The sequence below is a fragment of the Blastococcus sp. SYSU D00868 genome (genome assembly GCF_054050575.1).
Window position 1 is genome coordinate 1 of record NZ_JBJGZO010000030.1, and the last position, 53,458, is coordinate 53,458.

Annotated in this window: 60 protein-coding genes and 1 pseudogene; 28 read left to right on the forward strand and 33 right to left on the reverse strand. The window is 77.5% G+C overall.

Annotated features, from left to right (window positions below; genetic code table 11):
- Positions 1-66: 66 nt before the first annotated feature.
- From ACI79F_RS19785 to ACI79F_RS19795, 3 genes are read right to left on the reverse strand one after another with little or no spacing between them, the layout of a single operon-like run.
- Positions 67-672, reverse strand: coding sequence for an NUDIX hydrolase (locus ACI79F_RS19785; RefSeq protein ID WP_456546849.1), 606 nt, complete (start codon positions 670-672; stop codon positions 67-69).
- Positions 673-726: 54 nt separating this feature from the next.
- The gene (locus ACI79F_RS19790) at positions 727-1,296 is read right to left on the reverse strand and encodes a hypothetical protein (protein WP_456546848.1); all 570 of its coding nucleotides are present in this window, start codon (positions 1,294-1,296) and stop codon (positions 727-729) included.
- Positions 1,293-1,883, reverse strand: a complete 591-nt coding sequence (locus ACI79F_RS19795) for a helix-turn-helix domain-containing protein (protein ID WP_456546847.1) — start codon at positions 1,881-1,883, stop codon at positions 1,293-1,295. Before ACI79F_RS19795 ends, ACI79F_RS19790 begins: the two co-directional genes overlap by 4 nt.
- A 67-nt stretch (positions 1,884-1,950) precedes the next feature.
- Between ACI79F_RS19795 and ACI79F_RS19800 the strand changes: the two genes are divergently transcribed.
- Positions 1,951-2,913 carry an NAD(P)/FAD-dependent oxidoreductase gene (locus tag ACI79F_RS19800; RefSeq protein WP_456546846.1) on the forward strand — a complete coding sequence of 321 codons (963 nt, stop codon included), beginning with the start codon at positions 1,951-1,953 and terminating at the stop codon, positions 2,911-2,913.
- Positions 2,910-3,527, forward strand: coding sequence for an SAM-dependent methyltransferase (locus ACI79F_RS19805; protein WP_456546845.1), 618 nt, complete (start codon positions 2,910-2,912; stop codon positions 3,525-3,527). The genes ACI79F_RS19800 and ACI79F_RS19805 overlap by 4 nt, the downstream gene beginning before the upstream one ends.
- Positions 3,528-3,530: 3 nt before the next feature.
- On the opposite strand, the gene ACI79F_RS19810 is transcribed toward ACI79F_RS19805, so the two are convergent.
- Both ACI79F_RS19810 and ACI79F_RS19815 read right to left on the reverse strand, forming a co-directional pair.
- Entirely contained in the window at positions 3,531-3,839 is a 309-nt protein-coding gene (locus ACI79F_RS19810) for a hypothetical protein (protein WP_456546844.1), read from the reverse strand.
- A 66-nt stretch (positions 3,840-3,905) separates the two neighbouring features.
- On the reverse strand, positions 3,906-4,487 hold the full coding sequence (locus ACI79F_RS19815) for a hemerythrin domain-containing protein (RefSeq protein ID WP_456546843.1): 582 nt from the start codon (positions 4,485-4,487) through the stop codon (positions 3,906-3,908).
- A gap of 140 nt (positions 4,488-4,627) precedes the next feature.
- Between ACI79F_RS19815 and ACI79F_RS19820 the strand changes: the two genes are divergently transcribed.
- On the forward strand, positions 4,628-4,933 hold the full coding sequence (locus ACI79F_RS19820) for a hypothetical protein (RefSeq protein ID WP_456546842.1): 306 nt from the start codon (positions 4,628-4,630) through the stop codon (positions 4,931-4,933).
- Between the two features lie 24 nt (positions 4,934-4,957).
- On the opposite strand, the gene ACI79F_RS19825 is transcribed toward ACI79F_RS19820, so the two are convergent.
- A complete protein-coding gene (locus ACI79F_RS19825; RefSeq protein ID WP_456546841.1) occupies positions 4,958-6,127 on the reverse strand; it encodes an acyl-CoA dehydrogenase family protein in 1,170 nt (389 codons plus the stop codon).
- Between the two features lie 38 nt (positions 6,128-6,165).
- A complete protein-coding gene (locus ACI79F_RS19830) occupies positions 6,166-6,672 on the reverse strand; it encodes a mycothiol transferase (RefSeq protein ID WP_456546840.1) in 507 nt (168 codons plus the stop codon).
- Positions 6,673-6,762: 90 nt separating this feature from the next.
- Here ACI79F_RS19830 and ACI79F_RS19835 point away from each other — a divergent pair, with 90 nt between their 5' ends.
- The gene (locus ACI79F_RS19835) at positions 6,763-7,800 is read left to right on the forward strand and encodes an ion channel (protein WP_456546839.1); all 1,038 of its coding nucleotides are present in this window, start codon (positions 6,763-6,765) and stop codon (positions 7,798-7,800) included.
- Between the two features lie 10 nt (positions 7,801-7,810).
- On the opposite strand, the gene ACI79F_RS19840 is transcribed toward ACI79F_RS19835, so the two are convergent.
- Entirely contained in the window at positions 7,811-7,936 is a 126-nt protein-coding gene (locus ACI79F_RS19840; protein ID WP_456546838.1) for a hypothetical protein, read from the reverse strand.
- Between the two features lie 48 nt (positions 7,937-7,984).
- Positions 7,985-9,517: pseudogene (locus ACI79F_RS19845) on the reverse strand (serine/threonine-protein kinase).
- Here ACI79F_RS19845 and ACI79F_RS19850 point away from each other — a divergent pair.
- The gene (locus ACI79F_RS19850; protein WP_456546837.1) at positions 9,516-10,100 is read left to right on the forward strand and encodes an LppU/SCO3897 family protein; all 585 of its coding nucleotides are present in this window, start codon (positions 9,516-9,518) and stop codon (positions 10,098-10,100) included. The pseudogene ACI79F_RS19845 and the gene ACI79F_RS19850 overlap by 2 nt on opposite strands.
- Before the next feature lie 68 nt (positions 10,101-10,168).
- Here the strand turns inward: ACI79F_RS19850 and ACI79F_RS19855 are convergent, their stop codons facing one another.
- Positions 10,169-10,651 carry a DUF2505 domain-containing protein gene (locus tag ACI79F_RS19855; RefSeq protein ID WP_456546836.1) on the reverse strand — a complete coding sequence of 161 codons (483 nt, stop codon included), beginning with the start codon at positions 10,649-10,651 and terminating at the stop codon, positions 10,169-10,171.
- A 50-nt stretch (positions 10,652-10,701) separates the two neighbouring features.
- Positions 10,702-11,415, reverse strand: a complete 714-nt coding sequence (locus tag ACI79F_RS19860; protein ID WP_456546835.1) for a hypothetical protein — start codon at positions 11,413-11,415, stop codon at positions 10,702-10,704.
- Positions 11,416-11,567: 152 nt separating this feature from the next.
- On the opposite strand from ACI79F_RS19860, the gene ACI79F_RS19865 reads away from it, so the two are divergent.
- Positions 11,568-13,568 carry a histidine kinase gene (locus ACI79F_RS19865; protein WP_456546834.1) on the forward strand — a complete coding sequence of 667 codons (2,001 nt, stop codon included), beginning with the start codon at positions 11,568-11,570 and terminating at the stop codon, positions 13,566-13,568.
- Positions 13,565-14,227 (forward strand): response regulator, encoded by a 663-nt coding sequence (locus ACI79F_RS19870; protein ID WP_456546833.1) that lies wholly within the window; start codon positions 13,565-13,567, stop codon positions 14,225-14,227. Before ACI79F_RS19865 ends, ACI79F_RS19870 begins: the two co-directional genes overlap by 4 nt.
- Before the next feature lie 6 nt (positions 14,228-14,233).
- On the opposite strand, the gene ACI79F_RS19875 is transcribed toward ACI79F_RS19870, so the two are convergent.
- The 7 genes from ACI79F_RS19875 to ACI79F_RS19905 form a co-directional block, all read right to left on the reverse strand.
- Positions 14,234-14,398, reverse strand: coding sequence for a hypothetical protein (locus ACI79F_RS19875; RefSeq protein ID WP_456546832.1), 165 nt, complete (start codon positions 14,396-14,398; stop codon positions 14,234-14,236).
- An 865-nt stretch (positions 14,399-15,263) separates the two neighbouring features.
- Positions 15,264-15,644, reverse strand: a complete 381-nt coding sequence (locus ACI79F_RS19880; protein WP_456546831.1) for a hypothetical protein — start codon at positions 15,642-15,644, stop codon at positions 15,264-15,266.
- A gap of 127 nt (positions 15,645-15,771) precedes the next feature.
- Entirely contained in the window at positions 15,772-16,389 is a 618-nt protein-coding gene (locus ACI79F_RS19885; protein WP_456546830.1) for an HD domain-containing protein, read from the reverse strand.
- 87 nt (positions 16,390-16,476) lie between these two features.
- Positions 16,477-17,886, reverse strand: coding sequence for an MFS transporter (locus ACI79F_RS19890; protein WP_456546829.1), 1,410 nt, complete (start codon positions 17,884-17,886; stop codon positions 16,477-16,479).
- 3 nt (positions 17,887-17,889) lie between these two features.
- Positions 17,890-19,737, reverse strand: a complete 1,848-nt coding sequence (locus ACI79F_RS19895) for a glycoside hydrolase family 15 protein (protein WP_456546828.1) — start codon at positions 19,735-19,737, stop codon at positions 17,890-17,892.
- Between the two features lie 64 nt (positions 19,738-19,801).
- On the reverse strand, positions 19,802-20,293 hold the full coding sequence (locus ACI79F_RS19900; protein WP_456546827.1) for a hypothetical protein: 492 nt from the start codon (positions 20,291-20,293) through the stop codon (positions 19,802-19,804).
- 11 nt (positions 20,294-20,304) lie between these two features.
- Entirely contained in the window at positions 20,305-22,287 is a 1,983-nt protein-coding gene (locus ACI79F_RS19905; RefSeq protein WP_456546826.1) for an alpha/beta-hydrolase family protein, read from the reverse strand.
- A gap of 108 nt (positions 22,288-22,395) precedes the next feature.
- Here ACI79F_RS19905 and ACI79F_RS19910 point away from each other — a divergent pair, with 108 nt between their 5' ends.
- From ACI79F_RS19910 to ACI79F_RS19925, 4 genes are all read left to right on the forward strand, one after another.
- The gene (locus ACI79F_RS19910; RefSeq protein WP_456546825.1) at positions 22,396-24,135 is read left to right on the forward strand and encodes an alpha/beta hydrolase; all 1,740 of its coding nucleotides are present in this window, start codon (positions 22,396-22,398) and stop codon (positions 24,133-24,135) included.
- Complete coding sequence (locus tag ACI79F_RS19915) at positions 24,125-24,886, forward strand: CPBP family intramembrane glutamic endopeptidase (RefSeq protein ID WP_456546824.1); 762 nt, start codon at positions 24,125-24,127, stop codon at positions 24,884-24,886. The genes ACI79F_RS19910 and ACI79F_RS19915 overlap by 11 nt, the downstream gene beginning before the upstream one ends.
- Positions 24,887-24,987: 101 nt before the next feature.
- Positions 24,988-25,296, forward strand: a complete 309-nt coding sequence (locus ACI79F_RS19920; RefSeq protein ID WP_456546823.1) for a three-helix bundle dimerization domain-containing protein — start codon at positions 24,988-24,990, stop codon at positions 25,294-25,296.
- 8 nt (positions 25,297-25,304) lie between these two features.
- Entirely contained in the window at positions 25,305-27,083 is a 1,779-nt protein-coding gene (locus ACI79F_RS19925; protein ID WP_456546822.1) for a SulP family inorganic anion transporter, read from the forward strand.
- Between the two features lie 15 nt (positions 27,084-27,098).
- Here ACI79F_RS19925 and ACI79F_RS19930 read toward each other — a convergent pair whose 3' ends face one another.
- Entirely contained in the window at positions 27,099-28,523 is a 1,425-nt protein-coding gene (locus ACI79F_RS19930) for a diacylglycerol/lipid kinase family protein (RefSeq protein ID WP_456546850.1), read from the reverse strand.
- 155 nt (positions 28,524-28,678) lie between these two features.
- Here ACI79F_RS19930 and ACI79F_RS19935 point away from each other — a divergent pair, with 155 nt between their 5' ends.
- Together ACI79F_RS19935 and ACI79F_RS19940 are read left to right on the forward strand one after the other, a co-directional pair.
- Positions 28,679-28,966, forward strand: a complete 288-nt coding sequence (locus tag ACI79F_RS19935) for a response regulator transcription factor (protein WP_456546821.1) — start codon at positions 28,679-28,681, stop codon at positions 28,964-28,966.
- A 198-nt stretch (positions 28,967-29,164) separates the two neighbouring features.
- Positions 29,165-29,671, forward strand: coding sequence for an STAS domain-containing protein (locus ACI79F_RS19940; protein ID WP_456546820.1), 507 nt, complete (start codon positions 29,165-29,167; stop codon positions 29,669-29,671).
- Here the strand turns inward: ACI79F_RS19940 and ACI79F_RS19945 are convergent.
- From ACI79F_RS19945 to ACI79F_RS19955, 3 genes are all read right to left on the reverse strand, one after another.
- Positions 29,663-30,331 (reverse strand): hypothetical protein, encoded by a 669-nt coding sequence (locus ACI79F_RS19945; protein ID WP_456546819.1) that lies wholly within the window; start codon positions 30,329-30,331, stop codon positions 29,663-29,665. The two genes, ACI79F_RS19940 and ACI79F_RS19945, sit on opposite strands and share 9 nt — an antisense overlap.
- A gap of 138 nt (positions 30,332-30,469) precedes the next feature.
- Positions 30,470-30,970 (reverse strand): RDD family protein, encoded by a 501-nt coding sequence (locus tag ACI79F_RS19950; RefSeq protein ID WP_456546818.1) that lies wholly within the window; start codon positions 30,968-30,970, stop codon positions 30,470-30,472.
- Positions 30,967-31,989 (reverse strand): hypothetical protein, encoded by a 1,023-nt coding sequence (locus tag ACI79F_RS19955; RefSeq protein ID WP_456546817.1) that lies wholly within the window; start codon positions 31,987-31,989, stop codon positions 30,967-30,969. Before ACI79F_RS19955 ends, ACI79F_RS19950 begins: the two co-directional genes overlap by 4 nt.
- A 268-nt stretch (positions 31,990-32,257) precedes the next feature.
- On the opposite strand from ACI79F_RS19955, the gene ACI79F_RS19960 reads away from it, so the two are divergent.
- A complete protein-coding gene (locus ACI79F_RS19960; RefSeq protein WP_456546816.1) occupies positions 32,258-34,948 on the forward strand; it encodes a LuxR C-terminal-related transcriptional regulator in 2,691 nt (896 codons plus the stop codon).
- 23 nt (positions 34,949-34,971) lie between these two features.
- The gene (locus tag ACI79F_RS19965; protein WP_456546815.1) at positions 34,972-35,382 is read left to right on the forward strand and encodes a hypothetical protein; all 411 of its coding nucleotides are present in this window, start codon (positions 34,972-34,974) and stop codon (positions 35,380-35,382) included.
- On the opposite strand, the gene ACI79F_RS19970 is transcribed toward ACI79F_RS19965, so the two are convergent.
- The gene (locus ACI79F_RS19970; protein ID WP_456546814.1) at positions 35,371-36,183 is read right to left on the reverse strand and encodes a YhjD/YihY/BrkB family envelope integrity protein; all 813 of its coding nucleotides are present in this window, start codon (positions 36,181-36,183) and stop codon (positions 35,371-35,373) included. The two genes, ACI79F_RS19965 and ACI79F_RS19970, sit on opposite strands and share 12 nt — an antisense overlap.
- A gap of 349 nt (positions 36,184-36,532) precedes the next feature.
- On the opposite strand from ACI79F_RS19970, the gene ACI79F_RS19975 reads away from it, so the two are divergent.
- Positions 36,533-36,973 carry a DUF7144 family membrane protein gene (locus ACI79F_RS19975; protein WP_456546813.1) on the forward strand — a complete coding sequence of 147 codons (441 nt, stop codon included), beginning with the start codon at positions 36,533-36,535 and terminating at the stop codon, positions 36,971-36,973.
- A 146-nt stretch (positions 36,974-37,119) separates the two neighbouring features.
- Positions 37,120-37,737 carry a DUF6325 family protein gene (locus tag ACI79F_RS19980; RefSeq protein WP_456546812.1) on the forward strand — a complete coding sequence of 206 codons (618 nt, stop codon included), beginning with the start codon at positions 37,120-37,122 and terminating at the stop codon, positions 37,735-37,737.
- Here the strand turns inward: ACI79F_RS19980 and ACI79F_RS19985 are convergent.
- Positions 37,638-38,243: an Rv1733c family protein gene (locus ACI79F_RS19985; RefSeq protein WP_456546811.1), complete on the reverse strand. Its 606-nt coding sequence runs from the start codon at positions 38,241-38,243 to the stop codon at positions 37,638-37,640. The genes ACI79F_RS19980 and ACI79F_RS19985 overlap by 100 nt on opposite strands.
- 309 nt (positions 38,244-38,552) lie before the next feature.
- Here ACI79F_RS19985 and ACI79F_RS19990 point away from each other — a divergent pair, with 309 nt between their 5' ends.
- Positions 38,553-38,771, forward strand: coding sequence for a hypothetical protein (locus tag ACI79F_RS19990; protein WP_456578935.1), 219 nt, complete (start codon positions 38,553-38,555; stop codon positions 38,769-38,771).
- A 99-nt stretch (positions 38,772-38,870) separates the two neighbouring features.
- Here the strand turns inward: ACI79F_RS19990 and ACI79F_RS19995 are convergent, their stop codons facing one another.
- Positions 38,871-39,236: a carboxymuconolactone decarboxylase family protein gene (locus tag ACI79F_RS19995; RefSeq protein WP_456546809.1), complete on the reverse strand. Its 366-nt coding sequence runs from the start codon at positions 39,234-39,236 to the stop codon at positions 38,871-38,873.
- 205 nt (positions 39,237-39,441) lie between these two features.
- Here ACI79F_RS19995 and ACI79F_RS20000 point away from each other — a divergent pair, with 205 nt between their 5' ends.
- On the forward strand, positions 39,442-40,950 hold the full coding sequence (locus ACI79F_RS20000) for an SHOCT domain-containing protein (protein ID WP_456546808.1): 1,509 nt from the start codon (positions 39,442-39,444) through the stop codon (positions 40,948-40,950).
- Between the two features lie 18 nt (positions 40,951-40,968).
- Here the strand turns inward: ACI79F_RS20000 and ACI79F_RS20005 are convergent, their stop codons facing one another.
- From ACI79F_RS20005 to ACI79F_RS20015, 3 genes are read right to left on the reverse strand one after another with little or no spacing between them, the layout of a single operon-like run.
- Complete coding sequence (locus tag ACI79F_RS20005; protein WP_456546807.1) at positions 40,969-41,538, reverse strand: potassium channel family protein; 570 nt, start codon at positions 41,536-41,538, stop codon at positions 40,969-40,971.
- Between the two features lie 12 nt (positions 41,539-41,550).
- Positions 41,551-42,993 carry a DUF2252 domain-containing protein gene (locus ACI79F_RS20010; RefSeq protein WP_456546806.1) on the reverse strand — a complete coding sequence of 481 codons (1,443 nt, stop codon included), beginning with the start codon at positions 42,991-42,993 and terminating at the stop codon, positions 41,551-41,553.
- On the reverse strand, positions 42,987-43,475 hold the full coding sequence (locus tag ACI79F_RS20015; protein ID WP_456546805.1) for a hypothetical protein: 489 nt from the start codon (positions 43,473-43,475) through the stop codon (positions 42,987-42,989). The genes ACI79F_RS20010 and ACI79F_RS20015 overlap by 7 nt, the downstream gene beginning before the upstream one ends.
- 118 nt (positions 43,476-43,593) lie before the next feature.
- On the opposite strand from ACI79F_RS20015, the gene ACI79F_RS20020 reads away from it, so the two are divergent.
- From ACI79F_RS20020 to ACI79F_RS20040, 5 genes are all read left to right on the forward strand, one after another.
- Positions 43,594-44,175, forward strand: a complete 582-nt coding sequence (locus tag ACI79F_RS20020) for an HdeD family acid-resistance protein (protein ID WP_456546804.1) — start codon at positions 43,594-43,596, stop codon at positions 44,173-44,175.
- Between the two features lie 59 nt (positions 44,176-44,234).
- The gene (locus ACI79F_RS20025) at positions 44,235-44,528 is read left to right on the forward strand and encodes an SHOCT domain-containing protein (protein ID WP_456546803.1); all 294 of its coding nucleotides are present in this window, start codon (positions 44,235-44,237) and stop codon (positions 44,526-44,528) included.
- Between the two features lie 58 nt (positions 44,529-44,586).
- Positions 44,587-45,096, forward strand: a complete 510-nt coding sequence (locus ACI79F_RS20030; protein ID WP_456546802.1) for a DUF1269 domain-containing protein — start codon at positions 44,587-44,589, stop codon at positions 45,094-45,096.
- A gap of 271 nt (positions 45,097-45,367) precedes the next feature.
- Positions 45,368-45,631, forward strand: coding sequence for a hypothetical protein (locus ACI79F_RS20035; protein ID WP_456546801.1), 264 nt, complete (start codon positions 45,368-45,370; stop codon positions 45,629-45,631).
- A 108-nt stretch (positions 45,632-45,739) separates the two neighbouring features.
- Complete coding sequence (locus ACI79F_RS20040; protein ID WP_456546800.1) at positions 45,740-46,102, forward strand: hypothetical protein; 363 nt, start codon at positions 45,740-45,742, stop codon at positions 46,100-46,102.
- A gap of 12 nt (positions 46,103-46,114) precedes the next feature.
- On the opposite strand, the gene ACI79F_RS20045 is transcribed toward ACI79F_RS20040, so the two are convergent.
- Positions 46,115-46,999, reverse strand: a complete 885-nt coding sequence (locus tag ACI79F_RS20045; protein ID WP_456546799.1) for an MIP/aquaporin family protein — start codon at positions 46,997-46,999, stop codon at positions 46,115-46,117.
- Between the two features lie 165 nt (positions 47,000-47,164).
- Between ACI79F_RS20045 and ACI79F_RS20050 the strand changes: the two genes are divergently transcribed.
- Both ACI79F_RS20050 and ACI79F_RS20055 read left to right on the forward strand, forming a co-directional pair.
- Positions 47,165-47,827, forward strand: coding sequence for a hypothetical protein (locus ACI79F_RS20050; RefSeq protein WP_456546798.1), 663 nt, complete (start codon positions 47,165-47,167; stop codon positions 47,825-47,827).
- Positions 47,828-47,915: 88 nt separating this feature from the next.
- Positions 47,916-48,539 carry a DUF1269 domain-containing protein gene (locus tag ACI79F_RS20055; protein WP_456546797.1) on the forward strand — a complete coding sequence of 208 codons (624 nt, stop codon included), beginning with the start codon at positions 47,916-47,918 and terminating at the stop codon, positions 48,537-48,539.
- 43 nt (positions 48,540-48,582) lie between these two features.
- Here the strand turns inward: ACI79F_RS20055 and ACI79F_RS20060 are convergent, their stop codons facing one another.
- From ACI79F_RS20060 to ACI79F_RS20070, 3 genes are all read right to left on the reverse strand, one after another.
- Positions 48,583-49,173 (reverse strand): DUF6328 family protein, encoded by a 591-nt coding sequence (locus ACI79F_RS20060; protein ID WP_456546796.1) that lies wholly within the window; start codon positions 49,171-49,173, stop codon positions 48,583-48,585.
- Positions 49,174-49,352: 179 nt separating this feature from the next.
- Positions 49,353-49,598, reverse strand: a complete 246-nt coding sequence (locus ACI79F_RS20065) for a hypothetical protein (RefSeq protein WP_456546795.1) — start codon at positions 49,596-49,598, stop codon at positions 49,353-49,355.
- Positions 49,595-49,924, reverse strand: coding sequence for a hypothetical protein (locus tag ACI79F_RS20070; RefSeq protein ID WP_456546794.1), 330 nt, complete (start codon positions 49,922-49,924; stop codon positions 49,595-49,597). Before ACI79F_RS20070 ends, ACI79F_RS20065 begins: the two co-directional genes overlap by 4 nt.
- A gap of 183 nt (positions 49,925-50,107) precedes the next feature.
- On the opposite strand from ACI79F_RS20070, the gene ACI79F_RS20075 reads away from it, so the two are divergent.
- Entirely contained in the window at positions 50,108-50,308 is a 201-nt protein-coding gene (locus ACI79F_RS20075) for a hypothetical protein (protein ID WP_456546793.1), read from the forward strand.
- Here the strand turns inward: ACI79F_RS20075 and ACI79F_RS20080 are convergent.
- Entirely contained in the window at positions 50,305-52,962 is a 2,658-nt protein-coding gene (locus tag ACI79F_RS20080) for a LuxR C-terminal-related transcriptional regulator (RefSeq protein ID WP_456546792.1), read from the reverse strand. The genes ACI79F_RS20075 and ACI79F_RS20080 overlap by 4 nt on opposite strands.
- A gap of 207 nt (positions 52,963-53,169) precedes the next feature.
- Here ACI79F_RS20080 and ACI79F_RS20085 point away from each other — a divergent pair, with 207 nt between their 5' ends.
- On the forward strand, positions 53,170-53,430 hold the full coding sequence (locus tag ACI79F_RS20085; RefSeq protein ID WP_456546791.1) for a hypothetical protein: 261 nt from the start codon (positions 53,170-53,172) through the stop codon (positions 53,428-53,430).
- Positions 53,431-53,458: the final 28 nt, after the last annotated feature.

Here is a 53,458-nt window from a genome sequence, read left to right on the forward strand (position 1 = left end):
GTCCTCCCTCACCGTCCACGGTGAGGGAGGACGCGCCACGATCAGGTCACCTGGTCGTGGCCGGGGTCAGCGCCAGGCGAAGACCGGCTGCTCGAGGTGGGCGACCCGGGTGTCGCGGCCGCGGCAGGCGACCTGGCAGAACTGGTAGAGGACGGCGGCGGTCGGCGCGTGCACGAACCCGCCCTCCAGCGGCAGCTGGATGACCGGCTGGTCGGACTCGGGGATGCGGATCAGCCGCGGCTCGACGTCCAGGTCGGCGACCGGCACCAGGTGGATGCTCGCCACCTCGGCCTCGTGCGGGGTGAGCTCGCCGGGGTCGCCGGCCCAGCAGACCACCGGCGTCATCACGTAGCCCGAGCGGGTCACGTAGTCGTCGAGCAGCCCGAGCACCGCGGACGGCGGCAGGGTCAGCCCGACCTCCTCCTCGAGCTCCCGCAGGGCCCCCTCGACGGGGGTCTCGCCCGGGTCGAGCCGCCCGCCGGGCAGCGCCCACTGGCCGGCGTGGCTGCGCATCCGCGCGGCCCGGCGGGTGATCAGCAGGGTCGGGACGCCGTCGCACTCGACCACGCAGACCGCGACGGCGGCGTGCTTGAGGTCGGGCCGGTCGACCGCGGCGCGCGGGAAGGCCGAGACGCGGGCGGCGACGCCGTCCCGGTCGATCGGAGAACTCATCGGTGCACCTCCGGACGGACCGTACGACAGCGCTGCCGACCGAGTCCCGGCCGGTCAGCTGCCCTCCGCCCGGCGGCGCTCGATCGCCTGCAGGACGGTCTTCCGACCCCTCCCCAGCTCGCGCTCGGCCCGCTCGGCCCGGTCGAGGGTGCCGGCGTCCATGCCGGCGACCCGGTCGCGGGCCTCGGGGGCGGTCAGGTCGAGCAGCTCGGCGGCGGCCCGGGCCTCGCGGGCGGCCTCGGTGTTCGGGACGTGCTGGTCCTCGCCGCGCTGCTTGGCGCGGTCGGTCGCCCGCCGCTCGTCCTCGGTGAGCAGCTGCCAGGCGGCGTCGGGCAGGTAACGGCGGGTGGTGTCGCCGTCCCGGGCGCCGGTGCCGCCGTCGGCGGTGTGCCAGTCCTGGTCCGACCACTGCTGCAGGTGCCGCTGCGCCGCGGTGCGCTCGCCCGCGTGCCGGTAGCCGCCGCCGGCCGCCTCGTACTCGTGCGCGAGCAGCTGGCTCTTGCGCGCGCTCCACTGGCCGGGCCGGCCGCCGCGGTCGCCGGCCCTAATCTCCTCCTTGAGCCGCGCCCGCAGCTCCGGCTCGGTGTAGTCGTCGGCGTAGTCCTCCGCCGTCTTCCCGCTCATCCCCGCCCGGTACCCCGCGCGGGCTGGGCGCGCACGTGGATGCGCTCGCCCTGCGGGCCGTAGAGGTTGAGGATCTCGGCGGGGACGTCGCCGGGGTTGCCGACCCAGTGCGGGGTGCGGGTGTCGAACTCGGCCACCTCGCCGGCCCGCAGCAACAGGTCGTGCTCGCCCAGCAGCAGGCGGACCTGCCCCGACAGCACGTACATCCACTCGTGGCCCTCGTGCGTCTTCTGCTCCGGTTCGCCCGACGGCGTCCGCGGCGGGATGACCTGCTTGTAGGCCTGCACACCGCCCGGCCGGCGGGTGAGCGGCCAGAAGGTGTGCCCGCCCTTCTCGAAGGGCCGGGCGACGACCCGCGGGTCGGGGGTACCCGGCGCCCCGACCAGCTCGTCGACGGTCACCGAGTGCGCGCGGGCCAGGGGGAGCAGCAGCTCGAGCGTGGGCCGGCGCTGCCCCGACTCCAGCCGGGACAGCGTGCTCACCGAGATGCCGGTGGTCTCGGACAGCTGGGTGAGCGTCACGTCGCGCTTGGTCCGCAGCTCGCGCAGCCGGGGGCCCACCGCCGCCAGGACGTCGTCGTCGGTCACCGCACCAGTTTGCCGTTCCAGCAAGGAAGTTTGTCAAGACGGCGAGCGTGTGCGCACCCTCGTCGGCATGAGCGAACGAGTGGACGTCCTGGTGGTCGGCGGGGGAGCGGCGGGGTTGTCGGGGGCGCTGGCCCTCGCCCGCGCGCGGCGCAGCGTGCTGGTGGTCGACGGGGGGACGCCGCGCAACGCGCCCGCGGCCGGGGTGCACAACTTCCTGACCCGCGACGGCACCCCGCCGGCGGAGCTGATGGCCCTCGCCCGCGCGGAGGTGCGCGGCTACGGCGCCGAGGTCCGCGACGGGTGGGTGACGGCGGCCCGGCGGGTGGACGGCGGCTTCGCGGTGTCACTGGCCGACGGGTCGACGGTGCGCGCGCGCCGGCTGCTCGTGGCCACCGGCGCGAGCGACGAGCTGCCCGGCGTGCCGGGGCTGGCCGAGCTGTGGGGCACCGACGTGCTGCACTGCCCCTACTGCCACGGCTGGGAGGTCCGCGACCAGCCCGTCGGCATCCTGTCGTCCAGCGCCATGAGCACGCACGGCGCGCTGCTGTGGCGGCAGTGGACCGACGACGTGACCCTCTTCCTGCACACCGGCCCGGAGCCGACCGAGGAGCAGTGGGAGCAGCTCGCCGCCCGCGGCATCGAGGTGGTGTCCGGCGAGGTGGTCGGCCTGGAGACCGAGGACGGCCGGCTCAGCGGCGTCCGTCTCGCCGGCGGCGCCGTCGTCCCGCTGCGGGCGCTGGTCGCCCAGACCCGGGTCCGGGCACCCGGGGACCTGCTCGCCGACCTCGGGCTCGTCCCGGAGGAGGTCGGCATGAACGGCGTCGTCTTCGGCGAGGTGCTGCCCGCCGGCGCCGACGGGGCGACCCCGGTCCCGGGGATCTGGGTCGCCGGCAACGCGGGCGACGTCCGCGCGCAGGTGGTCGTGGCCGCGGCGCAGGGGCTGGCCGCCGCGGGGCAGGTCAACATGGACCTCGTGATGGAGGAGACCCGCGCGGCCGTCGCCGCCCGGACCGGGGCGGGCGCCGCGTGACCGTCTACGACGAGGCCTGGTGGGAGGAGCGCTACGCCTCCGGGGAGGCGCACTGGAGCGGCCGGCCCAACGACGTCCTGGTCGCGGAGACCACCGGCCTGGTGCCGGGCACCGCGCTCGACGTCGGCTGCGGGACCGGCGGCGACGCGATCTGGCTCGCCGAGCAGGGCTGGCGGGTGACCGGGGTCGACCTGTCCCGCACCGCCCTGGACCGGGCCGCCGCGGCGGCGGCGGAGCGCGGGGTGGCCGACCGGACGGCGTGGCAGTACGCCGACGTCACCACCTGGGCGCCCCCTCGGCATGCCTTCGACCTGGTGACGACGGCGTTCCTGCACGTCCCCGGCGGCGTGCGCGACGCCGTCGTGGCCCGGCTGGCCGCCGCGGTCGCGCCCGGCGGCACGCTGCTGGTGGCCCAGCACGACCCGAGCGACCTGCACACCGTCCGGCACGGGCAGGACCCGGACCTGTTCGCGACCGGCGAGCAGCTGGCCGCGGCGCTGCCGGCCGGCGAGTTCGACGTCCTCGTCGCCGGGGCGCGGCAGCGGCTGGGCCGGTCGCACGAGGGCGAGGACCTGCCGATGGCCGACGCGGTGCTGCGCGCCCGCCGGCGCTAGCGCTCAGCCGTCGCCCGGTGGCAGCAGGCGGGGGAGGAACACCTCGTCGATCGGTCGCGGGCCGACGTACTGCCGGCAGGTGCACGGCACCCACGTGTGGCCCGACCAGCGACCGCGCTTGTCGTAGGCGTCGCGGCGCAGCTCGGCGTAGCAGGTGTTGGTCTCGGTGTCGTGCTGGCTCAGCGTGTGGCCGCAGCCGCACACGGGGGCCGGCGGCGGCGGGGGCGGGGCCGGGCGGCGGCGGGTGAGCAGCCCGGCACCGTAGCCGGCCGCCAGCAGGCCGGCCCCGACCAGCAGGGTCACCGGGTCCACGGCGGCCTCCTCCCTCCGACGGCGTGCGCTCTCGACGGTAGCGCCGCCGGAGGGCGGAGGGTGCGCTCAGCCGGACTGCTTGCCGCGGCCGCTCACGGCGTCGCGGAGGTGGTCGAGGAGGCTGGCGACGGGGCCGAGCGCCGTGCGGACGCCCGCCTCGTTGGGCGTCAGGGGGTGCGGACGGGTGGGCGCGATCGCCTTGACCCGCTCGACGTCCCGGGCCATCTCGGCCAGGCGGTCGGACGGGAGGCTCTGCCGGAGCTCGGCGAACATGACCCCCTCCTCGTGCTCGACGTGGCCCCGGATCTCGCGGGCGAGGGTGGCGACCTCGTCGTCGAAGCCGGGGTCGCCGGGATCCATCCGCTCGAGGCGCTTCATCGTCTCCTCGGCCTCGCCGTGCTCGTGCTTGGAGCGCTCGGCCTCGTCTTGGTCCACCTCCGCCTCCACGCGGGGGTACACCTGGGTCTCCTCGGCGACGGAGTGCTTGACGATCCCGATCGTCACCTCGTCCACGAGGTCGCGCTTGCGTCGCAGGTCCTCCTCGCCGGTGCGGCCGAACAGCCCCTCGAGCTCCCGGAACAGCCGGTCGAACTCGCGGTGGTCGGCGGTCAGCAGGTCCACGACGTCACGGTCGGGTGCGGCGGTCATGGGTTCTCCCCTCACGCGCAGGCCCCCTCGGCTCGGGCCCACCAGGGTTCCCCGGGCGCGATCGGCCGACACCCGATCCGCCGGCGGGTCCGCAGCGCGACCGGTGTTTGCCCTGCGCAGGGCGTGGGCACGAGGGCAGCGTGGATCCCCTAGCGGTCGGCTTCGCGCGTCCTGACCGCTGGTCCTGGCACGGCACGTCGGAGCAGACGCCGTGGCACGCGGTGGTCGTGGACCGCCCGGCGCGCGACCTCGACGGCGTGGTCGACCTCGCGCTGTGCGGGGCCATCGTGCAGATCTGGGGCTCGCAGCGGTGGGAGCGGATGGGCACCGGGCGGACCGCCTGCCCCGAGTGTGTCCGCCTGACCGCGGCCGTGCCCGCGCCGCTCGTCCCGGCGCCCGCGGGGGCCACGCAGGCCGCGACGCCGCCGCTGCTGCGCGCCGTCTGAGCCGGGCCCCGGCCGGGGGCCGGGTCAGCGGCGGCCGCTGATCGCGGACAGGCCGGTGATCTCCCGGCCGACGATGAGCGCCTGCACGGAGTCGGTGCCCTCGAAGGTGAAGACCGCCTCCATGTCCGCGTGGTGACGGGCCACGTGGTGGTCCAGCAGGATCCCGTCGCCGCCCAGGACGTCGCGGGCGTCGGCGACGATCGCCCGGGCCTTCGCGGCGTGGTTCATCTTGGCCAGCGACGCCATCGCCGGCGTCATCCGCCCGGCGTCGGCCAGCTTCGACAGCCGCCAGCACATCAGCTGCATCGAGGTGATCTCGGCGAGCATCCGAGCCAGCTTGTCCTGCACGAGCTGGTAGCCGGCGATCGGCCGGCCGAACTGCTCGCGCCGCAGCGCGTGCGCCAGCGCCAGCTCGTAGGACGCGGTGGCCAGGCCCAGCGCCCGCCACGCGACGGTGTACCGCGTCCGGTCGAGGACCTGGGAGACGTCCCGGAAGGAGCGGCAGCCCGCGAGCCTGTTCTCCGCCGGCACCCGGACGTCGCTCAGCGTGATCTCGGCCTGCCAGACCGCCCGCAGCGCCGTCTTGCCGGTCATCACGGTCGCCTCGAAGCCCGGCGTCCCCCGCTCCACGACGTAGCCGCCGACGTCGCCGTCCTCGTCGCGCGCCCAGATCAGCACCAGGTCGGCGATGGAGCCGTTGCCGATCCACTTCTTCTGCCCGTCGAGCACGAACGCGTCGCCGTCGCGGCGGGCGGAGGTCTCCAGCGCGACGGCGTCGGAGCCGTGCCGCGGCTCGGTCAGGCCGAACGCGCCGATCAGCTCCATGCGGGCCATCGCCGGCAGCCAGCGCTGCCGCTGCTCCTCCGAGCCGAGCATCGCGATGGACTGCATCGCGAGGAAGCTGTGCACCCCGTTGAACGTGCCGATGCTGCCGTCGGCGCGGGCCAGCTCCGCGGCGACCAGCCCGGCCGAGACGGCGCTCATGCCGGGGCAGCCGTAGCCGGAGATCGTGCCGCCGGCGATGCCCAGCTCCGCCAGCCGCGGCACGAGGTGGGCCGGGAACTCCGCGCGCTCCCAGTAGTCGTTGACGATCGGCGTGACCTCCCGCTCCCCGAAGGCGCGCACGCGGTCGCGGATCTCGACCTCCTCCGGCTCGAGGAGCTCCTCCAGGGCGTAGAAGTCGGGGCTGGTCACGGCTGGGGACGCTACGGCGATCCGCGCTGCCGCGCAGGTCAGGCGCCGAGGAGCCCCCGCACGTAGCCGATCTGGCCCAGGTGCTGGAGGTCGTCGGCGAGCACGCTCACCAGGCGCACGCCGAGGGTGACCGGCGGGTCCCAGGAGGTGTCGACGACGCGGTCGAGGTCGGCGTCGGACAGCCCGCCCAGGAACTCCGCCGTCCGCGCGTGCACCGCGGCCGAGTACTCGACGAGCAGCGCCGGGTCCTCGACCCGGACGGCGGCGACCTCCTCGGCGGACATGCCGTAGCCGGTCGCGGCGTCGTCGACCGGCAGGCCGAACCGGCCGGCGAAGCCCTGCGCCGTCCAGACCTGCTCGCCGCCGGCCACCTCGGCGACGTGGTCGTCCTGGACGCGGAGCAGGTGCCAGGCCAGCCAGCCGACCGGGTTGGCGCCGGGCGCGACGCGGGCGGCCAGCTGCTCGGCGGTCAGCCCGTCGACGCTGCGCCGCAACGTCTGGTGGACCTGGGAGTACGCGTAGGACAGGACGTCGGAGCTCTGCACCGCCGCGGCATACCCGCGGCCGGCCCGCCGACGCCTGCCGACCCGCCGGGATACCTTGCCGCGGGACCAGCCGTCGACCCGGGAGGACCGGTGCCCTTCCTGCTGTTCGCCCGCCTGGCGCGGGTGCTGCGGCTGCGCCTGCGCAGCTGGCGGCTGCCGCTGGCGGTGACCGTCGTCGTCTTCCTCACCAGCTGGGCCGCGATGGCGCTGGTCGAGCCGCCCGACAGCGGACTGGCCGACCCGGGCACCTACTGGTGGTACTTCGTCGTCACGTCGGCGACCGTCGGCTACGGCGACGCCTTCCCCGTCTCGGTCGCCGGCCGGGTCGTGGGCGTCTACGTGATCATCGGCGGCATCGTCACGCTGACCCTGCTGTTCACCCAGCTCACCACGGCCCTGCAGACCGCGCGGGGCCGCCGCACGAGGGGAGTGGTCCCGCTGGACCTGGAGGGGCACGTGGTGCTGCTCGGCTACACGCCGGGCCGGACCGAGCGGATCGTCGCCGAGCTGACGGCCGAGCGCGGGGTGCGGGTGGTGCTGTGCGCCTGGGACGAGGTGGCCGAGGACCCGATGCCGCACCTGCCCGACGTCGACTTCGTCCGCGGCGACCTGACGCACGGCGACGTCATGGTGCGGGCGTGCGTGCCCCGGGCCCGGACGGCGGTCGTCGACGGCCGCGACGACAACGAGACGCTGGCGATCGCGGTCGCCGTGGACCACGCCAACCCGGGCATCCACCTGGTGGCCGCCGTCCGGGACCTGGCCCGGCAGGAGACGCTGCGCTACGTCAACCGCGGGGTGCAGGTCGTGCAGTGGCACATGCCGTCGCTGCTGTCGGAGGAGGCGGCCGACCCGGGGCTGACCCAGGTCTACAACGACCTCATGACCAGCGGCGGGCACGGGAACACCTACTCCACGCTCGTCCCCTCCGGGTCCGGGCTGGCCAGCGTGGGCGACGTGCAGACCCACCTCGGCCGGCGGTTCGGCGCCACGCTGCTGGCCGTCCGCGCGCCGGGGGGCGAGCTGACGGTCAGCCCGCCGTGGGACCGGCCCGTGCCGGCGGGCACGACGCTGTACTACGTGGCCCGGGAGCGGCTGGACCCCGCGCGGCTGTTCGCCGCGGCCTGACCCGGGCCGCTCAGCCCTCGCCGGCCGGGTCGGCCTCCGGCTCGCTGGCCGCCTCGAGCTCCTCCAGCTGCTCGGGCGGCGGCTGCTCCAGGGCGATGTCCCGCGGCTGCGGCTGGTCCGGTCCCGGCGTCGTCATGTCCCGAGCCTGACCCAGCGGGCGCCGCCGCGCGCGCCGGCGCCCGCGTCAGAAGGCCCCGAGGGCGAGACCGACCAGCACCACCACCCCGGCGGCGACGGCCAGCAGCACCGCGACGAGGACGACGACCGGCACCACCACCCAGCGCCGCCGGAACCGCGGCCGCCGGCCGGGCCGCCGGTCGGGCCGCGGGTCGGGCCGCGGGTCGGGCCGCCGGTCGGGCCGCCGGTCGGGCCGCCGGCCGGCTCCGGGCGGCGGGTCCGGTGGCGCGGGTGCCGCCGGGGCCCGCTGCGGCGTCCCGGGGCCCGCGCGCCGCGCGCGGCGCCGGTCGGCGAGGTACCGGGCCTGGTCGGCGGCGTCGCGGGCCACCGAGGACAGCAGCGCGGCCGACCCGACCGCGAGGGCCTTGAGGTCCTCGGCGCTGATCCGTTCCACCCGGTCGCCGCCGGCCGCCTCCGCGCGGTGCGGCGGGGGCGGCGGTGGCGGTGCGGTGGCCGGTCGCGGCGGGAGCGGCCAGCCGGGCCCGGCCGTGCCGGCGGACAGCGCGGCGAGCAGCTGCTCCCGGACCCGGGCGGCCGGGGTGCGCCGCGCCGGGTCCTTGTCGAGCAGGCCGCGCAGCACCGGTTCCAGCGGACCGGCGTGCAGCATCGGCGGGGGGTGCTCGGACACCACGGCCATCAGGGTCGCCATCGGCTCGTCCCGGGCGTACGCGGGCCGGCCCTCCACCGCGGTGTACAGCGTCGCGCCCAGGGACCACAGGTCCGCCGGCGGACCGGGGCGCGCGCCCTGCGCCCGCTCCGGCGACATGTAGGACGGCGACCCGATCAGCGTGCCGGTGGTCGTGAGCGAGGAGTCGCCGGTGGCGGTGGCGATCCCGAAGTCCGTGAGCCAGGCGCGGCCGTCCGCGTCCACCAGGACGTTGCCCGGCTTGACGTCGCGGTGCACGATGCCGGCCCGGTGGGCGGCGGCCAGGCCGTCGAGGACGTCCGCCCCGATGCGGGCCACGGCCTGCCACGGCAGCCGGCCGTGCTCCTCGACCAGCTACTGCAGGCTGCGCGAGGGGACGTGCTCCATCACCAGCCAGGGCCGGCCGTCCTCCTCGACGACGTCGAACACCGTCGTCACCCGCGGGTGGTCGAGGCCGGCCGCGTGGCGGGCCTCGCGCAGGGTGCGCTCCCGCAGCACCTGGCGCTCGTGCTCGGTCACGTGCAGCGGGTAGGTGATCTCCTTGACCGCGACCGGCCGGTCCAGGAGCCGGTCGGTGGCCAGCCACACGACCCCCATGCCGCCGCGCGCGATGACCTCGGTGAGCGTGTAGCGGCCACCCAGCACGCGGCCCTCGCCCCCGGCGTCGGCCGACATGGGCGGGACGCTACGCCCGGCCGCCGGTGCGCGGCGCGCCGTCGGCGCCGGGGAGCGGGCGCCCGGTGCCGCTCCGACGCGCGGGGCGGGGGCTGCCGGGCGCCGTCCGTGGGGGCTGCCATGCTGCCCCGGGCAGCGCGCCGGCCGGTGGACGGCCGGGCGCCCTGCGCGCCGTGGACCCGTGCGGCGCGCGGCAGCATCGACCAGGAGGTACCGCATGACCACGCCGGGCTCGAACGGCCCCGACCAGCAGAGCGGGGGCGCTGCTGCCGGCTGGGGCCAGCCGGCCGCCGGCTCCCCGGGCGGCTTCCCGCCGCCGCCGCCGGGCAGCACCCCGCCGCCCCCGCCGCCGGGTGGCTTCCCGCAGGGCCAGTACCAGCCGCAGCCGGGGCAGGCGCCCTACCCGCCGCAGGGCGGTGCCCCGTACCCGCCGCAGTCCGGCGCCGGCGCGTTCGGCGCGCCGCAGAAGTCGGGCCTGCCGAAGTGGCTGATCCCCGTGATCGCCGGCGTGGTGCTCGTGGGCGCCGCACTGGCGCTGTTCGCCTTCTTCGGCAGCGGCACGCCCGAGGTCGGGGACTGCCTGGACAGCGACTCCGGGAACCCCGAGGTCGTCGACTGCGACGACTCCGCGGCCGTGCTGCGGATCATCGGCGAGCACGACGAGGAGCTGACCTCGGCGGAGTTCTACTCCGACGACAGCACCTGCAGCGCCTTCCCGGAGACCGAGTACCAGCTCTGGTACGGCGAGGTCGACGAGTCCGACGCCGAGGGCACGATCTACTGCACCCAGTACGTGAACTGAGCGTCGACGCCCTCCTCGGGCCCGGCCGGCGACCCGCCGACCGGGCCCGAGGTCCGTCCGGGGGCCGGTCAGCCGGCGGCGAGCCGGGCGTCGAGGAGCTCGGTCTCCCGCCGCAGCACCGCCCCCACCAGTTCCCGCACCGCCCCCTCCGCCTGCCGGCCGATCAGCGGGGCGTCGACGCGGGCCTCGGCGGTCAGCACCGAGCGGGTGCCCGCGCCGCCGGGGGTGAGCCGGCGCTCGCCGGTCACCTCGACCGTGCGGCCGAAGACCTCGGCGCGGACCTCGACGTCGCAGCGCCACCCGTCGCCGTCCCGGTGCCACCGGCGGGTGTCGGTGACCGGCACCTCGCGGGCCACGAAGCGGGCGAACACGGCGGGGATGCCGGCCGTCGGCGCGAGCATCCGGACCCGGGTCGTGGCGCCGTCGCTGGTCGCCTCCTGCAGCCGGGCGCCCAGCGCCGCGGTCGTCTCGCGGAGGAAGGACTCCTCGGCGAGCACCGCCTGCACGCGGTCGGGTGGGGCGGGGTGGTCGGTCGCGACGTCGATGGGCACGCCCCATCCTCGGCGGAGGACGGGGCGTGCGCCCGGCGGGACCGGCCGGCTCAGCCGCGCAGCGCGGCCCGGGCCACCGGGACGAGCGCGGCCAGCACGAGCGCCTCGCCCAGGACCGTGACGGCCACCGGGAACTCGCCGCTGGCGAGCACGAACCCGGCCAGGTAGGCCGGCGCGGCCCAGACGGCGACGTCGGCGCGGGCGCGGACCAGCGCGGCGGTCGTCGCGAGGGTGCCGAGGATCGCCATGCCGACCAGCGGGCCGAGGACGAGGAACGGCGGGCCCTGCTGCACCTCGGTCCACAGCGCGGCCGCCTCCGGCCCGCCCCGCTCGGCGATCACCTGGGCGACGAGCCGCATTCCCGCGAAGCCGCCGCCCCCGACGCAGCCGGCGGCCAGCAGCGCCGCCGCGATGCCCGACAGCCACGGCGCCCGGCGGCGGCCGGCCAGCGCGACCGTGGCGGCCAGCGCCAGGGTGGCGACCATGCCGACGAGGTAGACGACGATCGAGGCCACCTGGCTGGTCGGCGCCTCGGCCAGGCCGGCCAGCCACGGGCCCGCCTCGTCGCGGGGCAGGCCGGTCGAGGAGAGCAGCGCCTGCACGGCCAGGGCGACCGGGCCGACGAGGGCGGCGCCGACCAGGAGCCGGCGGCGGGGGTGGACCACGTCCGGGGCGGGCGCGGCCGGTGCCGGCGCCGCCGGCGCGGGGGAGGTGGTGGCCGCGGGGGCGAGCAGGCCGGTGCCGAGGTGCGTGGTGCTGTCCATGTCGGGATCTCCAGGGAGGGGGCCGGCTCCGTCGGCCGGACGGGGAGAACCGTCGCGGCCGCGCCGTCCCGGCGGCATCGGCCGGCGGTCCCGACGTGCCGGGGGAGCGGTGTCCCTGGGGGCCGGGACACCGCCGCTGCCACCATGTCGCGGTGCCCCGCCCCCCGACGTCCGTGCGCCCCGCCGCAGGCGTGCCCGCCGCGCTGGCCGCCGCCCTCGGGCTGGCGGCCGCGGTCGGCGCCCTGGTGCTGTCGCTCACCGCGGTCGACGACCCGGACCCGGCGACGGTGGCCTGGGGGCTGGCCGGCGCCGGCGGCGCGGGCGGGCTGGGCGCCCTGGTCGCGGCGCAGCGGCCGCGGCTGCTCGCCGGCTGGCTGCTGCTCGTGGTCGGTGTGTGCAGCGGCGGCGTCGCGCTGGCCGCGACCGTCGCGGCCGCCGTCCTGCCCACCGACCCGGCGTCCGGGCTCGGCGCGGCCGCCTTCTGGCTGTCGACGTGGCTGTGGGTGCCGGCGTACGTGCCCGTGCCGGCGCTGCTCCTCCAGGTGCTGCCCGAGGGCCGGCTGCCCGGCCGGGGGTGGGGCGCCGCGTTCGCCGTCGGCGTCGCCGGGGTGCTGCTCGCGCCGGCCGCGTGGGCCGGAACGCCCTACGACCAGCAGGACCAGCCGGTGCCGGCCGGCTACGGCGACCCGGTGCACCCGGCCGGGGTGGACGGCGCCTTCGCGGTCGTCGGGTTCTCGCTGGTGCTCGTGCTGCTGGGCACCGCGGCCGGCCTGGCGTCGCTGGTCGTGCGGCTGCGGCGCAGCACCGGCCGGGAGCGCGAGCAGGTGCTGTGGGTGCTCGCCGGGGCGCTGGGCACCGTGCTGCTGATCGCCCTGGCGTGGGCGGTGCCGCCGGCGCAGACCGCGTTCATCGCCGCCGCGCTCCTGCCGCTGCCGGCCGCGGTCGCCTGGGCGCTGGTCCGGACCCGGCTGTGGGACCTCGACCCGCTGCTGGGCCGCACCCTGGTGTACCTGTCGCTGAGCCTGCTGGCGCTGGCGGTCTACGGCGGGCTCGTGGTGCTGGCCGGGACGCTGTTCGGCGGCTGGGGCCGGGAGGCGGACCTGCTGGTGTTCGCGCTGGCCGCCGTGCTGGTGCAGCCGGCGCGGGACGCCCTGCAGCGGGGCGTCAACCGGCTGCTCTACGGCGACGCGGTCGACCCGGCGGTGGTGGTCGGCGAGCTGGGCCGGCGGGTGGACTCGGCGGTCACCCCGGCCGAGGTGCTGCCCGGGGTCGTCGACGTGCTCGCGCGCACCCTGCGGCTGCCGTACGTCGCGCTGCGCCTGCCCGGGCGGGCCCCAGTGACGGCGGGCGCCCGGCCGGCCGGCGAGCCGCGGACGCTGCCGCTGCTGCACCAGGGGCGGGCGGTCGGGGAGCTCGACGTCGTCCTGCCCGCCGGGGGCCTCGGGCCCCGGCTGCGCTCCCTGCAGGAGGAGCTGGTGCGCCAGACCGCGCAGGCGGCGCACGCGGTGCTGCTGGCCGACGAGCTGCAGCGCTCGCGGGAGTCGATCGTCAGCTCCCGCGAGGAGGAGCGGCGCCGGCTCCGGCACGACCTGCACGACGGCCTGGGCCCCGGCCTCGCCGCGACGGCGATGCAGCTGGAGGCGGTGGCCGACCTCGTGCCGGCCGACCCGGACCGGGCGCGGGCGGTCCTGGACCAGGCCGCGGAGTACCTGCGCGGCACCGTGGCCGAGGTGCGGCGGATCGTCGACGACCTGCGCCCGGCGGCGCTCGGCGACCTCGGCCTCGTCGGGGCGGTCCGGGCGCACGCCGCCCGGCTGGCCGACGGCGGCGTCGAGGTCACCGTCGACGCGCCGGACGACCTCGGGGAGCTCTCCGCCGCGGCCGAGGTGGCAGCGTTCCGCATCGTGGGAGAGGCCATGACCAACGTCGCCCGGCACGCCCGGGCCACGCGCGCGCACGTGACGATCGCCTGCCGCGGCGGGGCGCTGGAGCTGTGCGTGTCCGACGACGGCGTCGGCGTGCGGCCCGGCGCGCCGGCCGGGGTGGGCCTGGGCTCGATGCACCAGCGCGCCGCCGAGCTCGGCGGCAGCTGCGTGGTCACCGGCGGGCGGGGGACGACGGTGCGCGCCGTGCTGCCGACGGGGGCGGCATGACCACCGTGCTGGTGGTCGACGACCACCCGATGTTCCGCGACGGCCTGGTCGCCCTGGTCGACTCGCTGGACTGGGCGCAGGTGGTGGCGCAGGCCGAGGACGCCGAGGCCGCCGTCGCCGCGGCGCTGGAGCACCGGCCCGACGTCGTCCTCATGGACCTGCACCTGCCGCGCGGCAACGGCCTGGAGGCGACGGCGCGGATCACCGCGGCGCTGCCGGGCACCGCCGTCCTGGTGCTGACCATGGTGGAGAACCAGGACGCCGTCGCGGCCGCGCTGCGCTCCGGGGCCCGCGGCTACCTGGTGAAGGGGTCCTCGCGGGCGCAGATCGCCCGGGCGATCGAGGCCGTCGCCGACGGCGAGACGATCCTCGGCCGCGGGGTGTCCGGGGCGCTGTCGCGGCTGAGCACCCGCGGCGACGCGCTCGCCGCCTTCCCCGACCTGACCGACCGCGAGCGGGAGGTCCTCGAGCTCATGGCCACGGGGATGACCAACGGGGAGATCGCCGGGCGGCTGTACCTGTCGGACAAGACCGTGCGCAACGTCGTCTCGGCCGTGTTCGCCAAGCTGCAGGTCACCAGCCGCGCCGAGGCGGTCGCCCGGGCCAGGGACGCCGGTCTCGGCGGCGCCGCCCCGGGCCTCGGGGTGGCGCCGGGCTGACCCGCCTCAGCCGGCCGGGGCGGGGGCCGGGGCGGTCGGGTCGGCGGGCGGCTGCTCGGCCTGGGCGGGGAGTTGCTCGGCCGGGGGCTCCTCCACGGGTGGCTGCTCGGCGGGCGGCTCTTCCACGGGTGGCTGCTCGGCCGGGGGCTCCTCGACGGGTGGTTCCTCCACGGGTGGTTCCTCCACGGGTGGCTGTTCGGCGGGTGGCTGTTCGGCCGGGGGTTGCTCGGCGGGCGGCGGTTCCACGGGTGGCTGCTCCGCGGGCGGTTCCTCCGCCGGGGGCTGCTCCACCGAGGGCTCCTCCGCGGGCGGCTGCGCGTGCGGGGGCTCCTCGGCGGGCGGCTCCTCGACGGGTGGCTGCTCCGCGGGTGGCTCCGCGGGTGGCTCCGCGGGTGGCTGCTCCGCCGGCGGCTCCTCCGCCACGGGCGGCTGCTCGGCCGCCGCGGGCACGACGGCTCGGGCACCGGCAGGGTGGGCGTGGTGGCCGGCGCCTCGGGCGCCGCCGCCCCGGCGGTAGCGGGGTCCGGCGGGTGGGGCGGCGCGGGGGCGGCCCGCCACAGCCGCGGGGGCAACGAGCGCGCCGGCTCGGGCGCGACCGACGCGACCGGCGGCGCGGTCGCGGTCGCCAGCAGGTCCAGCCCGGGCAGGTCGCCGATCGTCGGGACCAGCAGCGGCCCCGCGCGCAGCCCGCCGCCGGCCGCCGGGGTCCCCGCCGAGCCGCTGCCGGCCGCGGCGCTGAGCACCGGTCCCGGCGGGTACGCGACCGGGGCGTCGACGCTGCCGACCGCGGAGAGCCAGGCCGCCAGACCGAGCGCGAGGGCGCAGCCGCCGATCGCCGGTGCGGCGCGCTCGCCCGGTCTGCCCATCGCGCATCCCCCTCCGCCGGTCCCGTCGGCCGCATCGTGGCCGCCCCGGGTGGCCGGGAGGCGACCGCCGGGCGACGGCCCGCCGGCCGGTCGGCGGTCCCCGTGCGAGCCGCTCGGCACAGCACCGGGGCCGTCACGCTGCGTGCACGCGCGGCTGCGCGGTCCCCGGCTCAGCCGGCGGCGAAGAGGGTGACCCGGTCGGGGTGCGCGGTGAACGGATTGGCCCACTCCGACGCCGCCCCGGTGATCGGCTGGGCGTCGGTCACCACGACGTACGGCGTCCCCGGGTAGACGGCGAGGACCCGGGTGGCCGAGGTCAGCACCTCGGTCCGCTCGATCAGCTCCCCGCGGCGCAGCTGCTGCGTCGTCCGCTCGCCGCGCAGCTCCTCGCCGACCGCGGCGGTCCACGCGGCGCCGTCCTGGGTGAACGCGATCGACCGCACCCGCTGCCCCGGCGGGGCCGGCTCGCAGCCGGCGAACTCGGCCAGCGCCTCGTACAGCCGCTCCGCCTGCTCGTCGTCGGTCGCGCGCGGGAGGAAGAAGGCAGTCATGCCCCGCATCCTCGCCGCCGGTACCGACAGCCCCGGTACCGACAGCCCGGGTACCGACAGCCCCGGTACCGGAGCAGCTGCGCGGCGACGGGCGCGACCGGCGACGGGGGCCGGCGCGCGCGGCGGGTCAGCCGGGACCTCGCTCCCGGGGCGGTGGCACCGCGCGCAGCCGCCGCTCGGTGCGCGCCACCGCGGCCCGGATGGCCGGGGCGCGCTCGGCGTGGGCCCGGCCGCTGTAGCTGTCGGGGCCGTGGCGGCGCAGCGTGTCGGCGAGCCGCTCCTCGACGGAGACGGTCCGCCCGTCGGGTCCGGCGGTCTGGTCGGCGAAGGTCAGCGCGTCGGCCAGCGGGCCGGGGACGGCGACGTCCCCCGTGACCTCCGCGAGCGGGCCGGACAGGTCACGGAGCGCGGCGACCGACCGGGCCTCGGAGTGCTGGGCGACCAGCGCCACCACGAGCGGGGGCCAGCCGTGCCGGCGCAGGTACAGCGCGCCGTCCAGGGGGTGGAAGCCGGTGCGCAGCAGCGCGGGGGCGTACCCGATGTCGTGCAGCCAGGCCGCGGCGAGGAGCAGCGACCGGTCGCCCGGCGGGACCGCGGGGGCGGCGACCGCCGCGCGCCCGGCCGCCGCCCGGACGTGCCGCCAGCGGGCCCCGCTCCCGGCCAGCAGCCGGGCGGCGAGGTCGCGGGCGTCCTCGACGAGCTGCTGGTCCGTCGCGGGGGCGGGTCGGTCGGTCGTCGATGGCACGTGCGTCTCCCGGGCGGTGTCGGACCCCGAGGACAGCGGCGGCCGGTGGCCCGCGCATCGTCCGCCACGGATGGCCCCCCGGTCCGGTCAGGCGGCCACCTCCTCCCGTTCGGTGCGCGGGAGCAGCAGCGCGGCGACCCACCCGACGACGGCGAAGGCGCCGACGACGACGATGGCGGTGGCGAACGGCGCGGTGCCCGCGGCAGTCGCGACGACGAGCACCGAGCCGGCGATCGCCACACCCAGGGACGAGCCGAGGTTCGACACGCTCCGGGAGACGCCGGAGATGTCGCCCTGCACCTCCTCCGGCCACGCCGACTGCACGACGTTCACCGAGGCGGTGAGCATCGCGCCGACGCCGAAGCCCATGAGGAACAGGCCGGGCCAGAAGGTCCAGATCGCCGAGTCCACCCGGACGAGGGCCAGCAGCAGGGCGAGGCCCACGACGGTGAGCGTGAACCCGCCCCGGATCAGCACCCGCTGCGGGTGGCGGCCGGCCATCCGCTGGGCCATCCCGGAGGAGAGCAGGATCCCGACGGTGGCCGGCACGAGCATCAGACCCGTCTGGATGGCCGAGTAGCCCCGCTCCTGCTGCAGGAAGACCGAGATCACGAAGAACGAGCCCTGCATCACCAGCCACTGCACCGTCTGGGTGGTCAGGCCGAGGTTCGACGTGCGGCTGCGGAACAGCCGCACCGACACCAGCGGGGTGCCCCCGCGGGCCTCCGTCGCCCGGGCGTGCACGAAGAACGCGGCCAGGACGAGCACGCCCAGCGCGACGAGCAGCCACACCCGCGCCGACGTCCAGCCCTGGGTGTTGGTCTGCAGGATGCCGAAGACGACGAAGAACAGGCCGGCCGCCGACAGCACCGCGCCGAGGACGTCGAAGTGCGGCCGCTGCGCCGGCAGCGGCGGGTCGTCGATCCGCCGGGCCAGCACGGCGACCAGGGCGACGACGGCCACCTGCAGCAGGAAGGAGGCCCGCCAGCTGACGGCGCTGGTGATCAGGCCGCCGATCAGCGGCCCCGCCGCCGCACCCAGCCCGGCGGCCGCGCTGACCACGCCGAACCACTTGGCCCGCGTCCTCATGTCGTCGAAGAGGACCGTGACGAGGATGTAGATCGGCGGGATGAGCAGCGCCGAGCCGACGCCCTCCAGCAGGGAGTAGCCGACCATCAGCACGGCCAGGCCCGGGGCCAGCGCCGCGATGAGCGCGCCCGCCCCGTAGATCACCAGACCCAGGACGAAGCAGTACTTGCGGCCCCAGATGTCGGTGAGCTTGCTGCCCGGGATCATCAGGGCGGCCATCGTCAGCGTGAACAGCGTGATGGTCGTCTGGATCCCGGCCACGTCGGTGTCGAGGTCGTCGGCGATCGTGCTGATCGCGACGTTCATGTTCGACGCGGCGTAGCTCGCGATGAACTGGGCGAGGGCTAGCGGGAGGACGACGGCCCCGGCGGCCGCCGCGGTCGTCGTCCCCTCCCGGGTCCGGTGCATGGGTCAGCGGTGCGCGCGGCGGTCGAGCGCGGCGTCCAGGGTGACCGCGGCGTCGATCAGCCCCAGGTGGGTGAACGCCTGCGGGAAGTTGCCGATCTGCTCGCCGGTGAGGGCGATCTCCTCCGAGTACAGGCCCACGTGGTTGCCGTAGGTGAGCATCTTCTCGAAGGCGGTCCGGGCGTCGTCGAGCCGCCCGGAGCGGGTCAGCGCGTCCACGTAGGCGAACGTGCACAGCGAGAACGTGCCCTCCGACCCGCGCAGGCCGTCCGGGGAGGCCTCGGGGTCGTAGCGGTAGACCAGGCTGTCGGTCACCAGCTCGTGGTCCATCGCGCGCAGCGTCGACTGCCACCGCGGGTCGCGCCCGTCGACCATCCCGACCGTCGGCATCCGCAGCAGCGCGGAGTCCAGCACGTCGGTGTCGTAGTGCTGGACGAACGCCTGCTTGGACGCGTGGAAGCCGCGGTCCATCACCTGGCGGTAGATGGCGTCGCGGGCGGCGGTCCACCGCTCCAGCGGCGCCGGCCGGCCGTGCTCGGCGGCCAGCCGCAGGCCGCGGTCGAAGGCGACCCAGCTCATCACCCGCCCGTAGGTGAACGGCTGCCGGCCGCCGCGGGTCTCCCAGATCCCCTCGTCGGGCTGGTCCCAGTTGTCGGCCAGCCAGTCCAGGACCCGGGTCATCGCCTCCCAGCCCTGGTGGGGCAGCGGCAGCCCCGCCCGGACGCCGGCGTACATGGCGTCGGCGGCCTCGCCGTAGATGTCCAGCTGCAGCTGCTCGGCGGCGCCGTTGCCGATCCGCACGGGAGCCGAGCCGCGGTAGCCCCGCCAGTGCTCGAGGGAGTCCTCCTTGAGGTCGGAGGAGCCATCGATCCGGTACATGATGTTCAGCGGCCCGCTGTCGCTGTGCATCCGCTCCCGGATCCGGTCCCCGAGCCAGGCGCCGAAGCCGGCCACCTCGTCGAGCAGGCCGAGCTTGAGCAGGGCGTGCACCGAGAACGAGGCGTCGCGCACCCAGGTGTAGCGGTAGTCCCAGTTGCGCTCGCCGCCGACCTGCTCCGGCAGCGCCGTCGTCGGCGCCGCGACCAGCCCGCCGCTGGGCGCGTACGTCATCAGCTTCAGGGTGATCGCCGAGCGCTGCACGTCCTCCCGCCACCGCCCGGTGTAGGTGGAGCGGCCCACCCAGGAGCGCCAGAACGCGACGGTCTCCTCGAACAGCTGCCGCGCCTCGGCCGGGGGGATCTCCCGCGGCGGCCCGTCGACGCCGGTCTCGACGACGACCCCGCGGGTCTGCCCGGCGACGAGGGGGAGGCGGATGACGCCGCCGCCCCCGTCGCGGTGGCCGGTGGCCAGCCGCTCGTCGTCGGGCTTGCGGACGACGTGCAGGGTCAGCGAGTGCCCGTTCGACCGGAACACGGCGCCGTTCTCGGTCACCTCGGTCGTGTGCGCGTGCCGGCCGTAGTCGAACCGGGGGTCGATCTCGCACTCGAAGGTCATCCGGCCGCGGACGCAGTCGACCAGCCGCACGATCCGGTGCCGGTCGGTGGCGGCCGGCCCGGCCGGCGGCATGAAGTCCACGACCTGCCCCATCCCGGCCTCGCTGTAGAACCGGGTCACCAGGACGGCGGTGTCGGGCAGGTACATCTGCCTGGACGTGTGGGCGACGTCGGCGGGGCGGATGCGGAAGTGGCCGCCCCGCTCGTCGTCCAGCAGGGCGCCGAACACGCTGGGCGAGTCGAACCGCGGGGAGCAGAACCAGTCGATCGACCCGTCGGTCGTCACCAGCGCCGCGGTCTGCAGGTCGCCGATGAGGCCGTGGTCGGCGATGGCGGTCTCGGTCCGGAGGGTCTGCGTCATGGCCGCGACCGTGGACCGCCCCGCACGCCGGGGGCATCGTCCTGAGGGGGTGAGCCGCCCCCGGTCAGTGCACCAGCGCCTTCAGCGCGATCAGCCCGGCACCCACCAGGGCCACGCAGGCCCCCTTGACCAGGGCCCGGCCGGGTGGCTCGCCAGCGAAACGCGCCGCCCAGTACCCGTAGCCGCCGATCAGGCCGAGCCCCGACCACTTGGCGACCGTGAACGCCGTGCCGACCTCCAGCACGCCGAGCGCGGCGAGCACGAAGAACACGGCGGGGGAGGCGACCCCGACGGCGACCGCCGCGGCGTCCTCCGCGATGTGCCGGACCTGCGCGCGGGTGACCGGGTGCCGGGTGCTGGTCTCGGTGCCGACCACGTCGCTGAAGACCTCGGCCAGGGCGACGGCCAGGCCCGTCCCCAGCAGCCAGACGGCCATGACGCCGGGGCCGGGCGGGTGCTTCTCCAGGGCCACGACGAGCGCGAGCCCGATGATCGAGCCGTAGAGCACCCGCGCGACCTGCCGGGAGCCGAGGTGGGACTCCAGCTGCGTCCACATGGCCCGCCCCCTCAGCCGACGGCGCCCGGGACGACGGCGAACAGCCGCTCCCGCACGCTCTCCCGCACCTGCAGCGTCTCCTCGATCCGGCGGAGCTGCCCGGGGGTCGCCGGCAGCCCGTACACGTCGCCGAGGAAGCGCGGGAGGTCGGCGCGGTAGTCGTGCTGGAAGGCCCCGAACGCCCCGGCCGTCTGCGCGTTCTTCATGTCGACGAGCCCCTGGAAGAACGAGGTCACCGGGCGCCAGCGCATCCCCGGGGGGACGCCGCGGGGGCTGCCGCCGGCTCCCGGCTCGGGGCGGGGCCGGTGCGCGCCCAGCCGGTCGGGCGGGTACCAGAGCAGGTCGGGCCCGAACGTCGTCACCCCGTCGTTGTCGTGGGTCAGCAGCACAAAGCGCGGCGGGGTGCCGCGCGCCGCGGAGACCGCGGTGAGCTCGGCGTGGTCGTTGACGATGGCGACGGCGTCCGGGTCGACGTCGAGGCGGTCGCCGCGGGTGACCTGGCGCATCCACCCGCTGCCGTACGGCGTCCCGATCCACAGCGCCCGGTCGATGCCCATGGCGTCGAGGCCGAGGGTGCCCCAGTGCAGGAACACGTCCTGGCTGGTGTGCGCGCCGAGGCTCTCGCCGAACAGCACGACGCGGGGCCGGCGTCCCGGCCGGTCGCGCAGGCCCTGGAGCACCCGCAGCCAGAGCAGGCGGTTCTGCTCGCGGGCGCGGCGGACCATGCCGAGCGACAGCGGCGAGGGGCGGCGCGAGTACTGCAGCGTCACCGTGGCGACGTCGCCCAGGGCGAGGTACTGCAGGGCCGCCGTGGCCACGTAGTTGACGTAGCCGGTGCCGGTGGGGGAGACCAGGACGAGCAGCGAGCGGTCGAGGGCGCCGGTCCGCTCGAGCTCGGCCATCGCCAGGTCCACCCGCGCGCGGGCGGTCGGCGCGTTGTCCAGCCCGACGTACACCTGCACGGGGTCGGCACGGGCGGGCTCGCCCATCACGGTCTCGATCGACAGGTCCGGCACACCGGGCGGGCGGGCGGGGAGCGGCCGCGGGCGGACCGACGCGAGGGCGTGCAGCCGGCCGTCGCGGCCCATGCCCGACCAGGACACCAGGCTGCCGGGGCCACCGCTGACGGTCGGCGGCACCCAGCCGCCGTCGCCGCCGGACTCGAGCACCGGCACGCCGGCCGACGTCAGCGCCTCGATCCGCCGCATCGACCGGTGCCAGACCGCCGTGGCGCCGGCCCCCAGGCCGGCGAGGACGCCGGCGTGGCCGGCCAGCCGCCACAGCGCCGGCGGCCCCGGCAGGACGGCGGCCAGCCCCCGGCCGGCCAGGCCGGTGAGGGCGTGCTCGCCGTAGGCGGCGCCGGCGAGCCCGCCGACGACCGCCCCGGCGACGCCGAGCGACGTCAGCGCCGGGGGAGCCTCCGCCGGGTCGGGGCCGCCGGTCGCCGCGCCGGCGTGCCACCGGTCGACCACCGCGGCGACGCCGAGGCCCACCGGCACCCCGAGCGGGAGGGCGGCCAGGCGGCCGCCGAGCCCCAGGCGGCGGTCGAGGGCCTGCGCACCGGCGTCGGCGGCGCCCAGGAGCGCCCCGCTGAGCCCGGTGGCGCCCAGCCGCCAGGCGACCTGCCGCACGATCCCGCGGAACGGGTCGTCGGGCCGCGGCGGGAGCACCCGCAGCACCGCCAGCCCCAGCGGGACGGCGGCGCCGTCGACCGCGACGGTGAGGGTGCGCGGCACCGCCGTGGACGGCGCCGCGGCGGCCAGGAACCGGGCCGTGGCCTCCAGGACCTCGGCCGCCGCCACCGACAGCAGGTAGTGCGTGCCCGTGGCCAGCCCGGTCACCAGTCCCTGGTCCACCGCGCTGCGGGCGGACAGCGAGGGCGCGAAGGTGCCGGGGACCGTCGCCGCGGCGACGACCAGGCCGACCCCCGGCGCGGGGCTCCGCGGGGTCCCTCCGCGGTCGTGCCGGTCCGGCCGGGGTCGCGCGTGTCCCATCCCCGGATGGTCGGGCCGCGCCCGCCCTCCCGACTCATCCGCGCGAGGGGAATCCGGCCGCGCCCGACGGGCCTAGCGTCGGCGGGGCGGCGAGGAGGGGAGCAGGGCATGACGGCGGAACCGGCGGCGGGCGCCCTCCGGGCCGACACGGGCGTCGTGCCCGCACCGCGGCGGGAGTCGACGCCGCCCCCGGCGCCCTCCCCACCGCGCCGCGGCGGGTGGCGCCGGTGGCTGCCGCGCTACACCTGGAGCGGCACGGTCGGCGCGCTGCTGCTCGGCGGGGCCTCCCTGACGCCGTCCCTGCTGCCCCGGGGCTGGCTGCTGCAGGGCGCGATCACCGGCATCACCGCGGCCATCGGCTACGGCGCCGGCGTGACGGTCGCCTGGTTCGTCGCGGAGGTCACCCAGAGCCGGCTCTCGGCCGGCTTCCGGCGCCGCGCCTGGCAGGTGCTCGCCGTCGCGGGCACGCTCTACGGCCTGCTCATGCTGGCGCTGGGCGCGGTCTGGCAGCGCGACGTCCACGAGCTCATGGGCCTGGACCCGCCGGCCGGCGCGTCGTCGGCGGGGATCGTCGCGGTGGCCCTCGTGCTGTTCGTCGTCCTGGTCGGCATCGCGCGCGGCATCCGGTGGCTGGCGCGCCGGCTGGTCCGGCTGCTCGGTCGCGTGCTCCCCTCGCGGATGGCCCGGCCGCTGGGCGTGGTCGCGGTGACGGTGCTCGTCGTCTTCCTGCTCAACGGCGTCCTGTTCCAGGGGCTGGTGGACGCGATGAACTCCGCGTTCAGCGTCCGGGACGACGGCACCGAGTCCGGCGCCGTCGAGCCCACCGCGCCGGAGCGGTCGGGCAGCCCGGCCTCGCTCGTGCCGTGGGAGGACCTCGGCCTGCAGGGCCGCAACTTCGTCGGGAAGGGACCGACCGCCGCGGAGCTGACCGCGTTCTCCGGCGAGCCGGCCCTGACCCCCGTGCGCGCCTACGCCGGGCTGGCGTCGGCCGACGACGCCGGCGACCGCGCCGCCCTCGCCGTCCGCGACCTGCAGCGGGCCGGCGGCTTCGAGCGGTCGGTCCTCGTCGTGGTGACGACGACCGGCACCGGCTGGGTGGACCCGGCGGCCAGCGACTCGCTGGAGTACGAGTTCAACGGCGACACCGCCATGGTCGCGATGCAGTACTCCTACCTGCCCAGCTGGGTGTCGTTCCTGGTCGACCAGGCGAAGGCGCGCGACGCCGGGCGGGCCCTGTTCGACGCGGTCTACGGCGTGTGGGCGCAGCTGCCGCCGGAGGAGCGGCCCGAGCTGTACGTCTTCGGCGAGAGCCTCGGCACGTTCGGCGGCGAGGCCGCCTTCAGCGGGCTGGCCGACATCGTGAACCGCACCGACGGGGTGCTGTGGGCCGGGCCGCCGAACTTCAACGCGTTCTGGGGCGGGCTCGTCGAGGACCGGGACGACGGCTCGCCGGAGTGGCTGCCGGTCTACGACGACGGCCGCACGGTGCGCTTCGCCGACGAGGCCGGGGACCTGGCGGCGCCGCCGGGCCCCTGGGGCGAGCCGCGGGTCGTCTACCTGCAGAACGGCTCCGACCCGATCGTGTGGTGGTCGCCCCGGCTGCTGCTCGAACGCCCCGACTGGCTGGACGGCGAGCGTGCCCCGGACGTCTCCGACGCCATGGTGTGGCTGCCGTTCGTCACGTTCTGGCAGGTCACCGCGGACATGGCGTTCTCCACCGGCGTGCCGGACGGGCACGGGCACAAGTACGAGGCCGACTACGTCAACGCGTGGGCGGAGGTCGCGCAGCCGCCCGGCTGGACCGACGCCGACACCGAGCGCCTGCGGCAGCTGATCGGTGAGCGCTGACCCGCCGGGCCGGGACGCGGGCAGCAGCGCACCGGGGACGACGGCGGCGCCCGGCCGGGCGCGGCTCGTCCGGGTGTCCTGCGGGCTCGTCGGGGTGCTCGCGGCGGTCAACGTCGTGGACAACCTGTGGCACCCGCCGTGGTGGGTCCGCGCCCTGGAGGGGGCCGCCCTGCTCGCGTGGGCCCGGTGGGAGGGGCTGACCTGGTCGCAGCTGGGGCTCGGGCGCGACCGGCTGCGCGCCGGGGCCCGGTGGGGGCTCGGCGTCGTCGGCGTCGTCGGCGGCGTCTACGTGGTCGGCCTGCTCCTGCCGCTCACCCGGCCGGCGTTCATGGACGTCCGCTACGACCTCCCCGTCCCCGACGGGCTGTACAAGGCCCTCGTCGTCATCCCGCTGGGCACCGTGGTGCTCGAGGAGATCGCCTTCCGCTCGGTCCTGTGGGGGGTGCTCGCGCGGCACCTCAAGGAGTGGCAGGTGCTGGTGACCACCTCGGTGCTGTTCGGGTTCTGGCACGTCCTCCCGTCGCTGGACCTCGGCGAGACCAACCGCGGCGTGTCCGACGCGGTCGGCGGCTCGGGCACCGCCGCCGTGGTCGCCGGCACCGTCGCCTTCACCGCGATCGGCGGGCTGGTCTTCGGCGAGCTGCGCCGGCGCAGCGGCAGCGTGCTCGCCAGCGCCGCCGCGCACTGGGCGACGAACGGGCTCGGCGTGCTGTTCGGGCTGGTGGCCTGGCGCCTGGACCGGGCGGGCTGAGCCGGACGGGCGCCGTCACCCCGGCCGGATGAGGACCGCCGGCCGCGTCGCCGCGACACTCGGCGCGCTCCCCGGACGTGGGTGGCGCGAGGAGGCACGAGATGACCCTGACCGCCACCCCGGCCGCCCAGGCCGCCGCCCCGGCCGCCGTGCCGGCCGCCGCCCCGGCCGCCGTGCCGGCCGCCGGCTCGGCCGCCATGCCGGCCGCCGGCCCGGCCGGCCCCCGCGTCCTCGAGGTGCTCGTCGGGCGGCTGCACGCCGAGTTCGGCGGCGACCGGCAGGAGATCGCCCGCCTGGCGGCCGAGGTGCTGGAGACCTTCGCGACCGCCCGGGTGCAGGCCTACGTGCCGATCCTCGTGGAGAAGCGGCTGCGGGCGACGTACCGGGTGCTCCGCCGCCCGCCCCGGTGAGCGCCGCCGTGCGCCTCGTGCCACCCGGCGTCCGGCAGCTGCGCGGGTACCAGCGCTCCTGGCTGGCCAAGGACCTGGTCGCCGGGGCGGTGCTGACCGCCCTGCTCGTGCCGCAGGGCATGGCCTACGCCGAGCTGGCGGGGCTGCCGGCGATCACCGGCCTGTACACGTCGATCACCTGCCTGCTCGGCTACGCCGTGTTCGGCCCCTCGCGGATCCTGGTGCTCGGCCCGGACTCCTCCCTCGGGCCGATGATCGCCGCGACGATCCTGCCGCTGGTGGCGGCGGACGGCGATCCCGACCGCGCGGTCGCGCTCGCCTCGATGATGGCGCTGATGGTCGGGCTCGTCATGGTGGTGGCCGGCTGGGCGGGGCTGGGTTTCGTCGCCGACCTGCTGTCCAAGCCCACGATGATCGGCTACCTGAACGGGCTGGCCCTGACCATCCTGGTGGGACAGCTGCCCAAGCTCTTCGGCTTCTCCGTCGACGCCGACGGCGTGCTGCGGGAGTTCGGCGCGTTCGTCGCCGGTGTCGCGGACGGCGACACCGTGCCGGCCGCCGCGGCGGTGGGCGTCGGCGGCGTCGTCCTCATCCTGGCGCTGCAGCGCTGGGTGCCCAAGGTGCCGGCCGTCCTGGTGATGGTCGTGCTGGCCATCGGGGTCGTCGCGTTGTTCGACCTCGGCGACCGCGGGGTGGACCTCGTCGGCGAGCTGCCGCAGGGCTTCCCGCCGCTGACCGTCCCCGACGTCGCGTGGGACGACCTGGCGTCGCTGCTCGCGGGCGCGGGGGCGATCGCCCTCGTGGCCCTCGCCGACACCATCTCGACCGCGACGGCGTTCGCCGAGCGGACCGGGCAGGACGTGCACGGCAACCGGGAGATGACCGGCATCGGGGCGGCGAACCTCGCGGCCGGCCTGTTCCAGGGGTTCCCGGTCAGCACCAGCGGCTCCCGGACCGCCGTGGCCGAGCGGGCCGGCGCCCGCTCGCAGCTGACCGGCGTCGTCGGCGCCGTGCTCATCCTGCTGATGATCCTGTTCCTGCCCGGCCTGTTCCGGGACCTGCCGCAGGCCGCCCTCGGCGCCGTCGTCGTCACCGCGGCGCTCTCGCTGGCCGACCTGCCCGGCACCGTGCGGCTGTGGCGCCAGCGCCGGCTGGAGTGCGCGCTGTCCCTCGTCGCCTTCGCCGGCGTCGCCCTGCTCGGCGTCCTGCCCGGGATCGTGATCGCGGTCGGGCTGTCGATCCTCAACGTCTTCCGCCGCGCCTGGCGGCCCTACCAGACGACGCTCGGGCTGGCCGACGGCGTCGCGGGGTACCACGACGTGCGCTCCTACCCCCGGGCGCGGCACCTGCCCGGGCTGGTCATCTACCGGTTCGACGCGCCGCTGCTGTTCGCCAACGCCAAGTCGTTCCGCGACGAGGTGCGCCGGCTCGCGCGCAGCGAGCCGCGGCCGCACTGGATCGTCGTGGCCGCCGAGCCCGTCACCGACGTGGACACCACGGCGGCCGACATGCTGTTCGACCTGGACCGGCTGCTCGACGGGCAGGGGCAGAGCCTGGTCTTCGCCGAGCTCAAGGACCCGGTGCGGCGCAAGCTGGAGCGCTACGGGCTGGCCCAGGTCATCGAGCCGCGGCACTTCTTCCCGACCGTCGAGGCGGCCGTCGGGGCCTTCCGGGCGCGGACCGGCGCGGAGTGGGCGGACGCCGTCGTCGCCGACCGCGCGCCGGCGCCGCCGGTCCCGCGGGCTGCGGCGGAGACGCCGTCCCCGTCGTCCGAGCCGCGTCGCTGAGCGGCCCGGAGGTCCTCAGCCGTCCCGGGCCTCCGACGCCCCCCGCCGTTCCCCGGCCGCCGGTGCACGGGGCGCGGGCGTCCGGGGCTCCGGCGCGCTCGCCGGGGGAGCGGCCACCACCCCGGCGTGGGCCGGGACGGACCCGGCGGTGCCGACCGGCCGGCCGAGGGCCAGCCCCCACAGCACCGTCCACTGCACCCGCGCCTTCGGCGGCCGCACGCCCGGCCGCTCGCGGGGCAGCCGCACCCGCAGCGCGCCGGGACGGATCGCGCACCGCACCGGGGTGGTCATCCGCACCGTCTCGCCGTCGATCCCGACCGGGACCGCATCGGTGTCCGCGGTGACCACGACCTCGGTGGCCTCGGCGAGCCGCAGCCCCTGCTGGTGGGCCCCGTTCAGCAGGCCGACGGCCTGCCGCGCGCTGTCCACCCGCACGGCGATGACCCCGAGCACGCCGAGGTCGAGCCGGACCCGGCGCCCCATCTCGGCGAGGTCGGGAGACGCGTACGAGTTGTTGCTCACCAGCAGCGCCTGCGGCGCGTCGAACGTCGCCCCGCCCGCCCGGGCGACGAGGTGGGCGCCGCGCCGCCGGGCGAGCAGGTCGGGCAGGGCGTCGAGGGTCGTGCGCCGCTTCTCGTCCCGGTAGCCGGGGTGCTCCACGATCTCCGCGTAGGCACCGAAGGACGCGTTGTTCACGAAGGTGCGGCCGTTGATGTCGCCGAGGTCGATCCGCGCCTCGACGCCGTCGCGCAGCGCGTCCAGGCAGCGCGCCGGGTCCTCCCGGTCCAGGCCCAGGTCGAGCGCGAAGTGGTTGCGGGTGCCCGCGCTGACCACGACGAAGGGCACGTCGTGCTCGGCCGCGACCTGCGCCACCAGCGCCTGGGTGCCGTCGCCGCCGGCCACCCCGAGGAGGTCGGCGCCGCGGGCCAGCGCCTGGCGGGCCAGCTCCTGCACGTCGGTGCCGGGGCGGTCCAGCAGGGCCACCTCGGCGCCCAGTTCCTCGGCGCGCTCGCGCAGCCGGAAGCGGTCGACCTTGCCGCCGCCGGACCGCGGGTTCATCACGAGGAACGGGTGCCGGGGGTCGGGGGCGTCGGTGACCGCCATGGTGAAGCGCGAGCGGTCGGGGCGCAGGGCCGCGCGCGCGGCGGCGACCGCGGCGGCGAGCAGCACCGCCGCGGCGACGGCGACCAGGAACAGGTCGCCCACCGCGAACACCACGAGCAGCGCCACCGGGACGCCGACGACGAGGGCCAGCGCCAGCCAGCGCAGCGGTCCGCGGTGCAGCAGGAACCAGTAGCCCGCGGCGACGACCACCGCCGCCGCGCCGGCGGTGAGCAGGACCAGCCACAGCCCGCCGTCGCCGGCGAAGGAGAGCAGGAGGACGACGGCGGCCGCGGCGAGCGCGAGGGCCCCCCGAGCCAGCCACCGCCGGGCACGCATCGAGTCCACGGTCACCTCCCGGGGGTGATCCGGCGGTCGGGGCCGGCCGCCGAGGATGGTGGTCCTCCCGGCCGGCCGGGGGATCACCCGTACCGGACGGTCCCGCCGGGAGCGGCCGGGACGTCGGGAGGGTGCGCAGGTGCTGAGAGCTCGGGATGACCGGTGACCACGCCGGCCCCCCTCCCGTCCCGGCGGCCGGCACCGTGCCCCCGGCGACGGCGGCGGCGCTGACCCGCGGCGACCGGGACGTGCTCGCCGCGCTGGCGGCGGGGAGGTCGACCGCCGAGATCGCCGCGCTGCTGTCGGTCTCGCGGAACACCGCCCGGACGAGGATCCGGCGGGTCCGGGCCAAGCTCGACGTCGGCGGCCGGGAGGCGGCCGTGCGCGCGGCCCGCGACCTCGGAGTGCTGCCGGCGGAGCGGCTCCCGGACCCGCCCGGCTGACCGGCAGGCGCCGACCGCCGGTGCCAGACTGGTCCCACCCCCGCCAGGCGGCGACGGAGGGCCTCCGGGTCCGTGGCGCGTCCGCCTGGCGGGGCCCTCCGCCCCGCCTCGTCCGCGGGGGGTGAGTCCCCGGCGCGGTCGCCCTGCGACGCTCTTCCCGCCGGCGCCGGCCGTCCCGGCGTCCAGGGAGGGGGCCGCGTGGACGCCGACCCCGGCGGGACCTCCCGCGACGCCGCGTCCCGGGAGCCGATGCCGCGGATCGTCCGCCTCCCGCCGGGCTCCGACCCCGGGCCCGTCCGCCCGCGGCGGCCGCCGGCCCGGGGGTCCACCGCGGGCGTGCCCCGGCCCCGCGCCGTGCCCGCCGAGCTCGAGGTGCGCGTCGACCCGGGCGCGGGGCGCCTCACCCTGGCCGGCCGGCTGGTCGCGGGCACCACGTCCCTGCTCCACGACGGGGTCTCGGAGCTCCTGCGCGGGCCGCGGCCGGACTGGACGCTCGACGTCGGCGCGGTCACCTACCTCGACTCCGCGGGGCTGCGCGCGCTGTCCGGCGCCTACCGGCGGGCGCTGCGGCACGGCCGCAGGGTCACGCTCGACGGCGCGCCGCCGTCCCTGCAGCACGTGCTGACCCTGATGCGGCTGGACCGCCACCTGCTGCCCGAGGAGGGCCCCGGGCCCCCGGCGGACCGGGGGCCCGGCTCACGCTGACGCGGGCGCCTGCTCCCCGGTCGGGTCGGCCACCGGGAGGGAGACCGGGCGGACCGGGCGGACGCCGGCCGGGCGCGGCAGGCCGAGGTCGTCCATGGCCTGCTCGTAGCACTCGTGCAGCACCCGGAGCCGCTCGACCAGCCGGCGCACGTACTCCGGCGACCCCGACGGCGCCACCGGCTCGCTCATCGCGTCCCAGAACAGCTGCGACAGCTCGCCGGAGCCGCCGTACCAGGCGCGGCCGGTGCCCAGCGGCGACCGGCCCAGGGCGGCCACGAAGCGCCGCGCCACGGCCTGGTGCAGCCGCGCCGTCTGCGCCCGGTAGGGGGTGACGACCTCGCGGTGGTGCCGCAGCGTCGCCCGCAGCCCGCGCGGGCGCGGCGGCGGGGGCTCGACGGCGAGCCCGATGGCCCGGCCGAGCAGCGGGACCAGCAGCGGGCGGTCGGCGTCGGACAGCTTGTCGTTCGCGCCCCGGAGGACGTCGCCCAGCTCGCCGTCGACGCACGGCGGCCGGTCGGTGAACGGGCCGCCGGCCAGCAGCGACGTGTACTCCATGAAGCACGCGCCGCGCGCGGGGCTCCGGTGCTGGCCCCGGCTCAGCACGGGCAGCAGGTCGGGTACCGGCGTCGCGTCGTCGCGGCCGGGCTCGAGTGCGGTCATGGCATCTGCTCCTTGTCCGAGGGAGCTGCGGAGGGCCGGCGGCCGCCCGGCAGCACGAGCCTGGGGTCGGTGTGGTGCGGGCCACATCGTCCACCGCAGACGAGCCGGGCGGACCCCTCCCGCGCGCGCTCCGACGGGTCACTCGTAGACGACCGACGTGCGCACCAGCAGGTCCTGCACCGAGCGGTTCTCCCGGCTCACCAGCACCCACAGCACGCCGGCGAGGAACACCGCGCAGAGCACCGCCCGCACACCCGCACGCCCGGCGCGCAGCCGCCGGCCGGAGTCGTCGACGACGCGCAGCCCCAGCAGCCGGTCGCCGTGGGTCCGGCCGGCCACCGACCAGGTGACGGCGAAGTAGAGGGCGAGCGCCCCGTGGAAGGCCGCGACGAGCAGCGCCAGCGACGGGCTGGGGAACCGGAAGGTCGAGGGGGCGAACACGAACCGGGCCGCCGCGACGGCGGCGTAGCAGGCGGCGAGCAGCAGCAGCACCACGGCGGCGTCGACGACGTTGGCCAGGCAGCGGGTGACCACGCCCGCCCGCCGCCCCCGCACCGGGGCGCGCGCCCCCGCCGGCTCGCCCGCGCCCGACGGGGCCCCGCCCCAGGGGTGGGCGGGCCGCTCCGGTGCCCGCGTCACGACGGGCCCCCCGGGGCACCGCCGTCGACGAGCCCGGTGGCGGTGCGCCGGCCGGAGCGGCGCAGCAGCCGGTCCACGACCCGCTCGACGGCGCGGTCGGCGTCCGCGCCCTGGTCGCGGACCCCGCGCACGACCTCGTCGGTGACCGAGCCGGTCGAGGCGCGGAGCAGGCCGGGCAGGTCGATCTCGTCCACGACGTAGCGGGCGACGCCGGCGACGTCGGTGCGGGCCAGGACCCGGTCGACGTCCACCCGGTCGACCACCGCGTCGACGTCCACCCGGTCGACGACGGCGTCGACGTCCACCCGGTCGACGACCGCGCCGACGTCCACCCGGTCCACGACCGCGCCGATGTCCACCCGGGCCACCGCGCGGTCGAGGTCCACCCGGTCCACGACGGCGTCGAGGTCGACCCGCGCCACGACGGCGTCGAGGTCGAGCCGGGCCACGACGGCGTCCAGGTCCAGCCGCGCCACGACGGCGTCCAGGTCCAGCCGGGCCACGACGGCGTCGAGGTCGAGCCGGGCGGCGACGGCGTCCAGGTCGACCCGGTCGAGCACCCGGCCGACGTCCACCCGGTCGACGGCGGCGTCGAGGTCCACCCGGGCCACGACGGCGTCCACGTCCAGCAGCGCGGCCAGCCGGTCGAGGTCGACGTACTCGCGGACCAGCGCCGGCACGTCGAGCCGGGCGAGCACCGCGCGCGTGACACCGGGGACGAGCTCGTCGGCCGCCGCGCCCAGGACGCGCACCGCGGCGGACGCCGGGTGGGCCAGCACCCGGGCCACCGGTCCGTGCAGCACCCGCTCGACCGGCCCCGGCCGGCCGGCCGGCAGCAGGCGCAGCACCGCGCGGCGCCGCGGGGTCGCCACCGCCTCCGCGGCCCACCGGGCCAGGGCCGCCGCGACGGCCAGGACCGCGAGGGCGCCGTGGACCGCGTCGTGGACCGCGTCCTCCACCGCGCCGGTCGCGGCCACCGGTCGCGCCCGGCCCGCGTGCAGCGGGTGCACCGGGGTCACCACCACGGTGGACCGCCGTCGGTTGCCCCGCCCATGCGGCCTCCCGGTCCGTCGAGGTGGTGAGCGTCCTGCACCGGCCGCGGGCCCCCCTCATCCGCTGCGGGTGACCCCGCCGCCGCTCCGGTCCTCCACCGTGGACGAGCACAGCAGGACCTTCGCCCCTGACCAGCGCCCGGACACGTGGCGAAGGGTGGGCACGGCATCCGAGCCGGTGGCCGAGGACGGGGGAGCGGGACCGACCAGTCGTCGCGCACAGGGGGAACGACGCATGACCAGACCGTCGACCCTGGGGATCGCCCCCTCGTCCGCGCTGCGGTCGGTCGGGCCGGCCGCCCCGCGGGGGACGGCGCTGCTGGAGAGCAAGCTCGCGCCGCCCGAGTCCGCCCACGCCACCGTGCAGCGCCGGCGCCTGCAGGACCTGCTGACGGCACAGGTGCAGCGGTCCCCGCTCGTCCTGCTCAGCGGCCCGGCGGGCTCGGGCAAGACGGTGCTGGCCTCCTCGTGGCGGCAGCGCCAGGGGCGGACCCGGCCGATCGGCTGGCTCACCCTGGACGAGTACGACGACGACCCGGCCACGTTCTGGGGCTACCTCGTCGAGGCGCTGGTCCGCGCGGGCGTGCGGCTGTCCGCCACCCCGGTCCCCGTGCCGGGGGAACCGCCGGGCACCTCGCTGGTCCCGCGCCTGGTCGCCGACGTCGTCGCCGCCGAGCACCCCGTCGTGGTCGTCGTCGACGACGCCGACCACCTCACCGACCGGTCCGTCACCGCCGGCCTGGACCTCCTGCTGCGGCACGCCGGCAGCCGGCTGCGGCTCGTCCTCTGCGGCCGCGCCGACCCCCTGCTCCCGTTGCACCGGTACCGGCTCGACGGCACGATGGCGGAGATCCGCGGCGCGCAGCTCACCTTCACCCCGGAGGAGACCGGCGACCTGTTCGCCGCCCTGGGCGTGCCGGTGTCGCCGGAGATCGCGGCGGCGCTGTGCGCCGAGGCCGAGGGCTGGGCGGTCGGCCTGCGACTCGCGGCCGCACCGCTCACCCGCGGCGTCCCGCCCGAGCGGCTGGTCACCTCGCTGGCGCACGACGACGGCAGCGTGGCCCAGTACCTGGTCGCGGAGGTGCTGGAGGGCCAGCCGGCCGGCATCCGGCGGGTCCTGGCCCGGACGAGCGTCACGGCGGAGCTCTGGCCGGACCTGGTGGACCGGCTGTGCGGCCGGCGCAACACCCGCCGCGTGCTCGCGGGCCTGGCGCACGCCAACGCGTTCGTCGAGGAGTCCCCGGGCGCGCCCGGCGGGTTCCGCGTCCACCCGCTGTTCCGGGAGATGCTGCAGGCCCGGCTCGCCTACGAGCACCCGGGCGAGCTCGCCGGCCTGCACCGGGTGTGCGCGGAGTGGTACGCCGCGAACGGCCGGCCCCGCACGGCGGTCACGCACGCCGCCGCGGCGGAGGACTGGGCGTTCGTCAGCCGCCTGCTCGTCGACGACCTGTTCGTCCCGCGCCTGCTGGTGCACCGGACCGACCCGGCCCTGCGCGGGCTCGCCGCCTTCCCGCCCGGCGTGCCCGGCGCCGAGGCGGCCGTCGTCCGGACGGTCGTCGCCCTCACCGCCGGGCGACGCCCGGAGCCCGCGGACGTCGCCGCCGCGGCCGCGGCCCGCGCGGAGGGCGGCCGGCCCGCGCTGCGGGTGTCGGCGTCCCTGGCGTACCTGGCCGCGACCGCCGCGGTGACGGGCGGGCCGCCCGCGGCCCGGCTCGCCGACCTCGACGCGGCGGCCGCGCTGCTGGCCGACCTGCCCGAGGGCGACGACCGGGCGCGGGCCGAGGGATGGGCGGTGGTGAGCCGGCTGCGCGCGCTCACCGCCCTGCGCACCGACGCCCCGACCCGGCAGCTGCTCTCCGTGCTGCGCACCGCGGGCGCCGCGGCGCACACCGCGGGCTCGGGGACGCTCCGGTCCTCCGCCGTCGGGGCCCTCGCGCTGCTCGAGGCGCTGGAGGGGCACCTCAGCCGGGCGGCCCAGCTCGCGGCGGAGGCCGAGGCGCTCGCCGGCGAGCACGGGGCGGAGGAGGACGCCCGGGACCCCGCCGCGGCGACGGCCCTGGCGTGGGTGCACCTGCGCCGCTACGCGCTCGTCGAGTCGCGGGAGTGGCTGGCCCGGGCCCGGGCGCGGGACCGGTCCGCGGACGCGGGCACCGTGACCTCCGTCCCGCTGCAGGCCGTGCTCCACGCCCAGCACCTCCGCCTGCGGCACGAGTACGGGCTGGCCGAGGAGGCGCTGCGCCCGCACCTGGAGGGGGAGCACCTGCCCCGGTGGGTGGCCGAGCAGGTGATCACCGAGGTGGTGCGCCTGGCCGTCGCCCGCGGACACGTGGCCGAGGGCCTGGCGATCCTCCGCGACCGGGCCCGCGACGACCCCTGGAGCCGGCGCTTGCAGGCGTCGCTGGGCCTGCTCGGCGGGACCGGGGCGGTCGAGCTGCCGGTCGACGGCGAGACCTCGGCCTCGCCGGCGGAGGTCGTGGAGTCCACGGTGGTGCGGGCCTGCCAGCTGCTGGAGGGCGGCGACGCCACGGGCGCGGCCGAGGAGCTCGCGGCGGCGCTCGAGCACGCCCGGCCCGAGCTGCTCCGCTGGCCGTTCGTGGACACGCCACCCCAGGTGCGCCGCCTGCTGCGCGCGCACCCCCGCCTGCAGGCGGCCGGCGCGTGGCTCAACCCGTCCAGCGGTGCCCGCCCCACCGCCGGGGAGGGCGGGCCGGCGGCGGCCACCCACGAGGTGGTGCAGCCGCTCAGCGACCGGGAGGTGGAGGTCCTGCGCTACCTCGCGGAGATGCTCTCCACCGCGGAGATCGCGGCGACGATGTTCATCTCGGTGAACACCGTGCGCACGCACGTCCGGAGCATCCTGCGCAAGCTGGCCGTGAGCAGGCGCAACCAGGCGGTCCGACGGGCGCGCGAACGCGGCCTGATCTGACCGCCGGGGGAGGTGCGGACGCCATGGGAGCGTCGCGGATCCGGTACGAGCTGCTCGTGGGCACGCACGTGGGGACGGCGACCCTGGCCACCCTGCGGATACCGGTGCGCCGGACCGCCGTGCCGCGCCGGACGCTGTACCGCCTGCGGGTGCCGGCCGACCGGGACCTCGCCGACACCCTCCGCCGGCTGATCGACAGCGACGTGGAGGTCGTGGAGATCCGCCGGTGCGCGCCCCCGCCGAAGCCCGCCCGGGGCGGCACCCCACCCCCGCCGGGGACCTCCCGGGAGGACCCCGCCCCGCCGTCCTCCCTGGGGGACGGCGTCGTCGTGCCGCACCGCCGCGCGACGGCCGCCGGGCGACGCGGCGACCGCCCGGCGCAGGCCCGGCGCCCGTCCCGCCCGGCGCCGGGGGAGACCCCCTCAGCCGGCTGACCCGGCCCGCCGCACGTGCAGCACGTGCCCGACCACGGCGCCGCCGAGCAGCACGACGCTGACCCACGTCAGCCAGCTCATCAGCACGAACACGACGCCGATCGGGCCGTACCGCTCGGCGTTCACCACGACGGCGCGCGACAGGTAGACGCTCGTGGTCACGCTCACCGCGGCGAGCCCGGCGGCGGTCGCGAGCGCGCCCGGCAGCAGCGCCCGCCACGGCACCCGCCCGGCGAGCAGGAACCACTGCGACCACCACGCCCACGCCAGGACCAGCGGGGCGGACAGGACGGTGGTCAGCACCGCCCCGGCGACGCCGGCGGCGAGCGTGCCCACGGCGGCGACGACGGCCACGCCGGCCAGCAGCGACCCCAGCCAGACCATCGGCCGCCACAGGTGCCGGCGGCCCAGCCGGGGCAGGTCCCACACCGCCGCGTAGAACCGCTGCAGCTCCGCCGGCCAGGCGTAGGCGGCCAGCACCGTGACGGCGGCGCCCACGACCGACGTCGGCGTGTGCACGGTGTCGGCGGTGGCGAACAGCTCGCGCACCTGCGCCCGGGCCTCCGCCGACAACGCCATGTGGTGGGCCAGCCGGTCGGCGAGCCCGTGCTCGCGGCCCAGCGGGAGCACGGCGCTCAGGCTGATCACCGCCGGGACGAACGCGACCATGCCCAGCGCGCCGAAGACGAGCGCGTGGTGGCGGGTGTCCAGGTCGCGGACCCGGGTCCCGACCGACCCGACCGCGCCGGCACGGACGCGCGCGGCCGCCCCCGCGGCCCGTTCCCGGCCCTGCTCGGCCATGCCGGCCGCCCGCGAGCGGGTGCGGGGCGTGCGCGGCGCCGTCGCCGGTGCCTGCCCGCCCGGGGAGCTCCCCGGGGGTCCGTCGGCGCACCCCATCCCAGGTCTCCGTCCTCGCGCGCCGCCGACGCCGGTCCGCGGCGTCCGCCCCCAGTCGACCGCCGAGTCGGTCGCGGCGGATCCCCCCGGTGGGAGGACCGCCGCGCCGCCGCGCCGCGCCGGAACTCACTCGGCGCGGACGATGCCCGGCCGCGGCGCGGGTCCGACGCTGGGCGCGCACGCCACCCACTCGTCCGGCCGCGTCCCCGCCGGGGACGGCCCGAGCCGGGAACGACCCCGCGGAGGACAGGCAATGACGGACACCTCGCACCAGCGCCCCACGGAGAGCAGCGCCCCCTACGCCGAGCCGGTGTCGGCCTGGGCGGGATGGGTGGTCTTCGGCGGCGTGATGATGGTCCTGCTGGGCGCCTTCCAGATCATCGAGGGTCTGGTCGCGCTGTTCGACGACGGCTTCTACGCGGTGACCTCCGACGGCCTCGTCGTCGACGTCGACTACAACACCTGGGGCTGGGTCCACCTGGCCATCGGCATCATCGCCGTCCTCACCGGCCTCGGGCTGCTGGCCGGCAACATGCTGGCCCGCGTGGTCGGCGTCGGCATCGCCATGCTGAGCGCGATCGTGAACCTCGCGTTCATCTCGGCCTACCCGGTGTGGTCGACGATCATGATCGTGCTGAACGTGATCGTGATCTTCGCGATCGTCGTGCACGGGCGGGAGCTCAAGTACCGCTAGTCCCGAGCGCCCCGCTCCAGCGCGCGGGGGCGGGGACGGGGGCGCCTGCCGCGCCCGGGGTCCTCCGCCACGGGTGACGTGCCGCGCCGCCGCCGGCCGGGATCGTCGACCGCGTCCGCCGCCCGAACCCGCCCACTGGGGGAGACATGACCGCAGACCTCGAGCAGGCCACCGCCCTCGACCAGATGGGCCCGGTCGACTACATCGTGGTGGCCTTCCCCACCGACCGGATGAGCGGGGAGGCCCTCCCGCTGCTGGTCGACCTCGTCGACCGGGGGGTCATCCGCATCCTCGACCTGGTGTTCCTGCGCAAGGACCGGGAGGGCGTCGTCACCACGCTGACCCAGGTGGACCTGGAGCGGATGCACCTGCTGGAGGCGGCCCTGTTCGACGGCGCCTCCTCGGGGCTGCTCGACGACGAGGACGTGGCCGAGGCCGCGGCGGCGCTCGAGCCGGGCACCGCCGCCGGCGTCCTCGTGTACGAGAACGCGTGGGCGGCGCCGTGCCTCCGCCGTCCGCCGCTCGGGCGGGCAGCTGGTCGCCGCGGGGCACGTCCCCGTGCAGGCCCTCGTGGCGGCCCTCGACGCCCTGGAGGCCGCGGAGGCCGGCGACCCGGCCACGCCGCCCGCGCCGCGCACCCCCGCCGGCTGACCGGCGCGGTCGCTCAGAGCAGCCGGGAGCGCCAGTCCGGCTCGACCGCGGCCCACTCCCGCGCCCAGCCGCGCTCCCGGTGGCGGTCCAGCCCGGTGCACAGGGCGACGTAGAGCAGCCAGGTGACCAGGGGGATCCCCACCAGCGTCACCCCGCCCATCGCCCCGGCCTGCGCGGGGATGCCGCGCGGGTCGAGCGGGGCCAGGGTGCGGTGGCCCTCCCGGTCCACCCACACCTCCACCGCGGTGCCCGCCTCCGCGCGGGGTGGCACCAGCGCCGTGCCCTCCTCGCGGGTCCCTCGGGGCCCGGCCCAGGTGACCCGGGCCGGCACCGCACCGGCGGAGCCCGGGCCGGCGGCCGCCGTCGGTCCCGGGGCGTCCTCGAGCAGGACGGCGCGGGTCTGCGAGCGCTCGGCCGCCTGGTCGGCGGCGACCGACCGCAGCTGCGCCGAGACGGCGGACGACGCGGTCACGGCGGCGACCGGCGCGAGGAGGAACGACAGGGCCAGGAGCAGCCGCCCGGCGACCTGGACGCGGTCCGAGCGCCGCTTCAGCGGTCCCGAGCCGAGGGTGAGCCGGCGCAGGGACCTGCGCACCGCGGTGTCCTGGGGTGCGGTCATCGCCGGGAGCCCCCCGTCCGTGGGCCGGTCCGTGGGCGTCGTCGCCGCCAGGGTGCGGCGCCGGCCGGCCGGTCCCCATCCCCCCACCGGGATGACCGCGGCCGGGGAGCCGCCGCTCCGGCCCGCCGGCACCGACCGGCTCATCCGAGCGGGGGGAGGCCGGCGGCCTCCCGGCGGGCGACGCTCGGCGCATCGGGGATCGGAGCGCCACCGGCACCGGCCGGAGGACCGGTCGGCCGGCGGCCCCGGGAGGGGGCCGGCTCGGGGCGCCCACCGATGTCGAGGGAGCGCGCGGAGATGGGACCTCAGGTGTACGAGCTCAGGGTGCGGGGACCGGTGCCGGCCGAACTGCTCGAGGAGATCGGCGCGGAGGACCTCGGCGAGGAACCGCCCCTGACCATCCTGAGGACCGCGCCGACGGACCAGTCCGGGCTGCACGGGGTGCTGCAGCGGCTGCGCGTCCTGGGCCTGGACCTGCTCGAGGTCCGCACCGCGACGCCGGAGCCGCACGACGCCGACCAGCCCTGAGGCCGACCGGCCCGGGGCCACCGCCGGCCGACCACCGGCCCGGACACGACGCGGGTCCCGGCGATGCGTCGTCGCCGGGACCCGCGCCGGTGCGGTTCGCTACGGGGTGCGCGGCTCCGGGACGTCGGGCCCGGCGAGCGCGGCGGCGCCCAGCACGCCGCGCAGGATCGCACCGGCCGCCGCGGTCACGCGGGCGCTGCCGACGACCGGGGCGATCGCCACCAGCACGGCCTGCGCCTTCTCGACGGTCAGGCCCGCGTCGGCCGCCGCGCCCAGGGTGATCAGGTAGGAGACCGGGGGAGCGTCCACGGCGACCAGGGCGGCCAGCCGGACGAGCAGGTAGGTCTCGGCGTCGAGCCCCGAGCGCTCCAGCGCGTCGAGGTTCATCGCGAGCAGCTCCTCGAGGACCGGGGCGTCGCCCTGGGCGATGCGGTCGAGGGCGTTGTCCGGGGCGGTCTGGGTCATGGCTCCTCCTGGGGTGGGCACGACGGCGCCGCCAGCCTGGCGAGCCGCCGGACGCCGGGCGTCACCCCGAGCGGAGGACGTCGGGGATCCGCCGCCCGGGCGCGGCCACCGTCATCCCCGCCGGGTGATGAGCGGCGCCCCCCTCGTCGCCACCCTGACCTCCGGTGGCCGGGCTCCGGGCCCGCCCTCGCCGGAGGGAGGAGCCGTGCGTCGTCTGGGCACCGGCCTGCTGGTCCTCGTCAGCGCGCTCACGCTGGTCCTCGCCGGCGTCTCGCTGTGGACCCGGCAGACCGTGATCGACACCGACCGGTTCGTGTCGACCGTCGACACGATGATCGACCTGCCCGAGGTCGAGGCCCGCGTCAACGAGCGGGTCACCGAGACCGTGATGACCCAGCAGCAGGTGCAGGACGTCGTCGACGAGGCCCTGACCGCGCTGCCGCCACGGCTGCAGCAGTACCGCGGCACCGTGGAGAACGGCATCCGCTCCCTGGTGTCAGCCGGTGTGCAGCGCCTGCTGACCAGCGACCCGTTCCGCCCGCTGACGAACGCCGCGCTGACCTCCGTCCACGACCAGCTGGTCGCCGGCGAGCCGATCGAGTTCACCCTCGGCCAGGCCAAGGAGCGGGTGCCCGCCTCGCTGCAGGACGGGGTGGCCGGGCAGGTGCTGGACCTGCTGCCCGACGACGCCGGCGTGACCCTGCTCAGCCCGGCCGACGAACCGCAGCTCTACGACGCGATCGACCTGCTGGAGGACGTGTGGTGGTGGCTGGGGCTGGTCGCCCTGGCCACGCTCGCCGGCGCGCTGGGCGTCTCCGCCCACCGCCGCCGCACCCTGCGTGCGTGGACGGTGACGACGACGGTGCTGCTCCTGCTGCTGCTGGCCGCCCTCCGGCTGGGCCGCGGCGCGCTGGTGTCGCAGGCCCGGCCCGAGAACCGGGATGCGGTCGGGGCGATGTACGACGTCCTGGCCTCCAGCCTGCGCTCCCGGACGCTGTGGGTGCTGGTCGCCGTCCTGCTGGTCCTCGTGGGCACGCTGGTCTGGGGCCGGCTCGGCGTCGTCGCCGGGGTGCGCAGCGGGGTCGCGTCGGCGCGGGTGCAGCTGCGCGCCCGCCGCGCGGAGGCCGCGGCCGCCGCGGCGTCCGCGGCCGACGGCGGGACGCCGCAGGAGGCCGCGCGCGAGCCGTGGCCCCGCCGGGTCGCCGCCTGGAGCCGGGCGTTCGCCGACGGCCTGCAGCTGCGGCAGCGCAGCGCCCGGCTCGGCGCCCACGTCCGCGCCCACCACGGCCCGGTCCGCTGGACCGGCATCGTCGTCGCCGCGGTCGTGGTGCTGTGCTGGCCGGAGCCGACGCTGTCGGTGCTGGCCTGGATCGGCGCGCTCGTGGCCCTGTACCTGGGCGCGGTCGCCTGGCTGGAGGACCAGGCGCCCGGGCCGCCCGAGGCGCCCGACCGGGTCCCCGCGCCGGCGGCCGCCGCGCCGGCCGCCGTCCCCTCGGCCGTCGTCGCCTCGGCCGTCGTCGCCTCGGACGTCGTGCCGGAGCCGCGGCCGGCCTCGCCGGCCGACACCCTCGTCCCGGCCGCCCTGACGCCGGAGGCGATGAGCACGCTGAACGGCCGGCTGGACCTCATCGTGCGGCTGGGCGCCGCCCGCGACGCGGGGGTGCTGACCGACGAGGAGTTCCTCCGCGAGAAGGAGCGCCTGCTCTCCGTGTGACCCGCCGGTGCCGGCCGGTCAGTCCCGGCCGGCGGACTCCTGTTCCGCGCGGCGGCGTCCCCGGTCGACCGCCCCGAGGAACGCCCGCAGCACGAGGCCGACGAGGACCAGGTTCCCCACCATCTGCACCGTCGTCAGGACGCGGGCGGTGGTGCTCACCGGCGCGATGTCCCCGAAGCCGACCGTGGCGAACACCGTGACCACGAAGTACAGGCCGTCGACCCGGTCCAGCGGCTCGGTGAAGGCGGCCTCGTCGCCGGACGCGAGGACGACGTACGCCGCGGCGAACAGCACCAGGAAGAGCGGGATCGACAGGGCGGCCGCCTCCATCGCCCGCAGCGCCGGGTGCGGTGAGTGCAGGATCGCGCGCACCTGCCACGTCGCGAGCAGGCCCATCCCGGCCAGGCCGGCGCCGAGCAGCAGCCACGTCGCCACGCCGAAGGGGCCGCTCAGCGGCAGGACGGCGTAGAGGACCAGCACGCCGAGCGTGGTGAGCAGCGTGCGGCCCACGGCCGCGGCCAAGGTCCGGCGGCCGGGTGCCGGCAGGTCCCGCACCGGGTCCGGGGCGTCGCGGGGAGGGGCGGCCACGCTCGGGTGCCCTCAGACGTCGAGCTCCGCCCGCACCCGGCCGGAGGCCACGGCCTCGGCCAGCCGGCGGTGGTCGCCGTCGTTCACGTCGGCGTAGGCCTCGCCGAACTCGGCCAGCGCCTCCTCGAAGGCGGGGGAGGAGCCGAGGTACCCGGCGATCGCGATGCGGTCACCCGAGCGCGCGTGGGCCCGGGCCAGGCACCAGGCGCACAGCTGCCCGTAGCTCTGCAGCCCCGCGGGGCGCAGCTCGTCGACCTCGACCGTCCCCTTCCAGTCCCGCAGCTGCCGGACGTAGAAGTCGTGCAGGGCGCCGTCGACGCCGGTGGTCCGCTGCCAGCCGAGGAAGATGTCCGAGGCCTGCTGCATCAGCCGCTGGCCGGTCACCACCCGTTGCCCCTGGTTGGCGTGCCGGCTGCGGCCGACGAACTCCTCGTGCACCGACCGCACCGCCTCCTTGACCTGCAGCAGCAGCGGGTCGTCCGCGTCGCGCCCGACGAGCAGGACGACCCAGCAGCGGGTGCCCACGCTGCCCACGCCGACGACCTTGCGGGCCATGTCGACGAAGGCGTACCGCTCGAGCAGGGTGCGCCGATCGGCCTGCAGGGAGCTCCGGTACTGGCGGACCACCTCCGGGAACGACGAGGCGAACCGGTGTTCCTCGTCCTGGGTGACGAGGTCGCGCAGCGGCACCAGCAGCGGCGGCTCGGCGCGGATCTGCAGCCGGCCGTCGACCACGTCGGTCAGCTTGCCGAAGGCCTGGAGGGTGTCGCGGGTGCGCGCCTTCTCCAGCGCCCGGGCCAGCCGGCGGCGCGGCTTGCCCTCCAGCTGCGGGGCGAGCTCGGCGTTGAGCTCGTCGGCGTCGATGTGGGAGTGCCAGACCTCGATGTCGCGCATCCCGGCGAACTCCGCCATCGCCGTCCGGTAGGACGCGCCGGCGGCGGTGGCGAGCGCGCGCCGCTGCTTGCGGCCCATGCCCTTCGCCCGCGCCGCGATGACCAGGCTCGCGACGAGCCGCTTGACGTCGTGCTCGAACGGCCCGGGCAGGGTCTCATCGAAGTCGTTGGCGTCGAACACCAGCCGCCGTTCCGGGGAGGCGAACAGCCCGAAGTTGGACACGTGCGCGTCCCCGCACATCTGCACGGTGAGCCCCGACCGCGGGGCGCCGGCCAGGTCGGCGGCCATGACCCGGGCGGCGCCGCGGTAGAAGGCGAACGGGGACTGGAGCATCCGGCCGTAGCGGATCGGCACCAGGTCGGGGACCCGGTCGGCGGCCTGCTCGTCGAGCAGCGTCACCGGGTCCGGCGTGCCGGGGCGCCGGGTGAAGGCGGCGTGCGCCTCGAGCGGGACCGCCGCCCGCAGGGCCTTGCCCGCCGCCCGCCGCTCCTGCGGGGTCGGCCGGCGGTCCGCCGGCGTCGTCGCCGGCCGTGCGGGGGCCTGTGCCTCGATGGTCAGCATGTCGCGTCCACCTCGTCGACGAGTGATCCGGCCTGCTGCAGGAAGTCGCCGACCGCGGTCGCCACCGCGGTCAGCGACGCGGCCGACGGGCTGGCCGTCGCCGCGTCGAGGGAGCTCTGGACGGCGTCGGCGTCGGACTGCACCGCGTCGACCGCGTCGCCGTACTCCGCGCGCGCGGCGTCGGCCAGGCCTGTCCAGGCGTCCTCCACCGTGCTCCAGGCCGAGCCGACGGCGGCCGTGCCCTGCCGGACGACGTCGACGTCCCGCAGCCCGGTCAGCGCCGTGCCGAGGTCGTCGGCGGCGGCACACACGTCGCCGCTGCCGGCCGCCGAGCCCGACGAGCCCGCCGACGACGACGCGGCCGGGGAGCTCTCCCCGGAGGTCGCCGCGGCGGGCTCGGGATCCGGGTCCGACGAGCAGGCGGCGAGCGCCAGCCCCGTCGCCACCCCCACGACCGCGGCCGCGCCCGCGCACTTCCCCATGCCTGCGACGGTGCCGGTCGCGGTCGCACCGCTGCGTCATCCGCTGGGGGTGAGGCCGACCGGCGCACCCCGGCGGGAGGGTCGGCGCCGACGGATCGGTCCGCGGGGAGGAGCCGGCATGACCGCGAACGTCTCGAGCCCGTACACGGGTGCGACCCCGAGCAGGCACACCGGCGTCCGCGTCGCGGTGGGCGTGCTGGGTGTGGCCGTGTTCGTCCTGGGCGTCGTCCTGCTGTTCCAGCCGGTCGCCGCCGCCCGCACCCTGGCGCTGCTGGTCGGGCTGTCCTTCATCGCCGGCGGGCTGCTGGAGGTCGCCGTCGGGGCGGCCGGGGAGGAGCACCGGCGGGGCAGCTCCTACGTGCTGGGCGCGGTGCTCGCCGTCGGCGGCGTCCTCGCGATCGTCTGGCCCGGGGTCACCCTCTGGGTGCTCGCGCTGATCACCGGCCTGTCGCTGATCACCCACGGTGCGATGCGGGCCGGCGTCGCCGTGGTCGCCCGCTCGGAGATCCCCGGCTGGGGGTGGCTCGTGCTCGCCGGCGCGGTGAACGTGGTGATCGGGGTCATCGCCATCGTCTGGCCCGAGGCCACCGTCCTCGTCCTCTCGGTCGTCCTCGGCCTGCAGATCGCCGCCTTCGGCCTGCTGCTGGTCGTCGCCGCCTTCTGGCACCCGGCCGTGCGCCGGCCCGCGGCCGTCGGCTGACCCGTCCCCGCGGCGCCGGCCGGTGGGGCCGGCGCCGTCCCGACCACACAGGAGTCGTCATGCCCCTGCTCCGCGGGATGGCCCGCACCGCCGTCATCGCCGGCACCGCCACCGCCGTGTCCAACCGGGTCTCCCGGCGCCAGGCCAACCGCTGGGCGAACCAGCAGGCGACCCGGGCGCCGGAGCCGCAGTACGCGCCGCAGTACGCGCCGGAGCCGGCCGCGCCGGCCCCGGCGGGCACCGACACCGAGACGAAGCTCGCGCAGCTGCGCGAGCTGGGCCAGCTGCGGGACTCCGGGGTCCTCGACGACGCCGAGTTCGCGCTCCAGAAGAGCCGGATCCTCAGCTCCTGACCCCGCCCGAGGACCCCGGACCGACCGGTTCCGGCGGCAGCAACCCGAGGAGAGACCGATGGCCACGATGACCGTCTGGAAGTTCCCCACCGTGAACGGTGCGGCGATCGCCGAGGAGACGCTCAAGGACCTGCAGCGCAGGGAGCTGATCAAGATCCACGACGCCGCGATCGTGTCGTACCCGGAAGGGGCGAGGAAGCCCAAGACGCGCCAGCTCACCAGCCTCACCGGCGCCGGCGCCCTGGGCGGTGCCTTCTGGGGGATGCTCTTCGGGCTGATCTTCTTCATCCCGCTGCTCGGCATGGCCATCGGCGCCGGCATGGGCGCGCTGGTCGGCAGCATGTCCGACGTCGGGATCGACGACTCCTTCATCCGCCGGATGCGGGAGGAGATCCAGCCGGGGACCTCCGCGCTGTTCGTGCTCTCCTCCGGTGCGGTCGTCGACCGGGTGCGCGAGGCCTTCGAGGGCCAGCACATGGTCCTGGTCGAGACCAACCTCAGCAACGAGGAGGAGGCCAAGCTGCGCGAGGTCTTCGAGGAGGAGCAGGCGCCGGCGACCACCGGCTGACCGCGGGCGGACCGGGGCCCGTCTGCGGCGGCAGCCGGGCCCCGTTCCGCGTCCGTCGCGAGGGAGGTGCGCCATGTCCCCGCTCCTGGCGGCGATCGGCGCCGTCCTGGTCGCCGGGGCCACCACCGGCGTCCTGACCCTCTGAGGCCGGCTGCACCACGCCCGCCGGCTCCCCTCCTTCCGGTGCCGGGTCGGCCCCGCCCGCGGGCGGTGGTCGCGCGGCGAGCAGCGCTGGGCGCGGCGGCGCACCCGGGCGGCCTGGGCCGGGGACGTGCTGCTGGTCCGCTCCGGGTTCCTGCGGCTGTGGCTGACGCCGGTGGAGGCGGGCGTCGCCGAGGACGCCACCGTGCGGCGGCTGCTCCCCGACGAGGTCCGCGGCCTCGGGCTGCACCCCGTCGCTCTCAGCCTGGCCACGCCGGACGGCCGCCCGTGGGAGGTCGCCGTGGCCCGGCCGGACGCCGACCGGCTGGTCGGCCCGTTCCTGGCGGCCGCGCTGGCCGATCTGCCCCGGGCGCCCCGCGAACGCGGCCCGTGACGGCGCCGGGCGGCGACGGCGTGCATGCGGCCGGGGCCCGGCGGGTATCCGTGCTCCGTCACGCCCAGCCCTCGAGCGTGCCGCCGGCGCCGACGAGGGGATGGCGACGTGCCGGGGAAGGTGTCAGGGGAGTCGGGAGACGGGCGGGCCGCGGCGATCGTCGCGGAGCTGGAGCCCTCGGAGTGGCGCGGGCTGACGGGGCCGATGCTCGCCCGCCGCGCGGTGGGCGCGGTCGACCACCACGGCGTGCTGATGCTCGTGGCGCAGCTGCCGGGGACGGACGTCGGGCCGCTGCACCCGGTGCAGACGGCGGAGCGGAACGACCCCCGGGTCGACGCGCTGGTGCGGGTCCTCGACCTCCGGCGCTGGCGGTCGTCGTCCCTGCACGGGCTCTGCGACGACCTGGTCGTGGCCCTCGACGCGTGGCTGGTCGGCCACCTGTCGTCCGGGCGCGGCCCGGTCGACCGCTGACGTCCGCACGCCTCAGCGCGGGTCGGCGCCGGGGGTCGCGGTGCGGCCGTCCGGTCCGGGGCGCCGGTCCTCGCCGAGCGTGCCCTGCGCCGCGTCCCGGCCGCTGCGGCCGCCGCCCGCGCCGCGGAGGACGAACGCGAAGCCCACGGCGACGACGGCGCCGACCAGCGGGCCGAGCAGGTAGGCCCACCACGACGCCCAGTCGCCGAGGACGAGGGCCGGCCCCAGGGAGCGGGCGGGGTTCATCGACGCGCCGCTGACCGGCGCACCCCACAGCCCGGCGAGCGCGATGTAGCTGCCGACGCCCAGCGCGGCGATCGGGCCCAGCTGCTGCGCGCCGGAGGAGACGCCCAGGATGGTGCTCACCAGCCCGACGGTGAGCACGACCTCCCACAGCAGGGCCGTGGTGGTCGAGATCCCGGAGCCGGGCAGGGTGAGGCCGGCGTCCCCCTGCTCCCCGATCAGCCCGCGCAGCAGCAGGGTGGCGAGGACGGCGCCGAGCAGCTGGGCGACGACGTAGGCGGGCACCCGGCGCCAGGGGAAGTCGCCGCGCAGCGCGAACGCGACGCTCACGGCGGGGTTCAGGTGGGCGCCGGAGACCGCGCCCATGAACAGGATGATCGCCGCGACCATGAGCGCCGGGGCGACGACGAGCGCGCCGTAGGGCACCGCCGACCCGCCGAAGCGGGCGTTCACCATCCCGCCGCCGACGGCCACCAGCACCAGCAGGAAGGTGCCGAACAGCTCGGAGAACAGGCGCCGGCCCTCGTAGCGGCCGTCCCAGAAGTCGAACTCGTGCAGCATCGAGTCGGGCGTGCCGAGCGAGCGCAGCAGCTGCCGACGGTCGCTGTCGGCCCGCGTGGTGGCCCTGTCGTCGGTCATGGCGTCGTCGGTCATGGCGCGGCACTGTGCGCAGCCGCCCGGGCCGTCGCCCCATCCCGGCGGGATGAGGAGGGCACCGCCCGCCGCGCCCACCATCGCGGGCACACAGGTCATCAGCGGCGGGTGAGGCCCGCCGGGCCCGCCGGGCCTAGCGTCGGCGGGGCGACGGAGGAGGCAGCCATGGCGCAGGAGCGATCCCTTCCCGGTGGCACCGCCCCGGCGGTCGGTCGGTCGCCCGCCGAGGCGGGGCAGCGGACGCCGGACGGCCTGCCGCAGCTGGAGGTGGGGGCGCACCGGACGCCGGAGCAGGGCGCGTGCCTGATGGAGTACGTGTCCGTCCTGGCCGGGACGCCGTTCGGTGACCACTCGCGCTGCACCGACCCCGCCCTGGCCGCCCTGGCCCGGCTGGTGAACGACGCCACCTCCGACGAGGGCCGGCCCGCGCTCGCCCGGCTCGCCCCCGACCTGGCGGCGGCGGCGCCGGCCGGTCCGCGCGGGACCGCGACCGTCGTCCTGGCCGCCGTCGACGCGGCCTGCGCCGCGACCGGCGAGCCCGCCGTCCTGGTCCGGGTGCGGCGCCGGGCCCAGCGCCGGCTCGCGCGGGTCACCGGCACCGGCCGGCGCGCCCGCCTCGCCCGGCGCCTGGACCCGGTGCACCGGACGGGCCCGGCCCGCAACCGGCTCGGGGTGGTGGTCGCCCGGCTCGCCGCGCTGCCCGGGGACCGGCGCGACGCCGCCCTGCGGGAGACGCTGGCGGCGGCGGTCGCGGCGCTGCCGGCGCCGACCGGCCGGGTCGACTCCGGGGCCGTCGACCGCGTGGCCGACGTGCTGCGGATGGTCTGAGCGGGGTCGCCCGGCGGGGGTGATCCCCGCGCGCCCCGGGCCCGGCCACGCTGGCGGCTCCGCAGGAGCAGGACCCGAGAGGAGCGTCATGGCCAGGCACGAGAACGACACGCTGTACGTCGTCGCGGCGGCGTACGACGACGTCGAACCGGCGATCGCGGACTACGAGGCGGTCAAGGCCCTGTACCGCGTGGTGCGCAGCTCGCACGACTTCGACGCGGCGGTGATCGCCAAGGACGCCGACGGGTCGGTCCGCATCGTGAAGAAGCACGAGCAGCCCACCCGGCACGGCGCGGCGGTGGGGCTCGGCTGGGGCCTGGCGGCCGGGGTGGTGGCGGTGCTCTTCCCGCCCGTCGGCATCGGCATCGCCGCCGCCGGCGGGACGGGTGCGGCGATCGGCGGGGTCGTCGGCCACGCGCGCGGGGGCATGTCCCGCGGGGACCTCAAGGAGCTCGGGGAGACCCTCGACGCCGGCGAGGCCGGCCTGATCGCCGTCTACGAGTTCAACCTGGCCGACGCGGTCGCGCAGACCATCAAGGCGGCCAACCGCGTCGTCTCCCGCGCCACCGACATGGCCGCCGACCAGCTCGCCGAGGACATGCGGCGCGCCGAGGACCAGCTGGGCGGCGCCGCGTCCGTGCCGAGGCAGGAGGCCCGCACGCCCGAGGCCGCCCCGGCCGACGCGCCCGCCGACACCCGGACCGGCGGCTGACCGACGGCGCCGTCGGTCCCGCGCGGCGATCGGTCCCGCCGCGTCACCGTCCGCGGTGCCCGGTGTCCCCGGCGGGCACCGGGCGCCGGCCGCGCCCCGAGCGGCGGACGCCGATCGGCAGCGCGTACCAGGTCACCAAACCGATCAGCGCCGTGACGGCGCAGCCGACGACCGCCTGCCACCGCCCGAGGACGACGTCCAGGACCAGGAGCACCGAGCTGCTGATGGCCGGCACCAGCAGCGCGATCCCCAGCGACAGCAGCCGGTCGCCGACCGCGACCAGCGCGGCCTTCTGCCCCCGGCGGAAGACGATGCGGTGGAAGGGGACCGGCGCGAGCAGCACCATCGTCGCCGAGGCGGTGGTCAGCAGCGCGACCGTGTAGACGGTCACGCCGAACCCGTCGAGCTCGGTGAATCGCTGGGTGAACGCCAGGCCCAGCAGGAACGCGAACTGGATCTGGACGCCGGTGAACGCGACCCGCAGCTCCTGCAGCAGCTCGTTGAGGTTGCGGTCCAGGACCTGGTCGAGCGTCTCGCCCCGCGACTGCGCGGTGCGCAGGGCCGCCGACGGCACGAACCGCTGCCTCGGCGGCGGGCGACGGTCGGCCCGGGTGGGGGACTCCCGCGTCTCCATGCCCGACCCCTGCCTGTCGTGGCCCTCTGTCGTGGCCCTCCTGTCGTGGCCCTCCTGTCGGAGCCCTGCCGTCGCGACCCCGCCGAACGCTAGGGACGGCGGGCGCGCCGGTCCTCATCCCGTCCGGGTGGCCCCGGCGCCGGGGCCGGGCCGGCTTCCCGCCGGGGCCGCGCCGTCGGTCAGCAGGTCAGGGCGAGGCAGGTCCAGCACAGCGGCCAGGCGGAGCTGCCGTCGTCCGGCCAGGCCCAGTACGCCGGGTCGAGCAGGAGCACCGGGGTCATGCAGAGGGCCATGCCCGTGACGAGCCCGTCGGCGGCGACGGCGTGCAGCCGGCCCTGCGGTGCGTCCGCCGCGCCCGGCTGCCCGGGGCGTGGGGTCGCCGGCTCGATGCCGGGGGTCCAGGGTTCGGGAGCGACGCGGGTCACCGGACGGTCAGCAGCACGCCCTCGGTGGCCAGGTGGCCGGCGAGCTCGTCGAGGAGGTCCCGGGCGTCGGCGTCCAGGCTGGCGCCCGGGCGCAGCCGGACGTCGATGCAGCGGTGCCCGACGTCCCGGAGGCGGAGCACGCTGGCGCGCAGCGCGTCGGCGCCGAGCCCGTCGAGCCGGCCGCGGAGGGCGATCGTGCCCTGCAGCGGGTCGATCGAGGCGGTGAACAGCGGGCTCAGGGGCCGCTCCGCGGCGGAGGCGGGGAGCCCGCCGGGGGCGGGGGAGGACGACGTCGTCGAGGTGCTCGGGGCCCGGTGCTGAGGCATACCGTCACGGTGCCGTGACGGAATCGGGGCTCCCAGGGCCCTTGGTCCCGGCCGGGGCGATCACCCGGGCCGGGTGATCCGGCAGGCGTCGGGCGGGCCGACCCTGGGCGGGCGGGTCCGTGCTCGCCGCCCGGTGCGGTCGAGGAGGGGCGCCGCCCCGGACGGCGCGAGGGGGTGGCCGGTGTGCGCTACGAGTTCCTGCTCCCCGGTCGGGTGTCCGAGGCGGTGGCCGGCGCGTTCCCGGAGCTCACGACCGGGGTCGGCGCGACGGGCGGCACGGTCATGTTCGGGCCCGTGACCGACGGCTCCCACCTGCACGGCCTGCTCGACCGGTTCCAGTCCCTGGGCCTGACGGTCGTCGAGCTGCGGCAGCTGCCCGACTAGAGCAGGCCGCGGCGGCGCGCGGCGGCCACCGCCTCGCGGCGGCTGGAGGCACCGAGCTTCTGGTAGATCGAGCGCACGTGCGTCTTCACGGTGTTGACCGACACCTGCCGGCGTTCCGCGATCTCCTCCAGGGTCAGCTGGGCGGGCAGGTCGGCGAGGACGGCGAGCTCGCGGGGGGTCAGGGGGACGACGGTGTGGTCGGCCCGCGCGCGGGCGGCCGCCCGGATCCGGTCCGCGAGCGGGTCCAGGCGGCCGAAGCGGTCCGCGTTCGCCTGCAGCAGCCCGGCCACGCCCGGCACGTCGACGAACGCGCGCAGCGCGCCCGACTCCGCCGCCGCGTCCAGGGCCGCGCGCAGCGCCTCGTGGCTGCGGGCGGACTGGCCCGCGGAGTCGCTGAGCAGCGCCTCGAGCAGCCACGCCTGCTGCAGGTCGACCGGCAGGAGGCAGGCGAGCGTGCCGTCGAGCACGGGGCCCAGGCGGTGCCGCGCGGCGTCGGGGCGGCCGCGGGCGAGGTGGTCGGTCGCGGCGAGCACCGCCGCGTCGCCGCCGGGCTGGAGTCGCTCCAACCGGCTCAGGGCGTCGTGGGCCCAGTCCAGCCGCCCGGCCAGCCACGCGCAGCGGTGCTCGGCGTAGGACAGCCAGATGGTGAGCGGCGCCGACAGGCTCCGGCCGGCCGCCACGGTCCAGCCCTCCCGCAGGCGCCGGCAGCCCTCGAGCGGGTCGCCACCGTCGTCGACGTCGAGGACGGCCTGCAGCGAGCGCAGCGAGACGAGGGTGTCGACGTCCGCCCTGCCCTCGAGGAGGGCCGACGCCTGGTCGGCGAGGCGCCGGGCGGCGGCGCCGTCGAGCTCCTGGCGGGCGCTGTGCGCGGCCAGCAGCACGGTGCCGGCCACCTCGGGGGCGTCCACGTCGCCGGCGCTGACCGCCGCCCGGACCGTCGCGTCGGCGAGCGCGCGGGCCCGGCGGTACTGGCCGCGGGCGGCGACCAGCGCGGTCCGGTACGCGCCGGCCCGCAGTCCGGCGTACGCGTTGCCCGACCCGGCGGCCAGCGCCTGGGCGCGGCCGAGGTCGGCGTCGGCCTCGTCGAGCCGGCCGGCGACGAGCGCGACGATGCCCCGGTTGAGCGCGACGAGCATGCCCAGGTCGTCGCTGCGGTCCGCGCCCTGGGCGGCGCTGGAGGCGAGCACCGCACCGGCGGCGCGGGGCTCGTGCCGGGCGTGGTGCAGGGCCAACAGCGCGGCGAGCGGTCCGGCATCCGAACCGGCGGCGGCCGGCGTCCGGGCCAGCCGGTCGTGCCCGGGCAGCCGCGGCCCGGGGACGTGCGCGAACTCCTCGAGGTCGAGCAGGGCGAGGGTGTCCAGCCGTGCGACCGCCGGGTCGGCCCGGACGGTCTCGGCGCACGCGGCGATCAGCTGGCGCAGGATCCGCGGGCGGCCTCCGGCCAGCAGTCGGGGCCCGTGGGGGAGGAGGAGCCGGACGGCCAGCGCGTCGTCGCCGGCCCGCGTGGCGTGCTCCAGCGCCCAGGTGAGCTGGCCGTGGCCGGCGAACCAGGTGGCGATCCGGCCGTGGGCGGCGACGACGTCCCGGCGCAGCGCCGGATCGGCGTGCGCGCTCTCCAGCTCCGCGAGGAGGTAGCTGCGCAGCAGCGGGTGCACGCGGTACCAGCCGCCCGGCTGCGCCGGCCCGTTCACCAGGGCGTTGTCGCGGTACAGCTGCTCCAGGACGGCGCCGGCCTCCGGGTCGCCGGTGAGGACGACGGCCAGCTCGCCGGTGAGCTGCTCGGGCAGCGCGCACAGCCGCAGCACGCCGCGCTGGCGCTCGTCGAGCGCGGCGAGCACCTCGGCGGTGAGGTAGTCGGCGACCGCCCGGTCGTCGCCGGCGAAGCGGCGCACCACCGCCGCGGGGTCCGCGGCGTCGGCGAGGGTCAGCGCGGCCAGCCGCAGGCCCGCCGCCCACCCGTCGGTGCGCTCGACGAGGAGGCTGAGCTCCTCGTCGCCGAGGACGACGCCGTGGTGGGCCAGCAGCTGTCGCGCCTCGTCCCGGTCCAGGGCCAGGTCGCCGGCCCGGATCTCGCGCAGCCGGCCCGCCAGGCGCAGTCGCTGCAGCGCGAGCGCGGGGTCGCGCCGGCTGGCCAGGACGAGCTCCAGCCCGGCGGGCAGGTGGCGCAGCAGCGCGTCGAGCTCGGCGTGCACCTCCGCGCCGGTGAGCTCCTGCACGTCGTCCAGGAGCAGCCAGACCCGGCGCGACGCCGCCTCGACGAGCCGGTTGAGCTCCGGGATCGGCTCCGCTCCCCGCGCCCGGCGGGCCGGCGGTGACGCCGAGAGCTCCTCGCCGGGGTCCGGGCCGCCGCGGAGCGCCCCGCGCACGCCGAGCAGCAGCGCGTCCCAGAAGGCCGCGGGGTCGTCGTCGGCCCGGTCCAGCGACACCCACGCGACGGGGTCGCCGTGCGCCTCGCGGGTCCGGGCCCAGGAGGCGAGCAGCGTCGTCTTGCCGGCGCCGGGCGGCGCGGACACGAGGGTCACGACCGGGTCGGGGCGCTCCCCGTCGGCCTCCGGCGCCAGGACCGCCGAGGGCGGGCGGGCGAACAGCCAGGTGCGGTCGATGACCGACCGGCTGAGCCGCGGCCTCCTCAGCTTGCCCACCGGCACGCTCACGGGTCCCCCTCGGCTCGGGTCCCCGTGCGGGGGCTCCGGCCGGCCCGGGCGGGGCCGACCTGGCCTCCGATGTCGCATCGTCTCGGATCGGAACGGGCAGCGGAAGACCCGGTGCTCGCCCGGCGGGGGTGAGGACGTCGCGTGCTGTCACCGGGATAGTGCTCAGGGTCAGCTGCACCTGGAGCCGTCGGGTGACGAGGTGGTCGCATGGTCTGGGTCGTCGTGAGCCTCGCGGGGTTCGCCGTGGAGACCCTCCTCGTCGTCGTCCTCGGGCGCTCGGTGACCGCGCCCTACGAGGCCGAGGCCGGCCTCGCTCCCGCCGCGCCGCCCGCGGGCGCCCTCCCGGGCGTGCTGGAGACCGGCGACGCCGTCCTCCGGCGGCCGCTGTGGAACGCCGGGCGGCTCGGCGCCGTCGAGCTGGAGACGGCGGGTCCGGGCGGGTGGGGCAGGTGGGGCGCGAACCCGTGACCCACGGATCGCGAGCCGTCCGGCGTCC

Excerpts from the sequence above, each read along its gene's own strand:
- ACI79F_RS19850 (WP_456546837.1), top strand. The coding sequence starts at position 9,516 with ATGACCACGCCGGGCTCGAACGGCCCCGACCAGCAGAGCGGGGGCGCT.
- ACI79F_RS19975 (WP_456546813.1), top strand. The coding sequence starts at position 36,533 with ATGACGGACACCTCGCACCAGCGCCCCACGGAGAGCAGCGCCCCCTAC.
- ACI79F_RS20025 (WP_456546803.1), top strand. The coding sequence starts at position 44,235 with ATGCCCCTGCTCCGCGGGATGGCCCGCACCGCCGTCATCGCCGGCACC.
- ACI79F_RS19970 (WP_456546814.1), bottom strand. The coding sequence starts at position 36,183 with ATGGCCGAGCAGGGCCGGGAACGGGCCGCGGGGGCGGCCGCGCGCGTC.
- ACI79F_RS19860 (WP_456546835.1), bottom strand. The coding sequence starts at position 11,415 with ATGGACAGCACCACGCACCTCGGCACCGGCCTGCTCGCCCCCGCGGCC.
- ACI79F_RS19960 (WP_456546816.1), top strand. The coding sequence starts at position 32,258 with ATGACCAGACCGTCGACCCTGGGGATCGCCCCCTCGTCCGCGCTGCGG.
- ACI79F_RS19910 (WP_456546825.1), top strand. The coding sequence starts at position 22,396 with ATGACGGCGGAACCGGCGGCGGGCGCCCTCCGGGCCGACACGGGCGTC.
- ACI79F_RS20030 (WP_456546802.1), top strand. The coding sequence starts at position 44,587 with ATGGCCACGATGACCGTCTGGAAGTTCCCCACCGTGAACGGTGCGGCG.
- ACI79F_RS20050 (WP_456546798.1), top strand. The coding sequence starts at position 47,165 with ATGGCGCAGGAGCGATCCCTTCCCGGTGGCACCGCCCCGGCGGTCGGT.
- ACI79F_RS19790 (WP_456546848.1), bottom strand. The coding sequence starts at position 1,296 with ATGAGCGGGAAGACGGCGGAGGACTACGCCGACGACTACACCGAGCCG.
- ACI79F_RS19895 (WP_456546828.1), bottom strand. The coding sequence starts at position 19,737 with ATGACGCAGACCCTCCGGACCGAGACCGCCATCGCCGACCACGGCCTC.
- ACI79F_RS20060 (WP_456546796.1), bottom strand. The coding sequence starts at position 49,173 with ATGGAGACGCGGGAGTCCCCCACCCGGGCCGACCGTCGCCCGCCGCCG.
- ACI79F_RS19870 (WP_456546833.1), top strand. The coding sequence starts at position 13,565 with ATGACCACCGTGCTGGTGGTCGACGACCACCCGATGTTCCGCGACGGC.
- ACI79F_RS20055 (WP_456546797.1), top strand. The coding sequence starts at position 47,916 with ATGGCCAGGCACGAGAACGACACGCTGTACGTCGTCGCGGCGGCGTAC.
- ACI79F_RS19930 (WP_456546850.1), bottom strand. The coding sequence starts at position 28,523 with ATGCGTGCCCGGCGGTGGCTGGCTCGGGGGGCCCTCGCGCTCGCCGCG.
- ACI79F_RS19985 (WP_456546811.1), bottom strand. The coding sequence starts at position 38,243 with ATGACCGCACCCCAGGACACCGCGGTGCGCAGGTCCCTGCGCCGGCTC.
- ACI79F_RS20015 (WP_456546805.1), bottom strand. The coding sequence starts at position 43,475 with ATGGGGAAGTGCGCGGGCGCGGCCGCGGTCGTGGGGGTGGCGACGGGG.
- ACI79F_RS19980 (WP_456546812.1), top strand. The coding sequence starts at position 37,120 with ATGACCGCAGACCTCGAGCAGGCCACCGCCCTCGACCAGATGGGCCCG.
- ACI79F_RS19840 (WP_456546838.1), bottom strand. The coding sequence starts at position 7,936 with ATGACGACGCCGGGACCGGACCAGCCGCAGCCGCGGGACATCGCCCTG.
- ACI79F_RS19935 (WP_456546821.1), top strand. The coding sequence starts at position 28,679 with ATGACCGGTGACCACGCCGGCCCCCCTCCCGTCCCGGCGGCCGGCACC.
- ACI79F_RS20020 (WP_456546804.1), top strand. The coding sequence starts at position 43,594 with ATGACCGCGAACGTCTCGAGCCCGTACACGGGTGCGACCCCGAGCAGG.
- ACI79F_RS19945 (WP_456546819.1), bottom strand. The coding sequence starts at position 30,331 with ATGACCGCACTCGAGCCCGGCCGCGACGACGCGACGCCGGTACCCGAC.
- ACI79F_RS20085 (WP_456546791.1), top strand. The coding sequence starts at position 53,170 with ATGGTCTGGGTCGTCGTGAGCCTCGCGGGGTTCGCCGTGGAGACCCTC.
- ACI79F_RS19800 (WP_456546846.1), top strand. The coding sequence starts at position 1,951 with ATGAGCGAACGAGTGGACGTCCTGGTGGTCGGCGGGGGAGCGGCGGGG.
- ACI79F_RS20045 (WP_456546799.1), bottom strand. The coding sequence starts at position 46,999 with ATGACCGACGACGCCATGACCGACGACAGGGCCACCACGCGGGCCGAC.
- ACI79F_RS19905 (WP_456546826.1), bottom strand. The coding sequence starts at position 22,287 with ATGGGACACGCGCGACCCCGGCCGGACCGGCACGACCGCGGAGGGACC.
- ACI79F_RS19920 (WP_456546823.1), top strand. The coding sequence starts at position 24,988 with ATGACCCTGACCGCCACCCCGGCCGCCCAGGCCGCCGCCCCGGCCGCC.
- ACI79F_RS19890 (WP_456546829.1), bottom strand. The coding sequence starts at position 17,886 with ATGCACCGGACCCGGGAGGGGACGACGACCGCGGCGGCCGCCGGGGCC.
- ACI79F_RS19880 (WP_456546831.1), bottom strand. The coding sequence starts at position 15,644 with ATGACTGCCTTCTTCCTCCCGCGCGCGACCGACGACGAGCAGGCGGAG.
- ACI79F_RS19785 (WP_456546849.1), bottom strand. The coding sequence starts at position 672 with ATGAGTTCTCCGATCGACCGGGACGGCGTCGCCGCCCGCGTCTCGGCC.
- ACI79F_RS19815 (WP_456546843.1), bottom strand. The coding sequence starts at position 4,487 with ATGACCGCCGCACCCGACCGTGACGTCGTGGACCTGCTGACCGCCGAC.
- ACI79F_RS19900 (WP_456546827.1), bottom strand. The coding sequence starts at position 20,293 with ATGTGGACGCAGCTGGAGTCCCACCTCGGCTCCCGGCAGGTCGCGCGG.
- ACI79F_RS20010 (WP_456546806.1), bottom strand. The coding sequence starts at position 42,993 with ATGCTGACCATCGAGGCACAGGCCCCCGCACGGCCGGCGACGACGCCG.
- ACI79F_RS19965 (WP_456546815.1), top strand. The coding sequence starts at position 34,972 with ATGGGAGCGTCGCGGATCCGGTACGAGCTGCTCGTGGGCACGCACGTG.
- ACI79F_RS20070 (WP_456546794.1), bottom strand. The coding sequence starts at position 49,924 with ATGCCTCAGCACCGGGCCCCGAGCACCTCGACGACGTCGTCCTCCCCC.
- ACI79F_RS19995 (WP_456546809.1), bottom strand. The coding sequence starts at position 39,236 with ATGACCCAGACCGCCCCGGACAACGCCCTCGACCGCATCGCCCAGGGC.